The 57,671-nt window shown below is 71.2% G+C and carries 38 protein-coding genes (2 of these 38 cut by a window edge); 20 read left to right on the top strand and 18 right to left on the bottom strand.

The window, feature by feature from the left end; all coding sequences use genetic code 11:
- A protein-coding gene (locus Pla133_RS22590; protein ID WP_145069526.1) for an NADPH-dependent FMN reductase crosses the window boundary here: on the bottom strand, positions 1–134 show its 5' portion. The gene continues 448 nt to the left of window position 1, outside the view; the window shows 134 of its 582 coding nt (coding positions 1–134); it begins with the start codon at positions 132–134; the stop codon falls past the left edge of the window.
- 164 nt (positions 135–298) lie between these two features.
- On the opposite strand from Pla133_RS22590, the gene Pla133_RS22595 reads away from it, so the two are divergent.
- The 6 genes from Pla133_RS22595 (at position 299) to Pla133_RS22620 (ending at position 9,778) form a co-directional block, all read left to right on the top strand.
- A complete protein-coding gene (locus Pla133_RS22595) occupies positions 299–2,548 on the top strand; it encodes a thiamine pyrophosphate-dependent enzyme (protein WP_145069528.1) in 2,250 nt (749 codons plus the stop codon).
- The gene (locus Pla133_RS22600; RefSeq protein WP_145069530.1) at positions 2,545–3,537 is read left to right on the top strand and encodes an ACP S-malonyltransferase; all 993 of its coding nucleotides are present in this window, start codon (positions 2,545–2,547) and stop codon (positions 3,535–3,537) included. The genes Pla133_RS22595 and Pla133_RS22600 overlap by 4 nt, the downstream gene beginning before the upstream one ends.
- 125 nt (positions 3,538–3,662) lie before the next feature.
- Complete coding sequence (locus tag Pla133_RS22605; RefSeq protein ID WP_145069532.1) at positions 3,663–4,151, top strand: hypothetical protein; 489 nt, start codon at positions 3,663–3,665, stop codon at positions 4,149–4,151.
- Between the two features lie 139 nt (positions 4,152–4,290).
- A complete protein-coding gene (locus tag Pla133_RS22610) occupies positions 4,291–6,351 on the top strand; it encodes a M12 family metallo-peptidase (protein WP_145069534.1) in 2,061 nt (686 codons plus the stop codon).
- A gap of 207 nt (positions 6,352–6,558) precedes the next feature.
- Positions 6,559–8,346 carry a right-handed parallel beta-helix repeat-containing protein gene (locus Pla133_RS22615; RefSeq protein WP_145069536.1) on the top strand — a complete coding sequence of 596 codons (1,788 nt, stop codon included), beginning with the start codon at positions 6,559–6,561 and terminating at the stop codon, positions 8,344–8,346.
- A 73-nt stretch (positions 8,347–8,419) separates the two neighbouring features.
- Complete coding sequence (locus tag Pla133_RS22620; RefSeq protein ID WP_419191861.1) at positions 8,420–9,778, top strand: 1-acyl-sn-glycerol-3-phosphate acyltransferase; 1,359 nt, start codon at positions 8,420–8,422, stop codon at positions 9,776–9,778.
- A gap of 113 nt (positions 9,779–9,891) precedes the next feature.
- On the opposite strand, the gene Pla133_RS22625 is transcribed toward Pla133_RS22620, so the two are convergent.
- From Pla133_RS22625 to Pla133_RS22645, 5 genes are all read right to left on the bottom strand, one after another.
- Entirely contained in the window at positions 9,892–10,347 is a 456-nt protein-coding gene (locus Pla133_RS22625) for a response regulator (protein ID WP_145069540.1), read from the bottom strand.
- A 51-nt stretch (positions 10,348–10,398) separates the two neighbouring features.
- Positions 10,399–11,109 carry a histidine kinase dimerization/phospho-acceptor domain-containing protein gene (locus Pla133_RS22630; protein WP_145069542.1) on the bottom strand — a complete coding sequence of 237 codons (711 nt, stop codon included), beginning with the start codon at positions 11,107–11,109 and terminating at the stop codon, positions 10,399–10,401.
- A gap of 28 nt (positions 11,110–11,137) precedes the next feature.
- On the bottom strand, positions 11,138–11,533 hold the full coding sequence (locus Pla133_RS22635; RefSeq protein ID WP_145069544.1) for a response regulator transcription factor: 396 nt from the start codon (positions 11,531–11,533) through the stop codon (positions 11,138–11,140).
- The gene (locus tag Pla133_RS22640) at positions 11,530–12,693 is read right to left on the bottom strand and encodes a hybrid sensor histidine kinase/response regulator (RefSeq protein WP_419191862.1); all 1,164 of its coding nucleotides are present in this window, start codon (positions 12,691–12,693) and stop codon (positions 11,530–11,532) included. Before Pla133_RS22640 ends, Pla133_RS22635 begins: the two co-directional genes overlap by 4 nt.
- A gap of 389 nt (positions 12,694–13,082) precedes the next feature.
- Complete coding sequence (locus tag Pla133_RS22645) at positions 13,083–15,134, bottom strand: molybdopterin-containing oxidoreductase family protein (RefSeq protein ID WP_145069548.1); 2,052 nt, start codon at positions 15,132–15,134, stop codon at positions 13,083–13,085.
- A gap of 133 nt (positions 15,135–15,267) precedes the next feature.
- On the opposite strand from Pla133_RS22645, the gene Pla133_RS22650 reads away from it, so the two are divergent.
- Positions 15,268–15,507 (top strand): glutaredoxin domain-containing protein, encoded by a 240-nt coding sequence (locus Pla133_RS22650; protein WP_145069550.1) that lies wholly within the window; start codon positions 15,268–15,270, stop codon positions 15,505–15,507.
- A gap of 136 nt (positions 15,508–15,643) precedes the next feature.
- Here Pla133_RS22650 and Pla133_RS22655 read toward each other — a convergent pair whose 3' ends face one another.
- A complete protein-coding gene (locus tag Pla133_RS22655; protein ID WP_419191863.1) occupies positions 15,644–17,287 on the bottom strand; it encodes a bifunctional aminoglycoside phosphotransferase/ATP-binding protein in 1,644 nt (547 codons plus the stop codon).
- A gap of 304 nt (positions 17,288–17,591) precedes the next feature.
- On the opposite strand from Pla133_RS22655, the gene Pla133_RS22660 reads away from it, so the two are divergent.
- From Pla133_RS22660 to Pla133_RS22685, 6 genes are all read left to right on the top strand, one after another.
- Positions 17,592–19,046 carry a DUF1565 domain-containing protein gene (locus Pla133_RS22660; RefSeq protein WP_419191864.1) on the top strand — a complete coding sequence of 485 codons (1,455 nt, stop codon included), beginning with the start codon at positions 17,592–17,594 and terminating at the stop codon, positions 19,044–19,046.
- Positions 19,043–20,734: an FG-GAP repeat domain-containing protein gene (locus Pla133_RS22665; protein WP_145069556.1), complete on the top strand. Its 1,692-nt coding sequence runs from the start codon at positions 19,043–19,045 to the stop codon at positions 20,732–20,734. The genes Pla133_RS22660 and Pla133_RS22665 overlap by 4 nt, the downstream gene beginning before the upstream one ends.
- 183 nt (positions 20,735–20,917) lie before the next feature.
- Entirely contained in the window at positions 20,918–21,442 is a 525-nt protein-coding gene (purE, locus tag Pla133_RS22670; protein WP_145069558.1) for a 5-(carboxyamino)imidazole ribonucleotide mutase, read from the top strand.
- A gap of 14 nt (positions 21,443–21,456) precedes the next feature.
- Positions 21,457–22,623 (top strand): 5-(carboxyamino)imidazole ribonucleotide synthase, encoded by a 1,167-nt coding sequence (locus Pla133_RS22675; protein WP_145069560.1) that lies wholly within the window; start codon positions 21,457–21,459, stop codon positions 22,621–22,623.
- Positions 22,624–22,838: 215 nt separating this feature from the next.
- A complete protein-coding gene (locus Pla133_RS22680) occupies positions 22,839–23,294 on the top strand; it encodes a hypothetical protein (RefSeq protein WP_145069562.1) in 456 nt (151 codons plus the stop codon).
- A gap of 325 nt (positions 23,295–23,619) precedes the next feature.
- The gene (locus tag Pla133_RS22685; RefSeq protein ID WP_145069564.1) at positions 23,620–25,392 is read left to right on the top strand and encodes a hypothetical protein; all 1,773 of its coding nucleotides are present in this window, start codon (positions 23,620–23,622) and stop codon (positions 25,390–25,392) included.
- 124 nt (positions 25,393–25,516) lie between these two features.
- On the opposite strand, the gene Pla133_RS22690 is transcribed toward Pla133_RS22685, so the two are convergent.
- The 3 genes from Pla133_RS22690 to Pla133_RS22700 all read right to left on the bottom strand — a co-directional run bounded on the left by Pla133_RS22690 (position 25,517) and on the right by Pla133_RS22700 (position 30,113).
- Positions 25,517–27,811: a hypothetical protein gene (locus Pla133_RS22690; RefSeq protein ID WP_145069566.1), complete on the bottom strand. Its 2,295-nt coding sequence runs from the start codon at positions 27,809–27,811 to the stop codon at positions 25,517–25,519.
- Positions 27,812–28,101: 290 nt separating this feature from the next.
- Positions 28,102–29,580 (bottom strand): cytochrome-c peroxidase, encoded by a 1,479-nt coding sequence (locus tag Pla133_RS22695; protein ID WP_145069568.1) that lies wholly within the window; start codon positions 29,578–29,580, stop codon positions 28,102–28,104.
- Between the two features lie 2 nt (positions 29,581–29,582).
- Positions 29,583–30,113 carry a FixH family protein gene (locus Pla133_RS22700; RefSeq protein ID WP_145069570.1) on the bottom strand — a complete coding sequence of 177 codons (531 nt, stop codon included), beginning with the start codon at positions 30,111–30,113 and terminating at the stop codon, positions 29,583–29,585.
- 70 nt (positions 30,114–30,183) lie between these two features.
- Between Pla133_RS22700 and Pla133_RS22705 the strand changes: the two genes are divergently transcribed.
- Both Pla133_RS22705 and Pla133_RS22710 read left to right on the top strand, forming a co-directional pair.
- A complete protein-coding gene (locus Pla133_RS22705) occupies positions 30,184–33,018 on the top strand; it encodes a M14 family zinc carboxypeptidase (protein ID WP_145069573.1) in 2,835 nt (944 codons plus the stop codon).
- Positions 33,015–34,568 carry a sulfatase gene (locus tag Pla133_RS22710; protein ID WP_145069575.1) on the top strand — a complete coding sequence of 518 codons (1,554 nt, stop codon included), beginning with the start codon at positions 33,015–33,017 and terminating at the stop codon, positions 34,566–34,568. The genes Pla133_RS22705 and Pla133_RS22710 overlap by 4 nt, the downstream gene beginning before the upstream one ends.
- A 993-nt stretch (positions 34,569–35,561) precedes the next feature.
- Here Pla133_RS22710 and Pla133_RS22715 read toward each other — a convergent pair.
- The 5 genes from Pla133_RS22715 to Pla133_RS22735 form a co-directional block, all read right to left on the bottom strand.
- Positions 35,562–36,146 carry a hypothetical protein gene (locus Pla133_RS22715; protein WP_145069577.1) on the bottom strand — a complete coding sequence of 195 codons (585 nt, stop codon included), beginning with the start codon at positions 36,144–36,146 and terminating at the stop codon, positions 35,562–35,564.
- Between the two features lie 240 nt (positions 36,147–36,386).
- A complete protein-coding gene (locus Pla133_RS22720; protein WP_145069579.1) occupies positions 36,387–37,262 on the bottom strand; it encodes a hypothetical protein in 876 nt (291 codons plus the stop codon).
- 39 nt (positions 37,263–37,301) lie between these two features.
- Positions 37,302–38,849 (bottom strand): radical SAM/SPASM domain-containing protein, encoded by a 1,548-nt coding sequence (locus Pla133_RS22725; protein ID WP_145069581.1) that lies wholly within the window; start codon positions 38,847–38,849, stop codon positions 37,302–37,304.
- A 151-nt stretch (positions 38,850–39,000) separates the two neighbouring features.
- A complete protein-coding gene (locus Pla133_RS22730; protein WP_145069583.1) occupies positions 39,001–40,440 on the bottom strand; it encodes a M20/M25/M40 family metallo-hydrolase in 1,440 nt (479 codons plus the stop codon).
- A gap of 119 nt (positions 40,441–40,559) precedes the next feature.
- On the bottom strand, positions 40,560–43,037 hold the full coding sequence (locus tag Pla133_RS22735) for an alkaline phosphatase D family protein (protein WP_145069585.1): 2,478 nt from the start codon (positions 43,035–43,037) through the stop codon (positions 40,560–40,562).
- 97 nt (positions 43,038–43,134) lie between these two features.
- Between Pla133_RS22735 and Pla133_RS22740 the strand changes: the two genes are divergently transcribed.
- Entirely contained in the window at positions 43,135–43,968 is an 834-nt protein-coding gene (locus Pla133_RS22740; RefSeq protein ID WP_419191865.1) for a class I SAM-dependent methyltransferase, read from the top strand.
- Between the two features lie 83 nt (positions 43,969–44,051).
- Positions 44,052–45,584 (top strand): dienelactone hydrolase family protein, encoded by a 1,533-nt coding sequence (locus tag Pla133_RS22745; protein ID WP_145069589.1) that lies wholly within the window; start codon positions 44,052–44,054, stop codon positions 45,582–45,584.
- Positions 45,585–45,597: 13 nt separating this feature from the next.
- On the opposite strand, the gene Pla133_RS22750 is transcribed toward Pla133_RS22745, so the two are convergent.
- Positions 45,598–51,519, bottom strand: coding sequence for an alpha-2-macroglobulin family protein (locus Pla133_RS22750; RefSeq protein ID WP_145069592.1), 5,922 nt, complete (start codon positions 51,517–51,519; stop codon positions 45,598–45,600).
- Between the two features lie 32 nt (positions 51,520–51,551).
- On the opposite strand from Pla133_RS22750, the gene Pla133_RS26680 reads away from it, so the two are divergent.
- From Pla133_RS26680 to Pla133_RS22765, 3 genes are all read left to right on the top strand, one after another.
- On the top strand, positions 51,552–52,238 hold the full coding sequence (locus Pla133_RS26680) for a TIGR04282 family arsenosugar biosynthesis glycosyltransferase (protein WP_419191866.1): 687 nt from the start codon (positions 51,552–51,554) through the stop codon (positions 52,236–52,238).
- Between the two features lie 175 nt (positions 52,239–52,413).
- Positions 52,414–53,640 (top strand): right-handed parallel beta-helix repeat-containing protein, encoded by a 1,227-nt coding sequence (locus Pla133_RS22760; RefSeq protein WP_145069596.1) that lies wholly within the window; start codon positions 52,414–52,416, stop codon positions 53,638–53,640.
- Between the two features lie 182 nt (positions 53,641–53,822).
- A complete protein-coding gene (locus Pla133_RS22765) occupies positions 53,823–55,046 on the top strand; it encodes a right-handed parallel beta-helix repeat-containing protein (protein ID WP_145069598.1) in 1,224 nt (407 codons plus the stop codon).
- Here the strand turns inward: Pla133_RS22765 and Pla133_RS22770 are convergent.
- Positions 55,037–56,053, bottom strand: a complete 1,017-nt coding sequence (locus Pla133_RS22770; RefSeq protein WP_419191867.1) for a glycosyltransferase family 9 protein — start codon at positions 56,051–56,053, stop codon at positions 55,037–55,039. The two genes, Pla133_RS22765 and Pla133_RS22770, sit on opposite strands and share 10 nt — an antisense overlap.
- A protein-coding gene (locus Pla133_RS22775; protein WP_419191868.1) for a zinc-dependent metalloprotease crosses the window boundary here: on the bottom strand, positions 56,023–57,671 show its 3' portion. 919 nt of this gene lie beyond the right edge of the window; only the last 1,649 of its 2,568 coding nucleotides appear in the window; the start codon falls outside the window, past its right edge — the gene reads right to left on this strand; it ends in the stop codon at positions 56,023–56,025. The genes Pla133_RS22770 and Pla133_RS22775 overlap by 31 nt, the downstream gene beginning before the upstream one ends.

Raw genomic sequence — 57,671 nt, forward strand, 5'->3', positions numbered from 1 at the left:
TCGAAGTCGCGCAGGCTCGCGACCGTGACCTCCGCACCGGCCGCGCGCGCGGACGCGGCCGCGGCCTCGACCAGACGGTGGTTCAGTGATGCAGCGCGCAGGCTGCCCGAGAAGGCGAGGATCCGGACGGTCATGGCGGGCGTTCTGTGGGGCCGATGGGCAGTGTGGACGCGAGAGGGTACCAATCCACGCTGGGCGGGTTTCGGCCCAGTCACGGCCGCGGGGTCGAGATTGACGCTCCCTGGGGGGCTGGCTAATCTCCTTCGCCCTGCCGCGCGCCGGACGCGCCCCCCCGACCTTGTCCATCAATCGCGTGCAAGCGGTCGAGCAACGCCTCGACGACTACCTTCGCGGCGCGACCGCCGCCGCGCGGCCCTTGGACGCCGAGGCGCCGATCGCGCCCGGTCGCCGATTGACCGCCCTGCAGGCCGTCAAGCTGTTCGAGGACCAATGCCTCAGCCGCAGCCTGGACGTGGCCGCGCGCGAGCTGAAGAAGACGAACGACAGCTTCTACACCATCTCCAGCGCGGGCCACGAGCAGAACGGCATCGTCGGCACCCTGCTGCGTCCGACCGATCCGTGCTTCCTGCACTACCGCTCGGGCGCGCTGATGATGAGTCGGCTGCGCCAGCTGCGCGGGTCGACGCCGGCCTTCGACACGCTGCTCAGCCTGTGCGCCTCGTCGGACGAGCCGGTCAGCGGCGGACGCCACAAGGTCTGGGGCAGCCGCGAGGCCTGGACCCCGCCGCAGACCTCGACCATCGCCAGTCAGGTGCCCAAGGCGGTGGGCATGGCCTTCGCGCTCAGCCGCGCGCGGCGCCTGGGGCTGCACCGGGACCTGCCCGACGACTCGATCGTGGCCTGCTCCTTCGGCGACGCCAGCTCGAACCACGCCAGCGCCCTGACCGGCATCAACGCCGCGCGCTATTCGCTTCGCAAGGGCAACCCCACGCCGATCCTGTTCATCTGCGAGGACAACCGCATCGGCATCTCGGTCGAGACGCCCAAGCAGTGGATCGCCGACCACTTCAGCCGGCTGCAGCACCTCTCGTACTTCGAGGCCACCGGCAGCCTGGCGGAGACCTGGGACACGGTCCACCTGGCGATCCACACCTGCCGCGCGACCCACGCGCCGGTGTTCCTGCACCTGCGTACCGTGCGCCTGTGGGGTCACGCCGGCAGCGACGTGGAGACCGGCTACCGCAGCCTGGACGAGATCGAGTCGATCGAGGAGCTCGACCCGCTGCTCGCCAACGCGCGCGAGCTGGTGGAGTCCGGGGCCGCGTCGCCGGGGACCCTGCAGGCGATTCGCAAGGACGCCCACGAGCGCGTCATGGCGGCCGCGCGCGAGGCCGCCTCGCGCCCGCACCTGGAGACGCGCGCCCAGGTCATGGCGCCCCTCGCGCCCTACGACGAGCCGCGCACGCGGGCCTCGGCCGCCGAGTCGGTGGGCGAGGCCACGCGCCGCGCCTGCTTCGGCGGCAAGCTGCCCGAGGAGCAGACCGCCGGCCCGCGGCGCACCCTCGCGGCCCACGTCAACGCGGCCCTGACCGACGCCATGCTCAAGCGCGGCGACATGCTGATGATGGGCGAGGACGTGGGCAAGAAGGGTGGCGTCTACGGCGTCACCGCCGGCCTGCAGGAGCGCTTCGGCACCCCGCGCGTGTTCGACACCCTGCTGGACGAGACCACCATCCTCGGCGTGGCCCAGGGCGCGGCGCAGCTCGGCTTCCTGCCGGTACCGGAGATCCAGTACCTGGCCTACCTCCACAACGCCATCGACCAGCTGCGCGGCGAGGCCTGCTCCACGCGCTTCTTCTCGAACGGCCAGTGGGTCAACCCGATGGTCGTGCGCATCGCCGGGTTGGCCTACCAGAAGGGCTTCGGCGGCCACTTCCACAACGACAACGCCATCGCCGCCCTGCGCGAGATCCCAGGGATCGCGATCGCCTGCCCGTCGCGGGGCGACGACGCCGCGCGCCTGTTGCGCGGATCCCTGGCCCTGGCGGCGGAGAACGAGCGCGTGGTGGTGTTCCTGGAGCCGATCGCCCTCTACCACGAGCGCGACCTGTACGAGGAGGGCGACGGCGCCTGGCTGTCGGACTACCCGCTGCCCGGCGACGCGCTGCTGCCCGGCGAGGTCGGCGTGCACGACGCGGAGGCGAGCGACCTGTTGATCGTCAGCTACGCCAACGGCCTGCGCCTGTCCCTGCGCGCCGCGCGCCAGCTCGAGCGCGAGCACGGCCTGCGCGCGCGGGTGCTCGACCTGCGCTGGCTGGCGCCCCTGCCCTTCGCCGCGGTGGCCGAGCACGCGGCCCAGTGTGGCAAGCTGCTGATCGTCGACGAGTGCCGCGCGAGCGGCGGCGTGGCCGACGCCCTGGCCGCCGCCATGGTCGAGCGCGACGTGCCCGCGAGGGTGCGCAGCGTGCGGGCGGCGGACACCTACATCCCGCTCGGGCCGTCGACCCGTGCGGTGCTGGTGACCGAGGAGCAGATCCTCGAGGGCGCGCTCGAGCTGACGCGCGACGGGGAGCAGGCGCGCCCGTGACTCGCTCGTTCATCATCTGCCCGGGGCGCGGTTCCTACACCGAACGCTCCCTGAAGTCGCTGCCCGAGGGACACGCCTGGGTCGCGGCCGCCGAGCGCCTGCGCGCCGAGGCCGACCTGCCGCCGCTGGTGGAGTTGGACCGCGCCGAGCGCTTCAGCGCGGCCCAACACCTGCGACCGGCGAACGTCTCGGCGCTGATCTACCTGGTCTCGATGCTCGACGCGTCCCAGGCCATGGCGCGCACCCGCCCGACCTGCGTGGCGGGCAACTCGATGGGCTGGTACACGGCCCTCGCGGCGGCCGGGGCCCTGTCGTTCGAGGACGGCTTCCGCCTGGTGCAGGAGATGGCCCTGCTGCAGGAGCAGCACGACGTCGGCGGGCAGATCCTCTACCCCGTGGTCGACGAGGACTGGCGCCGCGACCCCGAGCGCGAGCGCCTGGTGGACGGGGCCCTGGCCACCAGTCGCGGCGAAGCGATGCGCTCGATCCACTTGGGCGGCTACGAGGTCCTGGCCGGCAGCGAGGTGGGGATCCGTCACCTGTTGGATTCCCTGCCCCAGGCCAAGCTCGGCGGGACGGTCTATCCATTCCGACTGATGCGCCACGGGCCCTACCACACGCCGCTCGTGGCGGAGGTCAGCTCGGACGCCCGCCTGCGCCTGGCGGAACTCGAATTCCGCCGCCCCCTCGTGACGCTGATCGACGGGCGGGGTGAGCGTTTCACCCCCTGGTCGACCTCGCCCGAGGAGCTGCGCGAGTACACCCTCGGCGCCCAGGTGGTCGAGCCCTACGACCTGACCGCCTCGATCCGCGTTGGGCTGCGCGAGCACGCCCCGGATCGCATCGTGTTGCCGGGGCCGGGCAACACCCTGGGTGGCGTGGTCGGCCAGGTCCTGATCGCCGAGCGCTGGCGCGGGATCATCGACAAGGCCAGCTTCCAGACCGTCCAGGGCGGCGCGGGCGCCCTGGTCGAGTCGATGCGGCGCTGAGAGCGCCGGACCGCACGGCGGCCTGTCTCGGCGGCGGCTCGACGCCGGCGGCGAGCTCGCGGTCCACCGACAGCGGGCACCTGGAGGTTAGGATCCGGGCGCTCCCCGTCATCGGATCCAAACAGATGCCCTCTCGAACCAGCCTGCCCGCCAAGTCCGCCGCCCTCGCCGGCCTCGGCCTGACCCTCGCAACCCTGACAAGCGGTTGCCAGTCGACCTCGACGGCATCCGCCGACAACACGGTCGACCCGATCCTCGAGCAGGAGTTCGGACAGCTCGAGATCGGCGTCGCGGGCGTCGAGCTCGGCGTCGGTCTGGCCAGCACGACGGACTTCGGCACGGTCCAGAGCCGCTTCACCGCGCGCAGCATCGACGGTGGGGCCACGCGCGTGCTGGGCCTGGCGCTGGAGTTCTGGATCGACGCCAACTCCGACGGGGTGCTGAACGACGGCGAGCGCGCCACGTTGATGGAGCGCCGCGAACCGAACGGAACGGACGTGCTGACGATTCCCTTCGAGGTGCCCTACGAGAAGGGTCGCCCGCTGCGGTTCGTCGCCACGGTGGACACGACGGTGGGCTCGAAGACGATCCCGGGCGACTTCGCCCTGCCGTAGGCCGTACGGTTGCGGGGACGTTGGGCCGTACTGGGCCGTACGGTGGCGGGACCATTTGGCCCAACGTCCCCCTCCCCACGAACTCGGAGCGCGCTGCTACGCTCGCAGACCCCATTCCGCGTCCCCAACCCCCTCCCCCATGCTCCTCGCTTCCGCCCTCCTCGGCGCCGCGACCGGCCTCGGCTGGTCCGCGCCGGACGCCCCCTCCGTCACCTGGCCCCTGGTCCCGACCACCGATGGCCAGCTGACCGCCGACCGCGCCAGCCTCTCGGTGCTCGACGGCCTGCTAGACGTCCGCATCGAAGACGCCATGGTGCCCGGCATGGAGGGACGCGCGCTGCTGCTCGAGCGCGTGCCCGCGGCGACCAGCGACGCGCTCCTGTTCGTGGACGGCGAGCCCGTGGCTCCGCTCGGCGCCAGCCTGCGCGGCGACCTCTCCCTGTGGCGCGGCACCGTCGAGGGCGATCCGCAATCCGACGTCTACCTGGCCCTGTCCAGCGTCGGCGCGCGCGGGTGGGTGCGCTCGAACGGCCAGCTGGTGCACCTGCTCGCGACCCCCGACGTCGACCGGGGTTGGAGCGCCAGCCGCTCGCGCTGGGTGACCGACGCCGCGATCCGCCACCTGGCGCCGCCGCCGTCGTGCGAGATGCTCGAGCTGCCCGAGCACCCCGCGCCGGTCACGGCACCGGCCACGCCGCGGCTGCTGCCCATCGGAGCCGGCGGACAGGACGAGCTCTACCAGTGCCGCATGGCGGTGGAGACCGACTGGGACTTCTACCAGCTCTTCGGCGACCTGGTCGCGGCCGAGGCCTACGCCCTGTCCCTGTTCGGCGCGGTCAGCGACACCTACGTCGATCAGGTCGGCACGCTCGTGCACGTGGCTTACCTGGGCCTCTACACGACCAGCTCCGACCCCTGGAACACCCCCGACATCGGCGGCGGCTCGGGTGACATGCTCAACGAATTCCGCAGCGCCTGGATCGGCGGCTGGCCGGTGGACGCCGATCTGGCGCACCTGATCAGCGGCGCGGGCCTGGGCGGCGGCGTGGCCTGGGTCGGCGTGCTCGGCTACCACGACTACGCCTACGCGGTCAGCGGCAACCTCGCCGGGCAGACGCCCTTCCCCGTGGCCCAGGGCCCGCTCAACTGGGACTTCGTGGTCACGGCCCACGAGACCGGCCACAACTTCGGCACGAGCCACACCCACAACTACTGCCCGCCCCTGGATCAGTGCGCCCCGGACGGCTACTGGGGTCAGTGCCAGACGACCACGCTCTGCGCGCCGGGCACGATCATGAGCTACTGCCACCTGTGTGACGGCGGCATCGCCAACATCGCGCCGGTGTTCCACCCGACGGTCAAGCAGGTCATCCGCGACAGCGTCGTGTCGAGTGCCCTGCGGCCCTACGAGGGTCTGTCCCAGACGGACCTGGGCGCGCAGCTCGCGAGCGGCAGCCACGCTCCGACCGCCAGCGCCAGCTACGACGGCCAGACCAACGGCCTGGTGATCGACTTCGCCGACGTGCCGAGCCCGCAGACGGGTGTCTTGGTGGTGGGCGCGTCGATCGGCAACCTGCCCCTGTTCGGTGGGACGCTGGTGCCCTCGCCGGACCTCTTGAGCGTCTTCGCAACCACCGGGGCGAGCGCGGCCTTCGGGCCGGCGACCCTGACTGGCTCGTACCCCTTCGGCATCGAGTTGATCGTGCAGGGCTGGTTCACCGATCCTGGCGGCGTCGAGGGTCTGGCGGCGTCCAACGCCCTCTCCCTCGAGCTGATCAAGCCGGTGCCGCCGAGCGCGGTGACCTGGGCCCAGCACCCGAGCAACGGCTTCGAGTACGCGATCGGCGAGCCTGCCACCTGGTTCCACAGCCAGAGCCTGGCGCAGCAGTTCGGTGGCACCCTGGCGTCGATCCCCAGCGCGAGCCTCGAGTCGTGGCTCGTGACCAACCTGTTCGCAGGCGCGGGCCCCAACGAGGACCTGTGGATCGGCTACACGGACGCCCTGAGCGAGGGCGCCTGGCACTGGATCGACGGCTCGGGCGTGAGCGCGTTCACGCCTTGGACGGCGAACGAGCCCAACGACTACAACGGCTCCGAGGACTACGCCGAGTGGTGGCAGGCCGGCGCCGGCTGGAACGACGGCAACGGATTCGACGTCCAGCGCGCGGTGTACCAGCGCGCGATCGGGACGCAGCCCTGAGAGCGGGGCGCCGCGGCATGCCTTGGCTCGTCGCGGGGTTCGGGTAGGCGGGCGTCAGGTGCCAGGCACGAAACCGCCGCCTACCCGACGCACCCCCCCCCAGGGCCAACGTACGGACGGGGTTTGAGGTCGACTCGGTCCCACCGTTCGCGTCTATGGTCTCGGCCCGCGCGGAGGGGTTCCGCCGGCCCACCAGGTATCGAACCGATGCGAACGCTCCTCCTCGCCGCGCTGACCGGCGCCGCCGCCCTCGCCGCCCCCGCCTACGCGGACGTGATCCAGCTCACCCCCGCTGACGACTGGCTCGCGGTCATCAACGGCGAGCACCTGCCCCCCGGAACCACGGTCGTGCTCCACGGGGGCACCTACCTGACGCCGGACGATGTGCTCTTGAACATCGGGCACGTGGGCACCGCGGAAGCGCCGGTCACGATCATGGCGGCCCCGGGCGAGACGCCGGTGATCACGCGCAATACGTTCGGGTCCTTCGACGACTACTTCACGAACCTCGAGCACAACGTGATCAACATGCGCGGGGCCCAGCACGTGGTGCTGCAGGGCCTCGAGGTCACGGGCGGCAACTGGGGCATTCGCATCGGCGCCAAGACGGACTGGGCCTTCTCGACCTTCGAGCTGCCCATGGGTGACATCCTGCGGCCGGCGCATCACGTGACGATCCGCGGTTGCCACATCCACCACACCCACAACACGGCCCTGTCGGCGAACTTTCGCGGTGAGGTCTACGACTCGATCGACATCATCGAGAACGAGATCCACCACGCCGGGCGCTGGGGCGAGTCGATCTACCTGGGCAACTACGACGGCAGCGTGACCCAGGGCATCGTCAAGAACAGCCGCGTGGTGCGGAACTACCTGCACGACAACGTCTGGGAGAACAGCTGGTACCAGGACCCGGCCGGGCCCTACTACCACGGCACGGCGATCCAGCTCAAGGACGGCTGCTACAACAACCTGATCGCGCAGAACGTGATGCACTACACGTTCTATCCGGCGGTGCTCGTGTCGGGCGCCAAGAGCGTCTTCGGTGACGAGACGGCGCCCGACTGGGGCCGCAACGTGATCGAGCGCAACGTGGTGTGGCAGATCAGCAAGGTGCCCGGCGACCTCACCGGCCAGGGCATGCAGGTCGCGGCGGACGCGATCGTGCGCGGCAACATCGTCTACGCGCCCCAGCCCTTCTACACCTCCGACCACCAGACCCTGTGCGGGGACCTGGAGATCGTCGGCAACACCTTCATTGGGTCCACGGACCTGTTGATCGACACGCTGCAGATCGCGAGCGTGCCGAGCTTCCCGATCCTGGTGGCGAACAACGCCCTCTACCGCGGGCCGAACTACCCGGTCGCTATCACGGGCCCGGGCAGCGTGAGTTCGCTGGTGACGATCACCGGCAACGTGACAATCCTGGACCTGGCCGCGGCCCTGGCCGACGCGCCGGCCCTGGACTTCTTCCCGGTCGCCGGCTCGCCGTTGATCGGGGCCGCGAACCTGCTGCACGCCCTGGACGTGGACTTCAACGGGACGGTCATGGGCGGCGACGCGACCGTCGGCGCCTACGCCTACGACGCCGCCGGCAACCCCGGCTGGAAGGTGGCGGAGGGGCCGACCATCGCGACGGCGGTGGTGCGCGCCGGCGGGCTGGGCAACCCCACGGGCTTCCAGAGCTCGAGCGATCCGGTGCTCGGCCATCGCTGGAACGCCGCGGTCGACGTGAGCTCCCCGGGCGCACTGGGATCGGTGCTGGCCCTCGGCCTCGGCGGACCGACCTGGGGCATCGTGCTCGGGCCGGACGTGATCGGCGAGCTGCTGGTACTGCCGCCCCTGGTCTTCGACTTCGCCCAGGGATCCCATTCGATCGACATGCCCGTCGACCCGCTGCTCTTGGGAGCCCAGATCAGCGTCCAAGCCGCCGTTCCGGCCCTGACGGGCACCCGCCTGAACAACGCCATCGATCTGCACCTGGGCGACTATTAGTCGCCGCTCGGCCTGAGGGGTCACCGCCGGCTCAGTCGCGATCCACCGGAGGTCGGCCTGTAAGATCGCCGGCGTGCAGCGCGCGCTCCGCAAGTTCCTCCTGGCCTTGGTCCGCCTGGCGGTCTCGACCTTCTATCGCGTGCAGATCCTGGGCGGGACCGTGCCCGCCGAGGGTCCGGTGATTCTGGTGGCCAACCACCCCAACGCGTTGGTCGATCCGACGCTCCTGCTACAGAGCACCGAGCGCCGCATCTTCTTCCTCGGCAAGGAGCCGCTGCTGCGGATGCCCGTGATCGGTTGGATGATCCGCACCATCGGACTGATCCCGGTCTACCGCTCCCAGGACGGCGCCGACACGGCCAAGAACGCCGACGCCTTCAAGGCCGTCTTCAGCGCCCTCGAGCAGGGCCAGGTCATCGGTCTGTTCCCCGAGGGCAAGAGTCACCACGAGCCCGCGAACCAACGCCTGAAGACCGGCGCGGCCCGCATGGCCCTGGGGGCGGACCCGCACGTCGGCGGCGAGCCGCGCATCGTGCCGGTGGGCCTGGTCTACGCCGAGAAGGGCACCTTCCGCAGCCGCGTCGCGGTCTGGATCGGCGAGCCCGTCGACGGGGGAGACCTGCGCGCCGCGGACGGCTCCACCACCTGGGCCGACGTGGAGCGTCTGACCGAGCGCATCGGCAAGTCGCTCGACAACGTGACCGTGAACCTCGACCAGTGGGAGGACTGGCCACTCTTGCGGGTGGCCGAGCGCATCTGGCGACCGGCGCGGGGCTCCCAGCGCGTCCAGCGCATGGCCATGCTGGCCGGCGCGGCGCGTCGCCTGCGCCGGGACCACCCCCGCGAGGCCCAGCGGCTGGCGCGCAGGATCGCCGCCTTCCGCCGCGCCCTGCGGGGCCTGGGCCTCTCGGCGGACCACCTCGACGCCCGCTACTCACCCCTCACCATTGCGCGCTTCGCCCTGCGCCACGTCCTGGCGATCGTGGTCGGCGCGCCGCTGGTGGGCCTCGCCTTCGCCTACTGGTTCGCGCCCTACCTGTCGATCGCGACCCTCCTTCCGCGCCTCAAACCGGGGGCCGACCTGCGCGCGACCTACAAGCTGGTGGGCGCACTGTTGTTCTTCCCGGTCTGGTGGATCGGCACCTCGGTGCTGCTGGCCTGGTACACCACCTGGTGGGTGGCCGTCCTGTTGGCGATCTTCGCGCCGATCGCAGGACGGCTGGCCCTGCGCTTCGCCGAGGACTACTTGGTGGCCTGGCGCGAGGTGCGCGCCTTCGCCCGCATCGTCCCCGCACGCCGCCTGCGGCAGCGCCTCGTGTACGAGCGCGACCTGATCTGCGCGCAGATCGACGAGCTTGGCGGACGACTGGCCGGCGAGGCCGCATCGACCTCCGACCAATCGCCCGCCCTACCGTCCACGCGCGGCAGGTAGCCCGCTGCGGCGAGCTCCCTCACAGTCGGAGCCGGATCAGCGCCGCCCCCTTCGATCGCCATGCGGCAAGGGAAAGTGCACGGTGGCTCCTTGGACCCCCGCACCGGTTCCGATCAGAAGCCCTCGAGCGCCGCGTGGGCCTCTTCCACCACATCGCCGAACGAGACCGGCTTGCGGAAGACCCGGCGCACGCCGGCGCGCGCCGCACGCCGCGCAATGCCGGGCGAAGTGTCGCCGGTCAAGACGATGATCGGAGCCTGCTGCAGACCCGAGTGGTGGCGGATGGCGTGGAGTAGCTTGAATCCGTGCAGCTCCGGCAAGCACAGATCCAGCAGGATCAGATCGGGATCCAGGGTCTCGATCTTGTTCAGACCGGTGAGGCCGTCGAAGGCGCTCTCCACGTTCAAGCCGGACCACTGCAGTCGAGTCGCGAGCGCGCGATTCAGGTCCTCCTGGTCCTCGATCAGCAGCACCGTCTGCAGGCGCTGGTAGTTGATCACCCCTGCGGTCTGGGCCTCGCGTACGAGCATCTGCTCGTCCAGGTCACTCTCGGCACACTTGACGATCATTCCTCTGCCCTCGTTCTCGGCGAGCCAGTGCCACTGGCCACCACTGAAGATTCAGTTCCCCGGAACCGCGATCGACGGCTCCAACAGGCGAAACTCGACCACGAGCCTCGTCTCCGAATCGACTCCACCGTCGATCCGGACGGTCCCCCCCAACTCCTCGAACCGGGAGCGGCACAGGTACAGGCCCAGCCCCAGCTCGTGTCCCCGTCGGCCCTCGCCGGGCCATCTGACCGCGAAGCGGTCCACTCCGGCCGCGACCGGCCGCAGGCGCGCGGCAGTCGACAGCACGAGGCGCGCCGCGCCCGCCTCGGCCTCGAGCGCCAAGTCGAGCGCCCCGCAGTCCTCGACCTCGGCCACCAAGCCGCGGATGGCGTGGTCCACGGCGCCCGCCAGGGCGTCCGAGTCGAGCAGGACCGCGCCGGTCCCCGCCGCCCGGCGCTGGTCGAGCTCCACGCCGCAGTCGCGGGCGGCCTGCCCCCACAGGTCCGCGTGGAACTCGCACAGCCGGCCCAGGTCGACGACCTCGGGCTCCAGCCACGGCTCGCCGCGCCCGACCTTGACCGCTTCGCGTACCTCGCTGATCTGGCGGTCCAGGAGTCGGGTGCGCGACAGGATCACGCCCACCTGCTCCGCCTGGTCGGCGTTCAACGGACCGCACACGCGGTCGTCGAGGAGCTCGCCATAGGCCATGATCGCGGCAAGCGAGCCGCGCAACTGGTGGCAGATGTGATCGGCCAGCGTCTCGATCAAGTCGTCGTCCATGGGCTGGGGCGCTCCTTCGCCTGCTCGCTCAGGCCGCGGGGTTGACGGCGGGGCTGGCCGCGAGCGCGAGCACCCGCTGGATCTCCGCCACCAACTCCTCGGAGCGGTAAGGCTTCTCGAAGTAGCCCCCGGCACCCAAAGTCGCGGCCTCCTGGCGGTACTCCTCGCGCTTGCTGGCGGTCAGCACAACGAAGGGGATCTCGGGCGCGTCGGGGTGCTCGCGCAGCCGTTCGACGATGCTGAGGCCTCCGCCAGCGGGCATCGAGATGTCCAGCAACATCAGGTCGGGTCGACGCTGCAGGGCGACGCTCAGACCCAGGTAGCCGTCTTCGGCGGAGATAACCTCGTAGCCCGCCGCGCGCAGGCGGATGCAGAGGGCGCGGTTGATGTTGGCGTCGTCTTCGACGATCAGGATCTTGCTCATGCGACAAGCCTCTCGGTATCGGTCGGTTGCGGTTGATGGGTTGGCAGACAGAAACGAAAGTTGCTGCCTCTCCCGACTTCGCTCTCCACCTCGATCTGTCCGCCGTGGAGCTTCACCAGCTCGCGGCAGAGGTTCAGTCCAAGTCCCAGTCCCCCTTGGACGGCCGCATCGCCATCGGCCGACTGGTAGAGCCGGTCGAAGATGCGCGGCAGGTCCCGGGGGGCGATTCCGCGACCGGTGTCGCTCACCTCGATCTCGACCTGGCCGTCGGAGCCCGGAACCAATCGTGTGCGCAGGGTGATGCGCCCGCCCGAGTCGGTGAACTTGACCGCGTTGCAGAGCAAGTTCGACACGACCTGCGCGATGCGGTCCTCGTCGAACCAGGCGTTGAGTCCGTCGTCGGGGGCCTTGTAGACCAGCCTGACGCCCTTCGACGCCGCTCGCACCCGGTGCTGGCTGACCGCGTCCCCCAGGGTCTTGGCCAGGGGTTGCAGCCGCCGCTCGACGCCCAGCTTGCCGGTCTCCAAGCGATTGGAGTCGAGCAGGTCGTGAATGCAGCGGACCATGTGGTCGCAGGAGCTCAGCGCCACCGACAGGAGCTCGTGCTGACCCGGGTTGATCGGACCCTGCAAGCCGTCCATGACGATCGAGACGAACTCGCGGATCGACGTCAGCGGCGTCTTCAGCTCGTGGGCCAGACAGTGGTAGAAGCCCTCGATCTCCTCGGTGCGGGCCCGCAGGTCGAGCACCATCTGCTCGAGCTCGAAGTTCTTGGCCACCAGCCGCGCCTTCAAGTGGTGCTTCTCGACAGCGTTCAGGATGGCCCGCCGCAGACTGCGGGTGCCGATGGCCCCCTTGGAGATGTAGTCCGCGAAGCCGGCGTGCATGGCCGCCACGGCGACCTCCTCGTCGCCCTGCCCCGTGACCAGGATGCCGGGCGCCCCGACCCCACGCTCACGCAGGCTGGCCAAGAGGTCGAGCCCCGACTTGCCCGCGATTCGCAGGTCGAGGATCACCACGTCGAACTCCTGCTCGTGCAGCTCGAGCAGGCACTCGTCGACCGTCAGGTAGCTCTCGACCGTCGCCTCGACGTCCTCGATCCGCGCCAGGCAGCGCCGCAACAGCTCGAGGTCTTCTCGACTGTCGTCAACCGCCAGCACCCGTAGGCACCGGGAATGTAGTTCGAATTCCGTGGACCGCATTTGTTCTGGTTCGCCCCCGACGTAGGTCGACGGCTTGGTTCGTCCAACGCGGAATGAACACTTGACGGCGTGTTTCGATTCGTTCTTGTCGCAATCTCGCCGGCGCGGGGCGCGACTTCGGCGCCGCCTATCCGTCCGTCACGATTGCTTCGAGCCCGAGCGTCCCCAGGGTCGCTAGCAATCACGAGCTTCGGATCCCCTCAACGACGGGCGCGCGACGTGCGCCGTTCCAGCACTGAATAAGGCCCTCGACGAGGAGCTCGCATCCCTGGAGATCGCCCCGATCTCCAGGGATTGCGCTCCCTCGAGGGACGGGTCAAGCCTCCCCACGGAGGCCATCGACGGCCTTACTTACCACCCGCTCGAGCGGGGAGATTCTCGACCTGCACCCGAGCATCGTTGAAGCACGCGCCGCCACCCAGGTCGGTGAGGGTGTCGGGACACAGGGCGTTGGACGTGTTGCCGTTGGTGGTGTGGCGCTCCCACAGGCCCTTGGGGAGGCAGGCCACACCGGGGCGCAGGTCGGGGTCGAGCCCCAGCTCGCAGTGCACCTCGCCGAGCTCGTTGAAGACGCGCACGGCCCCACCGGCTTCCAGGCCGCGGGCAGCCGCGTCGTCCGGATGCAGCGTCAGGGCGACCTGCCCTTCGATCAGCTGGGCGAAGGTCGAGCTGGTCGTCCGCGCCAGGGCCGGGGAGATCAGCGCCAGCGGGAAGGCCTCGCTGGCCGGATCGGGGCGATAGCCGTAGAGGCCGACGGGCGCTTCGGCCGCGAGCTGCGCCGGCGCCAGGTCGATGCGGTCGTCCGGCGTGCGCGGGAAGACGTCCACGAAGGGGATCGGGGCGTAGCCGCCGGGGGCGGTGACGTAGCCGTCCAGCTCGAGGGCCGCCGTGTCCACCCCGGCCTTCCTCAGGGGCGCCACCACCCGCGACTCCAGGTCCAACAGGCTCGGGCGCTTGCCCTCCGTCACCAGCCCCAGGCGCTCGGCGATGTCGAGGAAGACCTCGTGGTTGCAGCGCGCCTCGCCGTGGGCGTCGACCGCCGGGTTGACGCGCTGCAGGGCCAGGGTGCCGTAGCTCTTGTGGAGGTCGAGGTGCTCGAGGAAGGTCGTCGCCGGCAGCACGATGTCGGCGAAGCGCGCGGTGTCGGTGGCCACCGCGTCGAACACGATCGTGAGCAGGTCCTCGCGGGCCAGGCCGCGCCGCACCCGCTCCTGGTCCGGCAGGGTCGCGAGCGGGTTGGCGTTGTAGACGAACAAGGCGTGGATCGGCGTGCCCTCGGGCTCCAGGAGCTCGCGTCCCAGGCGGTTCATGTTGACCACGCGCTGGGCGCGATCGGGCTCGTCGACGGCGGTGTCGAGCAGCCCGCCCCAGGCGCCTGAGGTGCTGGCAGTGAAGCCTCCGCCGCGCACGCCGAAGTGACCGGCCACCGCGGGCAGGGCCAGGATCGCCGCCGTGGCGAAGCCGCCGTTGCGGTTGCGCTCTTGACCCCACCCGACTCGCAGCACCGCGGGCCGCGCCGCGCAGTAGACCTCCGCGAAGGCGCGCACCTGATCGACAGAGAGGCCACACTCGCCCGCGGCTCGCTCCAGGGTCCAGGGCTCCGCCGCCGCGCGCAGCTCGTCGACACCGTTCGCGTGGGCCGCCAGGAAGCGCTCGTCGGCGCGCCCCTCGTGGAACATCCAACGGATCAGCGCCAGGGCCAGGCACAGGTCGGTGCCCGGCCGCAGGGCCAGGTGCAGGTGAGCCTTCTTGGCCAGGCCGGTGCGCCGCGGATCGACCACCACCAGGTGCGCGCCGCGTTCCAGGGCGGCGTCGATCGCCGGCACCAGGTGGATGCCGCTGGCCTTCGGGTTCGCGCCCCAGATCACGATCAACTGCGCCTGGTCGTAGTCCGAATAGGCCACGCCCGGCATGCGACCGTAGAGGGCCTGGTAGGCGGCACTGGAGGGCGCCGCGCAGACCGTCCGCAACAGGCGCGCAGCGCCGAAGCGGCGGAAGAGGATCGCGTCGGCGGCGTCCTGGGTCAGGAGACCGTTCGAGCCGCCGTAGCACAGGGGCAGTACCGCCTCGGGCCCGTGGGTTTGCGCCACCGCGCGCATCCCCTCGGCCACCAGGTCCAGGGCCGTGTTCCACGAGATCGGCTCGAAGCGGCCCTCGCCCTTGGCCCCGACGCGGCGCAGGGGGGTCGTCAGGCGCTCGGGACCGTAGAGGTGCTGGCCGATCCGCCGCACCTTGCCGCAGATGAAGCCTTGCGTGGCCGGGTTCGAGCCGGGCGTGCCCACGGGGACCGCGTCGATCCGCGCCAGCTTGCCCTCGGCCACGTCGACCACGAGGCTGCACGAATCGGGGCAGTCCAGGGGACAGGCGGTGCGAACAGTTCGGACGGAGGTGTCGCTCATGGCGGAGTCGGAGCAAACGGTCGGGCGGCGCCCGCTGGATTCCGGCGGCCGGTCATCCTAGAACCCTTGCCCGACCTCCCGCTCGGATTCCTGCCCCGGATCCGCATCAGCCCCCAAGCCCCGATCAGCCGCCGTGAAAGCCGAAATCTACACCTGGTCCTACTGCCCCTTCTGCATCCGAGCCAAGGAGCTCCTGGACCAGCGCGGGGTCGCCTACGACGAGCACGTGATGGACGGCAAGGACGCCGAGCTGGGCGAGGTCAAGCGCAAGTTCGACCACGGGACGGTGCCGATCGTGCTCCTGGACGGCGAGTTCATCGGCGGCTTCAGCGAGCTGCAGGCGGTCGATCGAGCGGGCGGACTGAAGGACTGAGCGGATTAGGCGTTCGTACTGGACGTACGGTGGCGGGACCATTTGTCCCACCAGCCGCCGTCGGCGTTGCGTTCCGCAACGCCGACGGCGGCTGGTGGGACAAATGGTCCCGCCACCGTACGTCCAGTACGAACGCCTAATCCGCGGCCCCACGCTCGTCGGACTGACCCCGCGCCAATCCTCGGATTCGGTCCAACAACCGTCCGATCGCGGCCTCGGTGGACCCGCCCGCGTCGACGACCAGGTGCTGCTCCGGCTCCAACTCGTCTGGCTCCTCCCACTGGTCGCGCAGGGCCAGGTACACGTTGAAGTCCGCCTCGCTGGGCTCGTGGGGGTCCTTCAACCGCTTCTCGATCCGCCGCTTGATCGTCTCCTCGTCGGCGCGCATCTCGAGCAGCACCATCGGCGCATCCAGCTCCGCCGCCAGGTCGCGGAAGGGCACCCGCCACTTGGCCTGGACGAAGCTGCCGTCGATCACGACCGAGCGACCCGCCAGGAGGTCCGCCCGCGCGTCGGCCAAGAGCGAGTCGTAGGTGAGCTGCTTGTTCTGCGGCGTGTAGAGCCCCTGGTCGTAGCCCTCGCGCTGGCGGTTGCCGATCGCCAAGCCCGCGAGCTGCTTTCGACGCACGTCGCTCTTGTGGATCGGGCCACCCAACGCCTGGGCCACGCGCTCGCCCATCCAGCTCTTGCCGGTGGCCGGCAGGCCGCAGGTCAGGATCAACGCCGGCGGCAGGGTGTAGCTGGCGGCCAGGTTGAAGTGGCGCCGCGCCCGGGCGAGGGAGCCCGCGCGCTCGGCGGGCGGGCGGTCCGGGTCGCGGGCGCCGATGGCCTCGACCTTGGCGCGCACCATGGCCCGATAGCCCTTGTAGAAGGGCAACAGGCGCGCCAGCTCCGCATCCTCGGCCAGGTCCGCGTAGCGCCGCGCCAGGTAGGCCGCGAAGGCGCGGTAGCCGCGCAGGTCCAGGTCCATGCAGAGGAAGGCCAGGTCGCAGGCCACGTCCCCGGCGCGGAAGGCCAGCTCGAACTCGACGCAGTCGTAGATCCACAGGTGCTCGTCGACGACGCAGACGTTGCCGGCGTGGAGGTCCCCGTGGCCGTCGACCACGCGACCGGCGGCGATGCGCGCTTCGAGGAGCTCCGCGTGGTTGGCCAGGAAGTCGCGCGCCGCCGCTTCCACGTGGGCGTGCAGCTCCGGCGTCGCGAGGCGGCCCTCTTCCGCGAGCAGGTCCCCCACCAGGTCGCGGGTGTCGTCGAAGTTGGCCTGGACCACGCCGGCCACAGCGGCGGGCTCGGCGTGGGCGTCGACCTGGGGTCCGCGCTCGGCGCTGGCGTGGAAGTCCACCAGAGTGTTCGCGAGGCGCTCGAGCAGCCCGTTGTCGATCTCGCCCCGGTCGAGGGCGGCGTCGAGCATCCCGCGCTCGGGCAGGCACCGCATGACCACGGCGAAGTCGAGCGCCTCGCCGACCTCCTCCGGCGGCGGCCCCGGCGGGCCGAAGCGCGGCGCGCCGTCCTCACCCCGGGTCAGGCGGGCCACCCCCAGGTACATCTCGGGCGAGATGCGCGCGTTGAGCCGCAGCTCCTCCGCGCAGAAGTGCAGCCGCCGCTGGGCCGTCGTGAAGTCGACGAAGCCCAGGTCCACCGGCTTCTTGACCTTGTAGACGAGGTCGCGGGCGAAGGCGAGCACGCTGATGTGGGTCTCCACGAAGCGCTCCGGCGCCTGCCCGTCGGGGTACAGGCGCCCGTCGTCGAGCAGGGTTCGAAGGGGGTTCTGTCCGAGCATCGGTGGACTCGCGGGAGCGGATCCTACCGGGCGAGGTCGACGAACGAGAGCTGCTCGGAGCGGAGTTCGGGCGGCTGCGGGCGCCGATCGACTCGACTTCCAGGGTCCACGGGGCCCCTCCGGCCAGCGTCCGTCGGCCGACATTGCGGGATCGGGCGGCCCCCCCTAGGGTCGCTCCATCGCGCTTCATTCTTGTTCACCTTGACCCAGGCCATTCCATGACCCCCCCCCGAGATTCTTCGCCCTCGCTCTGTTCCTCGCGGCCGGCCTCGCAGCCCAGGCCCAGGCCCAGTCGACGTTCTACGTGAACTGGTCCACGGGAGATGACTCGACCGGCGACGGCTCGCTCGGCACGCCCTTCAAGACGATCACGCGGGCGCTGGAAGGGGCCACTGCGGGAGGAGTGATCCCGGCGGGCTCGACGGTGCAGGTGGCCGGTGGGAGCAGCAACGTCTACCGGTACACGGAGTCCTCACCGGGCAATCCGACTGGGGAGATCTTCCCGCTGCAAGTCGTGAGCGACGACATCACGATCATCGGATCGAGGACGCCCAAGCCGATGATCTTGGTTGATGCCGCCGCAGAGGGAGCCCTCTTCCCGAGCTCGGTCTCCAACTCCGCGATTCTCGTCGACGGTGCCAGCGGCTTTCGGCTGGAGCGCCTCGACCTGGCCACCGCCAACTTCGACCTCTCGACCGGCACGATCCCGACCGGCTTGAAGGCACTCCATCTGCGTGACCTTCCTGGAAGCGCGAGCGCCGCGACATCAGTCGTCGATTGCTCCATCGACGATTTCTTTCACGGCATCTTCGTCCAGGACACGTCGAGTGCGGACCCGGGCGCGCGCGAGATCACGATCGAGGACACGAGCATCAGTCGCTGCGGTCCGGTCTATCCGACGACGGATGATGCCGGGCACGCTGGTCTACGCCTACTCGAGGCCACCACAACGTCGATGACGCTGAGCGTCCGAGACTGCATCTTCCGACAGAACCACGACGCCCTCGAACCGGGTCAAGCCAACCTCGTGCTCTTCGACACCGTCTTCGACGAAAACGAGAGCGGCTTGGAGTACGCCGGCGTCACGGGTGGATCGGCCGTCGTCAAGGGCTGCCGCTTCGAGAACCATGCACCGCTCGATGTCGGCGGCGTACCAGGCCCTACCGGTGGCATCTACTGCCGCGACATCGTCGACACGTCGATCGTGGTCCGAGAGACGGAATTCGTGAACAACCAGCTCGGCGCGAGCTTCCGAGGGTTGGCCGCGTCCGTCGACAACATCCTCGACCTCGGCTCCGGCTACGCGGGAACGGACGAGAACTCCCCGTACGGCCTCACCATCCCTGGCCAGAACACGTTCACGGTCGACGTGACCAAGCCCTGGCCCGCGCTCGACGACGACGAAGTCTCCTACGTTGGCCTGTTCAACAGCACGAATTCGCCGGTCCTGGCGATCGGAAACACCTGGACCTACCAGGTCCCGGAAGTCGACTGGCTCTTCGACTGCAACCAAGGTGGGTTGCCCGACACCGCGAGCACACCGACCACCTATACCTACCCCCTGGGCCACGTTGCCACGCTGCCGGCCCCCTACACGACGGGCGTCGTCGGCCCCGGCGAGAGCTTCGACTCGTCGACGGACTTCCCTTTCCATCGCCCGATCGCGCCATCCACGGCTCCGCAAGAGCGGTTCAACTTCAGCACCGGTGCGAACCTCGACCCGACGACGCCTTGGCCCACGATCACCATCGGACAATGAAGATCAGAACCTTCCTTGGGACTCTGTCCGCCATCGGGTCGAGCATCGCTTCGGCTCAGTCCGATGTCTCCTTCGACGTCGCCGTCCTGCACCAGTACGACGGCAGCGCCTTCTTCGGCGACAGCGTCGTCACGGGCGACGCGAATGGGGACGGCTACTTGGACGTGGCCTTCACCGACGCAACCCCGAGCTACATCGGTCAAGCTTGGGTCCGATACGGGCCGAGCTTCGAAGAGCTGGCGGTCGTCGCACTGCCCAATGCAGCCGTCGGCGACGAGCTAGGAGGCAACCTGAGCAGCCTCCTCTTCGAGGACCTCAATGGTGACGGCCTCGACGACTTGGTCGTTACAGGCAGCCGATCCAACCTCGGTACGACCACACCCAACATCGGCCGCGCCTACGTGAGCTTCGGGCCGAGCTTCTCGTCGACCGTCGAGCTCGTGAATCCCATCGCAGACGAGGAAGCCTACTTCGGCCGTGCTGCGGCGGTGTACGACATGACCGGGGACGGCCACCTCGACGTTGTAGTGGGCGCTCTGAAGGCTGATGGCCCGGGCGGCGCGTACGCGGTGGGGAAGGTCTTCATCTACGCCGGGCCGACCTTCGACATGGCGCCGGTGAAGACCCTCCTCCCTCAGCCGCCCGATGCCAGCTCCTTCTTCGGCCGCATCCTGCACTTCGCCGACGTCGACAACGACGGCGATGACGACGTGCTCACCTCGAATGTCGATCCGCAGTACAACCAGTTTGTCTGGCTTCTCGATCTCAATCAGGACACTCCGCTGAGTTTCGATTCGCCCTTGTGGGCCCTTCCCACACTGAACTCGTTGGTGATCGACCTCGACAACGACGGGTTCCTCGATCTCGTCGGCGCCGACGGGTCGACCTCGATCTCGGAATCGGTCGGGGTTGTCTGGGGCCCGATGTTTGACGCGTCCTCGGTGATCGCGGACGAGCACCTCAGCTCTTCCGGCTTCGGCGACGGTCTGGACGTGGCCGACGTCGACCGCGACGGCTGGCCCGACCTGGTGATCGGAGCACCCTTCGCCGATTTCGAGGGCGAGATCCCGAGCGAAGACATGCAGCAACCCGGCCGAATCTCGATCTACTTCGGCCCCGACCTCGACCCCGCCCAGCGCCAGGACATCTGGGGCCCCCACGCCTACGCCCGCCTGGGCATGGGCCTCGACCTGGTCGACTTCGACGGCGACGGCTTCGCCGAGATGTTCGTCGGCGCCGCCAACGAGTACGGCGGGCGCATCAAGCTCTACGACCACCAGCCCCTGCGCGCCGTGGGCACTACCCAGGTCTCGCTCTCAACCGGCGGCGCGGTCGACCTGTCCCTCGAAGCAGGGCCCCTCTCCGGCGGGCAGCTCTACCTGATCCTCGTCGGCGCCTCGGGCTCCGTGCCGGGCATCGAGCTCCCCGGTCCCGCCGGAGCGCTGCACCTGCCCCTGGTCCCCGACCTCGTCACCACTGCCGCCCTCGACCTGATCGGCACCCCCACCTTCCAGGGCTTCCTCGGCGTCACCGACCCCAACGGCACGGCCGCGGCCAAGCTCACCCTCCCCCCTGGCCTCGAGTCCACCTCCCTCGCCGGCGCCACCCTGACCCTCGCCGCCGTGGTCGGCCCACCGACCGGCTTCGACTACGCCGCCGGGCCGGTTGCGATTGAGCTGGTCCCGTAGCCCGGTCGTCCAGCGCGAGGTGAGCGACGCCGCGGCGAGCTCGATGGCGCCCGCCGGAGGCGGAAGGTCTCAGCAGCGGATCCCGGCGGCGCAGGTCGATGGGCCCGCGCGCCGGTCCGCTACACTCCGCCGATCGGCCGTCAGGAGCGCCCCGCCGGCGCCGCCCGGGCCAGCCCTCGCGACATGACCTCCGAGACCACTGGCCACCCCACCGGCGACGCATCCCGGCCCCTGGTGGGCGTGATCATGGGCAGCGCCTCCGATTGGGAGACGATGCGCGGCGCGACCGAGATCCTCGAGGGTCTGGGCGTGGCCTTCGAGAAGCGCATCGTGTCCGCGCACCGCACGCCGCAGCTCTTGACCGACTACGCCACCACCGCCGTGGAGCGCGGCCTGAAGGTCATCATCGCCGGGGCCGGCGGCGCGGCGCACCTGCCGGGCATGGTCGCGGCCCAGACGCGCCTGCCGGTGCTCGGGGTGCCGGTCCAGTCGCGGGCCCTGTCCGGCCTCGACTCGCTGCTGTCGATCGTGCAGATGCCGGCGGGTGTGCCCGTGGCGACGCTGGCGATCGGGACCGCGGGGGCGACCAACGCGGGGCTCCTGGCGACGTCGATCCTGGCCCTTTGGGACGCGGAGCTGGCGCGGCGCTTGGACGAGTTCCGACGCATCCAGACCGAGCGCGTGCTCGCGACGGAACTGGGCGCCTGAGCGAATCGCGCACCATGGCCGACCAATCGGAGCGCGTCTGCCTGCCCGGCGGAACCCTGGGCGTCGTGGGCGGTGGCCAACTCGGGCGCATGTTCGCGGTGGCGGCGCGGCAGCTCGGCTATCGGGTGATCGTGCTCGACCCGACCCCCGACGCGCCGGCGGCGGCGGTGGCCGACCGTCAGATCGTGGCCGGCTTCGACGACGTGGAGGCCGCCGGCGAGCTGGCCGAGAGCTGCGACCGGATCACCTTCGAGTTCGAGAACGCGCCGGCGGCGACCCTGACGGAGCTCGGGCGCCACGTGCCGGTGCACCCGGCGCCGCGGGTGCTGGAGATCTGTCGGCAGCGTTGCCTGGAGAAAGCCGCCTTGGCCGGGGCGGGGTTCCCCGTAGCACCGCACCGCGCGGTGGCCTCGCCGGCGGAGGTCGCGGCGGCCCTGGCGGAGCTCGGAGCCGGGGTGCTCAAGCGCGCCGAGTTCGGCTACGACGGCAAGGGCCAGGCGCGGTTGGCACCCGGCGGCGACGTGCGCGCAGCCTGGGAAGCGATCGGCGCCCCGCGGGCCACGGGGGATGCGGCGCCGGCGGTGTTCGAGGCCTTGGTCGATTTCGAAGCGGAGCTCTCGGTGATCGTCGCGCGCGGAGCCGGCGGCGAGACGGCGACCTTCCCGGTGTTCGAGAACGACCACGCCAACCACGTTCTCGACGTGACGCGGTTTCCGGCGCGCATCGACGCGGAGCTGGCGAATGAGGCGCGCGCCCTCGCGACGCGGATCGCGGAGAGTCTCGACGTGGTCGGCCTGTTGACGGTGGAACTGTTCCGCACCGCCGACGGGCTGATCGTCAACGAGCTGGCGCCGCGGCCGCACAACTCCGGGCACATCACGATCGAGGCCTGCGACACCTCCCAGTTCGAGCAGCACGTGCGCGCCCTGTGTGGTCTGCCCTTGGGTTCGACCGCGGTGCGGCGTCCGGGGGCGATGGTGAACTTGCTCGGCGACCTGTGGGCTGCCGGCGAGCCGAACTGGAGCGCGGCCTTGGCGGTGAGCGGCGCGAGCCTGCACCTGTACGGCAAGTCGCAGGCGCGGTCTGGACGCAAGATGGGGCACATCTGCGCCCTGGGCGACGGCGTGGACGAGGCGACCGAGCGGGCACTCGCCGCGCGGGCGGCCCTGACCCGCGGCTGAAACGACGCAACCGGTCTTCGGATCGGCGTGTAACCGAACCGGCCGCGATCCGTCCAAGGGGTTGAGCGGCTGGCTCGAGTGCGATCGGAACGGAATCGAAGTTTCCACCGATCGGGGGCAACAGCCGCGCCGAATCGACGTTCCAGGTGGCGGTTCGTGGGAATCGCGCCTGGAGATCGCGACCGGAGCGGTCGCGTAGGAGAGGAGATCTGACGATGAGCACGAAACTCGTTCGAGGGATGATCGTGGCGACGGCGGCACTGGCGGCGATCTCGATCGCGACGCTGTCGCAGTCCGCATCGGCAGCGATGGGTGTCGGTGCGGGCGGAGGGCCGGCCGCGAGCGGCACGGCGGGATCGGATCCGACTGGGGCCCCCGTGCCCAAGGAGGCGAGCGGGAACCACCGGGTCTCCGTCTGCAACTGCACGAGCAGTGAGATCACGGGCGCGTTGAAGCACGCCAAGGTGGTTCATCCCACCTTCCGTGGCGGCGGCTCGCCGTCGAGCAACGGGCAAGCGACCGGTCAGAGTGGCGACGTCAGCCTGGGTGCCATTCCGCCCGGCAAGTGTCGGACGGTGAAGTACAAGTTCTGGTGCGAGCCGACGCTCCTGCTCGGTTGGGTTTGCGAGCTCACTTCGTTCACGGTCATCGAGTTCGCCGCCGACTGTTGATCGCGCTGGCTCTCGCTGAGCGCGAAGGCACACGCTGATCGCCGCCCCAGGGGCCGATCGCGACAAAGAGACACCACGAATGGGGCGCGGCCCGAGATGGCCGCGCTCCCAGTGGTCCGTTGACACCCGACTCAGTCACCGAACTCCGAGCAATTCTTCGATGCGTATCTGGCCGACTACGTTCTTGCTGGTGCTGGTGGGCACCGCGGCGGTCCTGATCCTGAGGTCCAGGGCTGTCGATCACCGGGCAGCTGTTCCTGGCGACAAGGCGCAGCCGGCGCTAGCGGAAGTTCCGCACGGCGAGGTGGGGGCGGAGCGGGAGGAGATGACCGCGACGCTCGCCGCGGCGAATTCCAGTCGCCGGGAGGCCGGCGCGAGTCGTGGCGACTTGCACCTGGCCCTCGACTTCGGCGAGTTCGAACGCCTGGCTACGGGACTCGAGTTGAAGCTCGAACCGCAATTCGACGGCCCGGGAGGAACCGTCCAGGAAATCGTGGTCGGGAGCCACACATTCGAGGACCTGCCCCTCGGTCGCTACCGGATCGCGGCGCTGGTGGACTCCTGGCACGTCGATCCGGACGAGATCGAGCATGTCGGAGGGAGATCGGTCACCCTCGCTGTGCGACCGACCCTCGTGATCCGGGGCCGAGTCCTCCCGGACCCGACCGTGGCCCAGGAGTTTCCTGGGACCGTCGATGTCGCTGGCGTCTTCGAGCTGGACACGACGTCGAGCGAGCCGGGCTACTTCGTGCAGACACGAACGGTGCCGCTGGAACCCGGGTCCTCGGAGTCGGCGGGGAGGTTCTGGATGTCGCCGGGGATGCTGACGCCCAGCGCCGAGTTGGCCCTGATCCTGCCCGGTCATGCAGCCTACGAGCTGGGACAGATCTTCATGCCCAAGGAGGGCACCCTCGACCTGGGCGACCTGCCGTTCATGGCCGAGGAGGTGCTGCGGGTGCGGCTCGTGGACGGGGCGACCGGAGCGAGTCTCGAGGGGGGCTCGGTGCGGGCACTGAGCTTCGAGCAGGGCAGCCCCTTCCCGCGCGACAGGGACGAGTTGCGCCGGCGCGTGCTGCTCGAGCACATGGCCGAGCACGACCCTGCGCCGAGTGCGGTCGATCGAGACGCGGCTGGGCTCCTGCACCTGCCCCTGCCCTTCGGGCGTCCGGCGCTGATCGAGGCGAGGCATCCCGACTATGCCCGCGAGACGGTTTGGGTCGGCGCCGACCACTCGCCGTCGCTGGAGCTCGAGGTCTCCATGGCGTCGGCAGCGCGCTTGGAGGGCGTGGTGCTGGTCGGGGAGAGCGGAACGGAAGTCGTCTCCGTGGAGTTGACCGAGCTGCGAACGGGCGGCCGCCGGCTGCAGGCCGAGATGAACCGAGCAGGACCGTTGATCGAGTTCTCGCTGGCGGGCATCCGCCCAGGCGACCATGAGTTGACGGTCCTTGGGTTGGAGGTTCCGGACCTCGAGCTCGACCCCGAGCTCGTGGCGCCCAAGGCCCTGGCCGTCGAGAGGCTCTCGCTCGCGCCCGGAGAGCGTGCCCGGCGCACGATCGACCTTGACGGTGGTGTGCTCGGCTCGACGATCGTCGGCACCTTCTCCCACCCCTACCCAGGGGCCGTAGGAGGCTGTCGCGCCCTGTTGTTCGAGGAGGACCCGCTCCGACCGACGCGCCTGGCCACCGTCGACGTGGGCGGCGCCTTTCGCCTGACCGGTGCCGGGGCCGGGAGCCACGACTTGGTTTGCGGCGCCACGTCGGAGGACTCGAGTCAGCTACTGCTGGCCCACCGGGCCATCGACGTCGATGGCGCGGGAGTCCTGGAGGTTCACCTGGCAGTGAACGACGTCGTCTTGAACGGCACGATCGACCCGAGCTCCGGCGCCTCACCTGCCCTGCGATTCGTGCGTGGCGAGGTCCTCGGCGGGGAGCCCCAGGCACCGGCTTGCCTCGCACCCGTGCTGCGCATGAAGACCGATGTGGATGGTCGCTTCACGATCACGGGCCTGCCGCCGGGGCACTACCGCTTCGCCACACGGGAGGGAGACTGGAGCGCCAGCTACCTGGTGACTGCCGATGGGGTCACGAAGGTGCCCTGAACGGGGGCGAGCCCTCGATCAAGTTGCGGGGATAGTCGAGGCGTAGCGAACGAAGATCGGCCGGCACCCCCATCGGTGGGGACACCGGCCGATCGCGCCGAGACGCAGTCACGGCTCTGTCAGGTCAGTTCGAACCCTGCACGACGCCCGCGATCACGGACGGCGGACCGGCGACGACCGGCTTCACGCCGTTGCCGGGGGTGACGAAGGTCGAACCGTCGGGCAGGGTCAGACCGCTCGCGGTCGTGAGGCTCAGGGCCCCACACTCGCCCGGGGCCTCGGCGAGGCTGAGCTCGACGTCGACCGCCTTGGCCACGTACTCGACGCCGGTCGGGCCCATCAGGGTGCCGTCGGCGATGGCGAACAGCGGCTTGTAGTGGTCGGAGTTGCCGTCACCGTCCAGGTCGACCTGCTCGTCCGGGATGCCCCAAAGGGTCCCGGCACCCTCGTACTGGAGCAGCACGGTCTTGCCGTCGAAGGTCGGGTCGTCGTTGCGATCAGCCGCGGTCGTGTGGAGGTAGCTGAACTGGATCGGCGCGTCGAACTCCGCGTAGTCGCCGCCCGAGGTGACGAGGGCCTGGAACTTGTTCCAGGGGTTGTGACCGGTCTCGTAGACGTAGTACTCGGAGGCGGACCACAGGTCCCAGATGTTCGAGACACCGGTCAGGTCGGTCACCATCGGACCGGAACGCATGCCCCAGCTGAAGGGACCGCTGGTGACCTCGACGCCGGTGTCGAGGCCGACCACGGTCTCGACCGAGCCGTCGCCGTTGACGTCGTGGATCAGAGTCAGGTCCGCTTGGTCGAAGGTGAACTCGTAGGGCGTCCCCGCGTCGGGCGCGTTCGCCATGTAGATCGACCCGGCCTCGGCGTTCACCTGGGAGATCTCGCTGGCGAGCATCTCGGTGAAGCCGTAGAGGGTCAGGGAGGTGGCTCCGTCGAACAGGCTGTCGCCGCCACTCACGATCTCCTCGGAGGAGTAGCTGATGGTGCTTTCACCCTCGACGTAGTTGACCGACCCACCCAGGGTGTTCGACCACATGCCCAGCCACTCTCCAGAGGAGAGCACCAACGCCTGGGTCGGGCTAAGCGCGTCCCAGTCACCGGTGCTGTCGTTGAGCACCGCGGTCTTGAACCAACCACTGCCGTTGTAGCTGACCCGGTAGTAGGCCGGCGTGCCGCTGAAGTCCCACCACTCGAAGAGGTCACCGGTGATCTCGGCCAGGGTCAGGGTGTCCTGGGTGTAGCGGATCAAACGACCCGGGGCCTGGGCCACGGTGTATTCCGTGCCAGAGCCGGAGCTGCCGTAGTTGACCTTGGTGACGGTGTCGCCGTTGTCGACCGTCACGCCCGGGGGCAGCCACATGCCCCAGTAGCTCATCCAGCCGTACTCGCCACCGTCGGTGACGAAGTTGAAGCCGCCGTTCATCTCGACCCGCTCGCCGGCGTCGGGGCCGCTCGCGTTGTAGAGGGTGTAGCCCCAGACGCTCTGATTGAATTCCGTGCGGCTCAGGCAGACGGGCGTCTCGGCGTCCTTCTGGCGCAGGACGTGGGTGTCGTCGTAGGCCAGGGTGTAGTCCTGGGTGATCACACCGGTGTCGCCACCGCCGAAGTCGTAGCGGTCCTGGCGCGAGACCCGGGCAGAGCCCGCGGCCTGATCTTCGGCCATCTGGACCACGGCCTGGGTCAGGGTGGCTTCGTCGCCGACGGAGGGCACGACGCCCAGGTCGCCCTTGGACTCGTAGAAGCTGAAGCCGATGTCCGTCCCGACGCTGTCCAGCGTCAGGAGCTGACCCCACAGCTCGGCGCTGCCGATGCTGGCGTAGTCCGCCGCGCGGGCGAAGTTCACGCCGAAGTCACCGAAGGGATTCGAAACACTGGCCCCCTCGTAGATCGACATCTGCGCGAAGATCGTCTCCGGCGTGCCCGGGTCGTCGCCGGGGACCCAGAAGTAGGCGTACTGGGGCGAGTCGTTCGTCGCGCGGGTGGATCGTGCCGTCCACATCTGCAGCTCGGGGGTGCTGCCCCCTTGGCCGTTGCCGCCGCCGCCGGTCTCGATCAGGCTCTGATCGATCTGGGCCAGGTAGGCACCCTGATTGACCATCACAGGGTAGGCCGTCTGGCGCGCCATCCCGAGGATCAGGTTGATCGTCCCGAGGGCCTCCATCGACGGGTCGTAGACGTACTCGTTCTGCTCGTCGGTGAAGTAGTCCGCACCGACGGGGAAGTCGCCGACCCCGGCGCCGGGTGCGACCGTTCCGCCAGCGGTGGCGCTCGAGCTCGACCCGGTGTCGGCGGTCAGGACCGAGATCTCACTGGGGCCTTCGAGCCCCGAGATCGAACCAGAGGTGCCAGCCCCGCCGCCACCACAGGCAGCGAGGGGCAGGAGCGGGATGGCGACAATCAACTTGCGACGCATGAACCTTCGTCCGGCTAGGGGGTGTGTTCCCCGGGTCTGTCCGGGGTGGCCAGCGGCGCTGTCGTCTCTCCGTCGACGGGCGATCTGGCTCGGAACGCGGCCGTCGATCCACTGCCGCCCCCTCGATCGAGGTTCGACAGTTCGCCCCAGCAGGAGCGCGGCCCGACCACCAGCCCCACGCATCGATCCGCCGGGCGTATCCCCTGGAGACCGAACGGCGAAATGCGAAATCTCAGGCCCCATGGCCCCTCGGAGAGGCCGATCAGCCGCGCCGAGGACCAGACCGGACCTCAGTCGGCCAGCTGGCGAAGCTCGGCCCGACTCGGCGGCCCCCACAACTCCAGCGGGGGCGCGGCTCCCCGCAAGCTCAGCAGGAACGCCTCGAGGTCGGCCAACTGCCCCTCGTCGAGATCCAGCGGAACCAGGATCGCTTCCCCTCCGTGGGCATTGCGGCGCGCACCCGCGAGGGTGTTGTAGTGACGCAGCACCTCGCCCAGGCTCGCGAACTCACCGCGGTGCATGTACGGCCCCGGCCCGAGGTCGCGCAGGCTCGGCGTCTTGAACTCGGCGTACTGGTGCGGGCGGCGCGGAAGGAAGCGCAGCTTCTGCGCGCCGCTCGCATCGGGGTCGTCGGAGTACTCGCCCAGCCCACCGAAGGGGTCCTCGCGCACGAGCTCGATCCCCAGGTGGCGGCCGCGGTCGGGCCGACCGTCGTCCTCGAAGGGCAACAGGGTGTCGTGGAACTCGTAGTCGGTGAACAGCGGCCCGTTGTGGCAGGTGTGGCAGTTGGCGCGACCGAAGAAGAGCTCGAGGCCGCGCAGCGCCGAGGGATTGCGCGCTCCTCCAAGATCGAGCGCTGCGTCGCGCTCCAGCGCGGTCGTCGAGTCAGGCGCCGCAGGCGAAGGGACCTCCGCCGCGGGCTCGAGCAGCCTCGCGGCCTGCCGGTCACCCGACTGCACCGCCGCGACGAATCGATCGAAGGGCGCCGGTCCGCTGACCAACTGACGCTCGTAGGCCGCGAGGGCCTTGCCGACGTACACGAAGACCTGGTCGACTTCGCGGCGCAGCTCCGGGTCCATGGCCGCCCAGGCCTGTGAGAGGGGGTGGTCCGCGTCGTGCCACACCGGGCGGGCGTGCTCGTCCGCGCGATCCAGCCCCTCGAGTGCCGGCAGGGGACCGAACACTGCTTCCAGCGCCGCGGCGAGGTCGGGATCGGCGAGCACCGTCCGCACCACGTGCACCCGCGACGTGTTCTGCTCGCGCGCCGCCTCGAGCGGGCCCAGGGCCTGGGACCACAGGCTGTCCTTGCGCCCGTCCCAACCGAGCCAGCGCAGGTGGCCCACGTTCAACAGACCCGGCGTGCGGCGCAGGTGATCGCCCGGCGCGACGCGATGGACCTCGCCGTCGTCGAAGCCGAGCTCGGGCACGTGGCAGGTGGCGCAGGAGGTCTGACCGTCGTCGGACAGGCGCGGATCGAAGAACAGCGCGCGCCCGAGCAGAGCCGCCCGCCGATCGTCGGCCACTCGGTTGGTGGGGTCGGCCGGAACCGGGGGCAGCGGCGACCCCTGGCTGACCAGTTGCCAGCGCGCCGGATCGAGCTCGATCGGCAGGGCCATCAGGGCCAACTCGAGGGGCGTCGCCTGCCGCGGCGCAGGGTCGCCCGCATCACGCCCGGGCCCCGCACAGGCCCACAACAGGGCCGCACTACCGAGGGCCATCGCCCCCGCCGCCCACTCGGCGGCGCCGCGCTCCTGCCTGGAACCAGCCACCCTCACAGGTCCAGGTCGAAGGTCGCGCGGGACGCGATCCCGCCGCGCACCACGTCCACGTGGAGCTGCCAGAAGCCGGGCATGTGGAGCAGCATCCCCTCGACGCGATAGTGCCCCGCGCCCAGCTCGGTGGTCTGCGGCACGTAGTTCATGCCGTGGCCATGGTCGGGCATGAAGGCCGAGACGCCCACCTCGGCGCCGGTGACCGGCTCGGCACCGTCCAGGAGCTCCAACTCGAGGGCGAAGAGGCGGTTGGTGGGTGTCTCCCCTTCGACCCCGCGCCAGCGCACCCGCGTCGCGCCATCCAGGGTCAGCCCGGAGTGCCAGCCCTCGGCGTCGGCCGTGAGCAGGCCCGTGCTCGGCATCGACTCGGGCCGCCGCGCCCCGCAGGTGCAGGGGTCCCCCGGGCAGGCGCACTCCGCGCCCTCGCAGGCGCAGGCCGCCGACCCCGCGCCGCCCCCCCCGCCGGGTCCGGCACAGCCGATGACGATGGCGATGGAGAGGACACCCAGCAGCGGTCGAAAGTCGGTCATGGAGAAGTCGAGGTTGCGCGCCGCTTAGGATGGTCGGCCAACGCGCCGCCGCGCCCCGATCGAATCGCCCATGGACGCCATCTTCCAGCCCTCGCGGGCAGCCATCGTAGCGGTCCTGGCCGCCCTCGCCCTCACCTGGGCCGCGCCCCTGGCGCAGGCCCAGGTCGGCACCGACGCCGGCCGGCCGATCCGCTTCGGCGACCCGGCGGCCCACCGCTGGACCGAGGACTTCTTCCCCGGCTCCGAGCACGACCCGAGCATCCCGAGCCTGGACGAGCTGCTGGGCGCGCCGGCCGGCAGCCGCATGGCCCACAGCGCCGAGATCCGCGCGGCGTTCGAGACCTGGGCCGAGCTCTCGCCACGCATGCGCCTGGTCGGGCACGGTCGCACCCACGAGGGGCGGCCGCTCTACCACGCGATCATTGCGCGACCCGATCGACTCGAGCAGTTGGACGGAATCCTCGGCGACCTCGGCCGCCTGGCCGACCCGCGCGGCCTCACCGACGCCGAGGCGAGCGGACTGATCGAGCGCCTGCCCGCGGTGGCCTGGATGGCCTACTCGATCCACGGCGACGAGACCTCTGGCGCCGACGCCGCCGGGGCCCTGGCCTGGCATCTGATCGCCGGCACCGGTCCGGACGTGACCGGCCTGCTCGACGAGCTGATCGTGATCGTCGACCCCAACCAGAACCCGGACGGGCGCGAGCGCTTCATCTCCCAGGTGGAGCAGATGGCCGGCTACGTGTCGAACCTGGACCACGCCTCCATGCAGCGCGGGCGCTGGCCCTTCGGGCGCGGCAACCACTTCCTGTTCGACATGAACCGGGACTGGATCGCCGGCGTGGCCCTCGAGACGCGCGGGCGCTGGGAGGCGATCCGCAAGTACTCGCCGCAGCTCGTGGTCGACGGGCACGAGATGGAGGCCCTCGATACCTTCCTGACCTACCCCCAGGCGGCGGCGCACCACCCGCAGTTGCCTGGAACCCTGCTGGCGTGGCAGGGACGCTTGGCCGACGACCTGGCGGGAGTCTTCGACAGCTTCGGCTGGGGCTACTACACGCGGGAATGGGCCGACGCCTGGGGCCCCTTCTACACCGATGCATGGGCTTCGCTGAGCGGCGCCGTCGGCATCCTCTACGAGCAGGCCCGCAACGGCGGCGCTCCGGTCCGACGGGCCTCGGGCGAGGTGGTGCCCTACCGCGAAGCCGTGCACGGACAGGTCGCGGCGTCGATGGCCAACCTGAACACGGTGGCCGCCGCGCGCGTGGAGCTCTTGACCGACTACCTCGCCGCGCGCCGTCAGGCCTGCGCGCCCGAGGCGGATGCGCGCGCGTTCGTGCTCGCGCCCAACGCTGCTCACCCCGAGCGGCGCGCGGCCCTCTTGGCGGTGCTCGACGGCCAGGGCATCGAGCACGAGACCGTCGGCGCGCTCGAGCTCGAGAACGCCTCCGACCGCTTCGGCGCGCACTCCGATTCGATCGAGGTGCCGCCCGGTTCGACGATCGTGCGCCTGGGTCAACCCCAGGGCCGCCTGGTCTCGGCCTACCTCGAGTTCGACACGCGCATGCCGGCGGACTACATCCAGAAGGAGCGCGCCGACCTGGAGCGCCAGGGCTACGGGAACATCTACGACGTGACCGCCTGGGACCTGGGCCACGCCTTCGACCTGGAGTGCTGGTGGGCGGACGCGCCGGCGCGCGACCTCGCGGCCTTCGAGCCCGCGCCGATCGTCGACCGCTCCAGCGACGATCCGTCCGTCTTCGCCTGGGCCGTCGACGGTTCCAGCGACGCCGCGCCGCGCTTCGCCGCGGCGGCCATGGCGCGCGGCATCCACGTGCACCTGTCCGACCGCGGCTTCACGGCCCGGGGCCTGGCCTTCGCGCGCGGGAGCCTGCTCGTGCGCCGCCACGAGAACGAGCTCGGTGACCTCGGCCAGCAGGTGAACGCCGCGGCCCGCGCGAGCGGCGCCGCCCTCGTCGCCCTGACCACCGGGCGCTCCCCCGACGAGGGCCCCGACCTCGGCGGCGGGCACTTCACCCTGCTGCAACGCCCGCGCGTCGGGCTCTTGTCGAACGAGCCCTTCGCCTCCGACCAGTTCGGCCACCTGTGGCACCACCTGGACGTGCGCTTGGGGCTCGACTACTCGATCCTCGACGCACAGTCCTTCGGCTCCTACGACCTGCGCCGCTTCAACGTGTTGATCCTGCCGCCGGGCTACGGCGTCGGAGGCCTGCTCGCGGACCACGCCGAAGACCTCGCGGCCTGGGTCGAGGGGGGCGGGACGTTGATCGCCTGCGGACCGAGCGCCGCGGACCTGGCCGACGAAGAGCTGGGCCTCTCCGACGTGCGTCGACACTCGGACGTGTTGAGTGAGATTCCCGTCTACCGCGCCCAGGCCGAACACGCTCTGGCCGCCGGCACCATCGAGGTCGACGTGGAAGCCCTGTTCGCGGGCACCGGGCCCGTGGCCGGCGACGAGCTGTTGACCGAAGCCGATGGAGACGACGAGGCCCTCGCGCGGCGCGACGACTGGATGCAACGCTTCGAGCCCTACGGCGTGTTCCTGCGCGCCGCGGTCGACCAGCACCACTGGCTGACCGCAGGGACCGGCGAGGTCATGCCGGTCTTCTTCGAGGGCTCCCACGCGCTGGTGAACTCGGGGGACACGCCGGTGCGCCTGGTCGCCGGACCCGGCCTGCGACTGGCCGGCCTGTTGTGGCCCGAGGCCGCCGATCGCTTGCAACTGTCGGCCTACGCCACGGTCGAGGGCCGCGGCGCGGGCCAGGTGATCCTGTTCGCCAGCAACCCGACCTTCCGCGGCTCCATGCGTGGCACCGCACGCCTGTTCTCCAACGCCGTGGTCTACGGCCCGGGCGCGGGGGCGTCTGCGCCGGTTCCGCGATGAGCGTGGTTCAGCACAGTCCGCGCGGCAGCCTCGCCCGAGCGATCTCGGCCCTGACGCTGGTCGCCGCAGCGGGCTGCTCCGGAGCCGAGCCGCCCCCGGCCGTCATCGACGAAGTGCCCCATGCACCCAGCGTGCGTCCGACCGACGTGGTGCTGTTCGTGGTCGACACCCTGCGCGCGGATCGCCTGGGGATGTACGGCTACGAGCGCCCGACCAGCCCACGGCTCGACGCCCTCGCGGCCGGTGGCACGCGCTTCGCCGACGTGACCTCCCAGTGCTCGTGGACCCAGCCGTCCATGGCCTCGATGGTCTCCGGCCGCTACCTCACCACGCAGATCTACGCGCCCGAGGCCGACGCCGTGAATCTCGCTCAGGCCTTCTCGGAAGCCGGTTACGCGACACTCGGCTTCAGCGCCAACATCCTCTTGACCGACCGCTCCGGCTTCGGGCGCGGCTTCGATCACTACGACGCGCGACCGTCGCGGCGCTCCAGCGATGAGATCCTGGCCGCACGCGAGTCCGACGAGCTCCTGGAGGACGCCTGGCCGGTGATCGAGGAGGTACTGCAGGACCCCGACCGCCCGCCGCTCCTGCTCTACATCCAGACCTTCGAGCCCCACTCGCCCTACCGCGAGCAGCGGCAGTGGCTCGACGAGCTGCCGGTCGACGCCCAGCGCATCGAGGCCGACACCCGCCCCCTGCGCGAGCTGTTCCGCGACCTGACCGAAGGCCAGGGGCGGCCGGCTCGCGGTTGGACGTCGGACTGGGCCAACATCGGCGACGGCCGCGCGCGCTACGAACGCGAGGTGCGCGAGACCGACCGGATCCTCGGCGACCTGGTCGACCGCCTGCGGGCGACGGGCCTGGCCGAGGACGCGACCTTCGCCCTGGTGGCCGACCACGGTGAAGGCCTGTGGGAGCGACCGACGCCCCTGCCCGAGGACGCCCCGGCGAGCATGCACCGCCCCACCCACTTCCTCTACCAGGAGCACGGCGCCCACCTGGCCCCGGAGGTGCTGTTCACCCCCATGGTCCTGTGGGGAGCGCGGGTGCCGGCCGGCCTCGTGGTCGAGCAGCCGGTGGAGAACATCGACCTGTACCCGACCCTCCTGGCCCTGAACGGGATCGAGCGGCCCGCGGGCCTCGACGGGCGCGACCTGTTCGCGGGTGAATCCGCGCCGCGCCCCTTCGCCTTCTCGGTCTCCCTGCGCGGCGAGCGCGTGCGCGAGTTGGCCACCGACCTGGCCCTGATCCGCGTGCACCCGGACCGGGTGGTGCCCGGGATCCGGCTCTACGACCGCGCCGTCGACCCCCACGAGCGGGTGGATTTGGCGGACCAGCGGCCCGAAGACGTGGCCCGCTTGGTCGCGGCCCTGGACGCCTGGCGCGCCGAGAACCCGACCGTCGACCCCCAGAGCGAGGGGCTGGATTCCGACCAGCTCGAAGCGCTCCAAGCCCTGGGCTACGGCGAGTTTCAGATCGGCGCCCGAGCCGGCGGTGGAGCGGCTGACGCGCCCGCCGACCCGACCGCGGACGACGGCCCGCCCTGAACGGGGCGGCCTACACCCTCTGTGCGCCCGCGGTTCCCGAACGACCGACGGCGTGACCGAGTCAAGGCTCGCCCACGCCGTCGAAGGTGTCGCAGGGTCCGGGGCGCGACTGCGATCTGGCAAGTCACACCCAGGGCCCCTCAGGAGGTCGGGACCGGTCGGTTACGACGCCGCGTAGACCTTCGGGACCAGCGAGCGCCGTTCGCTCGCATCGCCGGGATCGGCGGCAGCCGCTGTAGGAGGGGCGAATCCCCACTCGCCCCTGACGAGGTTGGACGCGCCGCCACCCGATCAACCCAGTTCCCCATCCAGACCACGGGGGCGGCGCGCCCTGCAACTTCTCGTCGCCCTCCAGTACGGCGATCTCGGGCAGGCGTTTCCGCGACTCGGGGAAAATCGACGGGAGGTGCCCGGCGCACCCCGGTCGAGCCCGGCGGCGCCCTCGAAGCGCTCCCGCGCCCCTACCGCTGTGCTGGCGCAGTTGCACCGAGCGGGGGTTCGGGTGGTCCGCCGACAGGTCTCGCCGGGGCCAGGGGCCCACTCCCGAGCCGCCGCGCGACCCTGGACATCCATCACGCGCACCGCACCTGCCCACGGTCCACCCACTGCCGCCAGCCCGTGACCGCCCGCCCGCTGTCCGCGCCCGCCGGACCGAGCATCGAACCGGGCCACCGTGGGGGCGGCTACCCGGCCCGCTCGGATCGCCGGAGCAACGGCAGCCAGGGACCCGAGCGGGTCACCGCCCGACCCCGGACTGGTCACCACGCCATCGCGGACCCTCTCGAACGCGGTGCCCCCGACCCGGCCCGGGCGGAGGGCGGGCCCCCCAGACCCGAGGGGTCCCGTCCTTCAGTCCTGACCGTCCTGACTGCTGTCGGAGAAGGGGGCGAGGTGGCAGTCGTTGTCCGCGTTTGGTCCGTAGCTCCCCGGATTCCCGCAGTCGGCGTCGGCTGCGTACCCGGCCTCGCTCTGGACTCCGCAGTTGTCATCGGCCTACCACCTCGTGCCGTCCGCATTGGGCTGGTTGCAGATCAGGTCGGTGTGCGTCGTGTTCCCAGTGGGCTTCCCGCGATCGAGGTCCTTCCATTTGCCAAAGATGCCCGGCTTCCCGCAGGTCCCGTCCTCGTAGGTCTTCCCGTCGTGTCCAGGCTTGGCGCAGGCCATGTCCTGGTTCGACTGGAAGTCGTTGACAGGCTGCGCACAAGCGTGGTCCCGGTGGTGCGCGCCTTGGGGACCGCCCCCCGTCGGCTTGCCACACATTTCGTCGCGTTGCTCGACGCTGGGATCGGCCCCGGCCGGGCTTCCGCAGTCGATATCTGAGTGGAGGGTGCCCTCACTCTCCTGACGACCACAGTCGTTGTCCCGGCTGAACCCCTGTCCCTGGGGCGTGGTGCAAGAGTTGTCCTTGTGCACCCCACCTCCCTCGCCGCTAGGCATCGCGCAGTCAAAGTCCGGGGAGTTGGCGCCGATGTTGCAGTCTGCGTCGGCGGAGAAGATCCCGTCGTCGTCGGGGATCGCGCAGTTCCCGTCGCCGTCCTGGGGTAGCGCGCCGGCAGGCACCGCACCGAGGAAGCTCACGGTCCGTTGGCAAGACCCAGGCCGAGGACCCCACGCAGGAAGTCCCGCCGCCCTCCGCGGCGTCCGGCACGGGGGCTGCAATCCTCGGACCCGACTCCGTCGGTCTGGCTCGACTCTTCGCTCGGCTGCTTCATGCCGATTGTCTCGTGGCTGACTTGCTGGCCTCGATCGATCGACCGGGACGTCGGTGGTCTCGCGCTCGCTCCCGGAGCCAGCTCGGTCGGATCGCTCCGCCTCGGATCACCCGTCGTTCCCGGTCAACCCGCAGTCGTCGTCCTTGTGCAGGAGCGGGGGCAAGAACCCTCCGCCGGTCACATCGACCTTGCCGCAGTCGTCGTCCTGCGAGACCCCACCGGGGATCGGCTGCGAGCAGTCGTCGTCTCTGTGGACCATGTCCAGGAGCAGAGGCGTGCCACAGTCCTGGTCGGCGAAGATCGTGGGGCCGTTGGGCTTGGCGCAGTTCGAATCGTTGCAGAAGCCGATCCCATCGGGCTTCGTGCACGAGTCGTCGGCGTAGGTGCCACTCGGAGCCTTGGGCTTGCCGCACGACGCATCCTTGATCGTCTGGAACCCATTCGGGGCCGTGTTGCAGACCTCGTCCCGGAAGGTCGGTCCATTGGGATTGGGCGACACAGGGTGGCCACACATGCTGTCGCGCTGCTTCACCTCCGGGAAGCCCGGCGCCACGAGGCGGCAGTCCATGTCGGTTTGCAGCACACCCTCTTCGCCCTGCTTGGCGCAGTCGGCGTCCGAAGCGAAGCCTTGGCCATCGCCCAAAAACGTCGCGCAGTAGTCGTCCTGGTGGTAGATCCCCTCCGCGCTCTGCTTGCCGCAATCCAGATCGGGCCCGTGGACCCCGACCTTGCAGGCCGTGTCCTTGGAGTAGAAGCCGTCGTCATTCGGGATCGCGCAGTCGCCGTCCGCAGCGCCCCCCTGCACCGAGGCTGCCGCTGGCACCGCACCGAGAAAGCTGATGGTCACGTTCGCGAGCCCCAGCCCGAGCACGGCGCGGAGGAAGTCGCGACGACCCTTTCCGGGCACCTCGGGCGACTCTGCATTTGCGGCGGACCCATCCGAGTCCGGCTCATGCGGCTCTTCGTTTCGTTCTTTCGTCACAGCCGGCCTCCTGTAGGGATCGTCTCGGGAAGGTGTGAATCAGGCCTCTGAGCGGTCGGCGGGATCCGACTCGACCTCGACGCGCAGGTCTTGGAGCCGACCGTGCTGGCGAAGCTTGTGGACCAGGTAGATCAGGCGCTCGTGGCCCCCGCGGATGCCGTTGCAGGACTCTTCGTCGGGTTCGAGGATCGCGCCACCCTCGTCGGAGATGTACCAGGGACACTGCCCGCCGCAGGTGATGCGCGCCCAACACTTGGAGCAGTGCTCCTCCTTGACGCCGAGCAGGCGGTCGTAGTAGTCGCGCAGCTTGGTCTCGTCGAGACCGGTCTCCAGATCGCCGAGCAGGAAGGCGTCCTCACCGGCGTAGCGGTGGCAGGGGTAGATCTTCCCGTCGCGGGTGATCGCCTGCATGTTGCGCCCCACGCCGCAGCGAATGCTCGGCGCGGTCGACGGGCCCTGCAGCGAAGGCAGGAACTGGGCGACGCCCTGCTCGAGGTTGTGCGCCTCGGAGGGACGCGGCCCGCGCCCCTCCAGCCAGGTCACGTAGGCCGCGATCGTCTGATCCGAGGCATCGCGCGTGCGCTGGTTGTCCTGCGGCGTCAGGTCGAACTCGTCGTTCTTGTTGGCCCGTCCGTTGCTGGATCCGAGCATCACCCGACCGAAGCCCTCACTGCGCAGATAGCTCTCAACCGCGGCCCCGTCGCTGTTCTGATGGGTCAGCGTGACCCGCACCATCGCCTCGCGCAGGCCCGCGGCCCGCTGGGCCTCGACGAGCTTCTTACCCCACTCGATGGCCTTGGCGCCGGTGCCGCGTCCGCCGAGGTCGACCCGGTGGCGATCGTTCAGTTCCGGCGGTCCGTCGATACTGAGCATGACCGAGAACTCGTGCTCGACCATGTAGGCGATGATCTCGTCGGTCAAGAGCGTGCCGTTGGTGGTGACCTGGTAGTAGAAGGCCTTGCCGGTCTCGGCTTCGCGCGACTTCGAGTAGTCGACCAGGCGCTTGATCAGGTCGAAGTTGAGCAGGGGCTCGCCGCCGAAGAAGGTGATCTCGACATCGGGGCGCCGACCGGAGCGCTGGATCAAGAACTCGATCGAGCGCACGCCAGTCTCGTAGTCCATGCCCGTTCCGGTCGAGTGAAAGCCGCTCTGCACCTCGTAGCAGTAGGTGCACTTGAGGTTGCAGTTGGACTGCACCATCAACATCATCTTGCGCGGGTGGTGCTGCACCAGGCTGTCTGCGACGAGTCGCTCGATCTCGGCGACGCGACTGGTGTCCTCGGTGCGCAACAAGCCGGCGCTGTGGAGCGTCTCGAGCTCGTCGATCAGGAGCTCGACGTCGTCGTCGTCCCAGGCCGACAGGCGGGCGCGGACCTCGCCGGCCGGCTCGCGCAGCTCGATGCCGCGCAGCACCTGGAAGAAGGGCTCGCTGACCTCGAGCACCGAACCCGTTAGCAGGTCGTAGACCAGGTGGTCGCCCGCATAGGTGAAGGCGTGGAAGCTGGGGCGCTTCCCGGGCAGCATCGACTCGGCGAGGGCGGCGATGCGGCTCTCGACGACGGTCGTCGGCAGGATCTTCTCGATCATGGCAGGGCGAGGCTGAGGACGCGCCGGGTCCGGAGCGCACGCCTCCCCTCGTAGGCGGCACGCGCTACCCGGCGCTCTCCTGCGGCGCGGTCGGACGACCGTTCCGTCGCACTTACTCGAGAAATCTCCGGCGGCGTCCCCCGAGCGGCCCCTACCGCCGCCCGTGGTCCACCAGCACCTGGGCCACGCAGCAGGTCAGGCCGCGGGCCATGGGCAGGTGCAGGAACTCGTTGGGACCGTGGGCGTTGGATCCGGGGCCCAGGACGCCGGTGATCAGGAACTGGGCCTCGGGGTAGCGCTCGCCGAGCATCCCCATGAAGGGGATCGACCAGCCCTCGCCGGTCAGGGCGGAGGGCTCTCCGAAGTAGGTCGTCGACGCCTCGCGCATCGAGGTCTCGAGCCAGGGCGCCACGGGCGGCGCCTCCCAACCGGAGGCGGCCTGCTCCGGGGTGAAGCGCACCCGCGCGCCGGGGGGCGGGTCGGACTCGAGGGTGCGGCGCACCACCTCGGCCGCCTGGCCCGCGTCGACCGTCGGGGGCAGTCGCAGGGAGAGCTTGAGCTCGGTCGCCGGGCGCAAGACGTTGCCGGCATCGGCCACGGCGGGCAGGCCCCCGGCCCCGACGATGGCCAGGGCCGGACGCCAGGTGCGGGCGAGGACGTGATCCAGGGGCTCGCCCGCGCGGGGGCCGGCGCCCTCGGGCAAGGGGAAGCGACCGGACATGTCGGCGCCCAGGGCCCGGGCCACGGCGCGGGCCTGGTCCAGGCGCTCGGACGGCACGTCGGCCTGGAGCTCGGCCGGCAGCACCTCGCCCGTGTCCGGGTCCTCGAGGCGCGAGAGCACCTGCCGCGCGACGCGGAAGCTGTCCGGCACGATCCCGCCGGCGTCGCCCGAGTGCACGCCCTCGTCGAGCACGTCGACCCGCAACACGCCGGTCAGGATCCCGCGCAGGGAAGTCGTGCTCCACAGGCGCTCGTAGTCGCCGGCGCCCGAGTCGAGGCAGACCACGAGGCTGGGCGTGCCGATGCGCTCGTCCAGGGCCGCGAGGTAGGGCGGCAGGTCGAAGCTGCCGCTCTCCTCGCAGGTCTCGATCAGGACCACGCAGCGCGCGTGGTCGCAGCCGGCGCGGCGCACCGCGCGCACGGCGGTGAGCGAGGCGAAGACCGCGTAGCCGTCGTCCGCGCCGCCGCGACCGTAGAGGCGGTCGCCGTCGATCACCGGCTTCCAGGGGCCGAGCCCCTCGCGCCAGCCCACCATCTCCGGCTGCTTGTCGAGGTGGCCGTAGAGCAGGACCGTGTCGCCGGCGGGCGCGCCCCGGCCGGGGATCTCGATCAACAGGACCGGGGTGCGGCCCTCGAGCCGCACGACCTCGATCGCGGCGTCGTCGAGGTCCTGCTGGGCCTGGCACCAGGCGTGCGCGAGCTCGATGGCGCGTTCGATTTCACCGTGCGCCGCCCAGTCGTGGTCGAAGTGCGGCGACTTGGCGGGGATCGCCACGTACTCGATCAGGGCCGGGACGATCGTGCGCTCGAACTCGTCGTCGACGAAGGCGCGGGTGGAGTCGGGGTCGAGGTGTGCGGAGGTGGCGTCCATGGGGATACGGTGCCGCAGGCCCGTGCGGCGATGCAACAGACTCGGCGGAGCGACGCAGGACGCGGCGTGAGTCGGGCGTTCGCACGGCGCAAGGCACCTGTCGGCCGGCTGGCCGGCCGTCAGTCCGGGGCTCGCTCCTGCGATCCGTTCTCCGCGACGCGCACCGTCACCGGCCAGCCGGGGTATTGCCGCCCACCCGGCCCCGCGAACCTCGGCCAGCATTCGAATGTCACCTCGCGCGCGCCGGGGTCCAGGCGCACCAGCCCATAGCCGGGCATGCCGCGGAACAGGGCCATGGGCGAGAGCTCGCCACCCGCCAACTCGCGCAGCGCCGCGTCCTCCATCGGGTTCGCGGCGGCGTGGACCGTCACCAGGTTGCCGAGCCCGTCGGTGAACTCACCGGTGTAGTCCGCCGGCTGCGGGAGTTCCGCCGGCCGACCGCTGGCTGCCAGACTCGGCCACCAGGCCCGCGGGTAGAAGTTCGCGATCGACGGACCCGTGAAGTCGAAGACCGCGTCGCCCGGGGCCTCGATGCCGTGCTGCACCAGGGTCGCCAGGTGCTGGTCCCCGGCCAGGTGCACCGCTCCCGCCCGGCGCAGGAGCGCGACCGCGCGATCGCGACCCGAGCGCGGCCAGCCGTTGCTGTCGAGGTCCGCGCCGAGCCGCTCGAGCGCGGCGCCGTGGTGAGTCGCCATGCCGGCGAAGGGTGACTGGGACACCGCGACCTTCATCCGCGCGCCGCGGTCCGCCTCGGCCCAGCGCGCCAGGAACGCCTCCTGGGCCTCGCCCAACAGTTGCAGCCCCGGCGGATCGAGCAGCGCCCGATCCTCGGGTGGACTCGCCCAGTGGTCGGGCCGATCGGTGTCCGTCTCCGGCATCCGCTCGTCCAGGCAGCCGCTCTTGAACTTGCGGTCCTCCAGGATCGCGATCGACGCGCAGCCCCAGACCAGCTCGCCGTAGCGCGCCGGCAGGCCCTGGGCGATCACGCCTCCCGGGTGCGCGGTGTCTGGCAGGTGTGACGTCTGGGTCGCCTCGACCACCGCCACGAACTCCGCGGGGTGCTGGTAGCCCCCCGCCTGCTGCTGCGTCGCGACGATGCCGCCCTCGCCCCACAGGTTGCCCTGGTACACGTCGTGGTCGTCGGGCAGCACGATCGTCGGCCGCGTGCGCGTCAGGTCGCGGAAGGCCAGGCACCAGATCAGCCACTTGTAGAGGTAGTCGAGTTCGAGGTTCTGGCGGTCCACGCCGGTCGGCGACGCGCCCTCGTAGACCTGGTCGCCGACGAAGGCGTACAGGTCGGGCTCGTGGGCAGCGAGGTTCGCGACGAGGTCGGCATGGGGAAACCAGGACCCCGTGCGCCAGTCGCCGCGGTCGACGCCGCCGCTCGCGCCCCAGCCGCCGACCAGGTCGTGGGAGACCTGGTGACAGCAGTTGAGCAGGGCGATCTCGAGGGGTGCGTCCGGCGCCGGCTGGCGGGGCACGTCGATGTAGGTCGTGTAGGGGTCGGCAGTCGACCCGGCGATGGTCCGCACCCCCTCCCGCATGCGGAAGGGCACGAACACCGTGGCGACGAGGGTCTGGGACTTGCTCGAGTCCCAATCGTCGATATCGAAGCTGGCTGTCCAGGACTCCGGAAGGACCTCTTCAATGGAGACGAGGGCCAGAGATCCGTCCTCGAGGATCGAGAGGACCGCGGAGGTCGGGCCTCCTGCGTGGGTCTCGGGCAGCGGCATCATCTGCAGGGTCAGCCTCAGCCGGTCACCGCTGATCGTGTAGAGCGCCGAGACGATCGGCGAGAGCTCCTGCCGCGGCTCCACCGCGCCCTCGCGGCCGACGATCCGCAGGTCGTCGAAGCGGAAGGCCGCGCCGGGGCCCTTGCCGCTCGGCCCCGGGTCGGCGACCAACCCCACCTGTCCGCGCAGGCCCACGTCGGGGAGGTCGCCGTCGGCAGGGGCGGCGACGGCCGCCACGCGCTGCAGCACTTCGCCCGACTCCGGGTCGCGCGCCTCGAGCGTGAGTCGGTGCCCACCTTCGCCGTCCGGCTCGAGGTCCAGACCCAGGCGCAGGCCGTCCGCCGGCAGCGGCGTCGGTCGCCCGTCCACGGCTCGCGCGTCCAGTCGCGCGACGGCCTGGGGCGAGTCGAGTCGTTCGATCGCGAGCTGCCCCGACGCGCTCACCCCGGCGAACCAGCCGAAGCCGCGGCCGACCGTGCCCTGGACGAGCAACCCGTGCAGCGGGTGCACGCCGTCCTCGGGCCCCGCGCCGCCGGCGCCCACGAGGAACCCGGCCCAGGCCCCCGGCTCGAGCTCATCGGAGCCCGCTCCGACGGTGACCTCCAGCCGACGCGGCTCGTCCGCGCGCGACCACGCGCCGGCCGCGATCGCCGTGCGCCAACGCAGGCCCGCGGGCCCGACGCACTCCAGGGCCTCGTCGCGGATCCGCCAGTCCTGCAGTCGATTGCCCCACAGCCCCTCGCCCAGCCAGTAGCGGTCGGCGGCGCGAGTCCAGTCCTCGGCGAGGGCGAGCGGGAGCTCGCCCTCACCGCTGGCGGGTGCGGGGAGCTGGGCGACGGCGAAGACCAGGGCGGCGCAGAGCATGGCCGAGGATAGGACCGATCCCCGGAGGGGGAACTCCCCGGTCCGCCCCCTCCAGCCCGGGGCCCAGCCTGCCGAGTCGACTCCCAGGAGACTCCCCATGACGACCCAAGCCGAACTCGCCCGCATGGCCCCGCCGGAGACGGCGAACGAGCCCCTGTTCACCGACCCCGACCTGGCCGCCTTCGCCGAGTACCTGCAGACCTACTCCGCGGCCGAGGGCTGGTTCGCGATCGAGTCCGCCGCCATCTGGGACAGCCTGCTGGCCTTCCAGGAGCGACGCAACTGGGGCGGGCACCTGCTCGAGGTCGGCGTCTACAAGGGCAAGTCCGCGGCCCTGATGGCCAAGCGCGCCAAGTCGTCCGAACACGTCTGGCTGATCGACCGCTTCCTGCGCCGCTCCGACGTGCAGCGAACCCTGGCCGAGGTGATCGAGCCCGCGGACCCCCGCCTGCACCTGGAGAACTTCGACTCGTTCCAACTGCAGCGCCACCCGGGCCTGGTCGACCAGTTCGGCAAGTTCCGCTTCCTCCACATCGACGGCGAGCACTCCGCCGCCGCCGTGCAGGAGGACCTGGCCATGGCCCACGCCTACGGTTCGCGCGAGTGCCTGGTCTCGGTGGACGACATCCTGAGCTGGACCTACCCCCAGCTCACCGAGTCGCTGTTCCGCTACCTGCGCGAGCACCCCGACCACTTCTCGCTGGTGCTGATCGGCTTCAACAAGGCCTACCTGGCGCGCCCCGCCTACGCCCACGAGTACCTGAAGTACTGCCGCGAGGACCTGATCGGTCGGCTCGAGCGCATCGGCATCGACGCCCAGTTGTCGAAGTCCAGCTACCCCGCCGAGCTGAACGCCTTCGGCATCGGCCCGCGCCACGACGGCCAGGCCTACCGCGGCCTGGACCACGACAACTCGATCATCCTGTACTGAGGGCCATCGGCACGGTGGACGGCAGCTCCACGATCGAATAGCTCCACCTGGCGGTGTGGGCGAAGGTGTGCGACACCCTTGGGATGCTCGTCGCCATCGCCCTCACCGTCGCGGCCGCGTGCCAGGGAGAGCCTCCGGCCGCCGCGCCCTTCCACGCCGTCGGCTTCCACTCGAGTTGGGTCCTCGACGAGGGCCGCCGCTATCGCTATCCGGGCGATTCGGGGGCCGTCTACGGCGGTCCCCACGGGGCTCCCCGCCCGGTGTTGGTCAACGAGTGGTACCCGGCGACCGGGACCGACCCCGAGCGGGCCATGGTCCACGGGGACTACTTCGCGATCGAGTCGGCGGGCGAGCGGATCGCGCCCTTCGCCCAGGCCCTCGCCGAGTACGCGCGGGAGATCGCCCGCGAAGAAGTCGGCGCGCAGACCTTCGAAGCCGCGCTGAACACGCCAGCCCGCGTCTTTCGCGACGCGGAGCCCGCGACCGGCCCCTTCCCGGTCGTGCTCTACCACAGCGGCGCGGGGTCGAGCTTCGAGGACAACGCCGCCTTCTGCGCGCGCCTCGCGAGTCGCGGCTACGTGGTGCTCGGCAGCGCCTTCTGTCGCGCCGACGGGTCCGACCTCGGCATCGACGGCGGCGACGGGTCCGGCGACGACCTGGAGCTGCTCACGCGGCACGCGGCCAGCCTGCCCCATGCCGACGCGGGTCACCTGGCCCTGGCCGGGCACTCGGCCGGGGCTCAGGCGGTGCTGCGCCACGCCTGCAAGCCGTCGTCGCGGGTCGACGCTCTGGTGCTGCTCGACACGACGGTGGACTACTACGGCCTCGACATGCCGCTGCATGCACGGCTGGTGGACGAGGTGCTCGCCGCGGCCGACGACCTCGCGCTGCCGCTGTTCGCGGCGGCGAGCAGTGAGGCGAGCTTCCAACTCTGCGACCGCCTGGATCGCTGCCGGCGGATCTACTGGACCGTGCCCGCGCTCGGGCACAACGAGTACATCGCCCAGGGGCTACAGGCGCTCACCGCCGACGATAGTGAGCACGCCACCGCGGTGCGCGCGGCCCACACGAGGCTCGTCGACGACGCCGTGGCCTTCCTCGACGCCGAGCTGCGCGGCGAGGGCGGCGCGCTCGCGCGGGCCATCTCGGCGGGCCGCGCCTCGACGATCGGTGGGCCCGCGCCCCACGTGGAGCTCGCCGAGGTGGGCGTGGCGGCGCCGGCGCCCTACGACCCGCAATCGCCGAATCCACCCACTCCGCGGCAGCTCCCGCACCTATTGCGCGAGCGGGGCCCGGCGCTGACCGGCGAGGTGCTCGTGCGCTTCGCCGGCCGCGGCTGCCCCTGGGAGGAGAGCAACATGGTGCTGGGGTCGCTCCTGTGGGAGCTGGTCGAGACCGAGGGCCGCGTGGGCGAGGCCCGCGACCTCCTGGCCCGGATCGAGACCTTCCGGCCGCGCGTCACCAGCCTGTTCACCTTCCTCGCGGACTTCGCCGAGCTGGTCGGCCGACGCGCCGACGCCCGCCGCGCGGTGGCGGTCCACAGCGCCCTCGCGCCGGACGACGAGGCACTGCGGAGCAGGCTCGCGGACCTCAGCGACCCGGCGTCGGATCGCTGAGGCCGCGCGCCGGCTACTCCACGCCCAACTGCAACTCGATCGAGTTCCCCGCCAGGTCGGGCGCGTACATCGCGGCGGCCGTCGCGGGCAGGGCCGCGAAGGTGCCGGGCGTCTGGGCGCGCAGGGTCGTGCGCAGCTCCCAGGTGCCGGCGGGCAGGCGGTCGATGAAGCTGACCACGCGGGTGTCGCGCAGCTCGCGGTAGACCCATTGGGACCGGCCGGTGTAGCCGACGCCAGCAAGCGGTTGGCGGTCGCCGGTGGTCTGTGGCAGGGCCAGGGGGTCGTCGCCGAAGCGCTGGGCGACTTCGTCAGCGCGCAGCTCCTGGGCCCAGGCGGGGCCGCCGGAGGTGAGCTCGACGGCTTCGAAGCCGGCGGCCTTGTGGTCCTCGACGATCACGTACTCGAGGGGCACGCGGGTGTGGAGGGTGACCACGACTTCGACGCGGTCGCCGCTCGCGACGACGTCGCCGTGGGCCAGGGGCACGCGCTCGAAGACCGTGCCGGCGAGGAGCGTCTCGCGCGGCGCCAGGTGGAACACGTCGCGGCGCACGACCAGCTCGTTCGCGCGGGGCGCGATGCGCTCCTCGATCGAGAAGGTGCGGGCGGTGACGTGCCAGTAGAGCCGGCGCGGCGGGCCCTGCTGCTCGAGGGCGACCACGTGGCGACCCTCGCCGAGATTGCTCACGGGCCAGCGCAGGGGCTGGATCCACGGGCGCGACGGGTCGAAGCTGCCGCCGCCGATCTCGGTGCCGTCGACCAGCAGGCGGAACTCGCCGGGCGCTTCGAGCTCGCCACGGGCGCGCACGGCGTCGACCAGGGCCAGCACGCAGATGGCCGTGTCGCGGGTGCTCTTCCAGCGGGCGCCGCGGCGGTTCAGCACCAGCCATTCGATGGCCGGCTCCACCAGCGCGTTGTCGGGGTCGACCGCCAGGAGCGCGCGCAGGGCGAAGGCCGTGGCCTCGGTCCCGTCCTGGCTCCAGCGGTAGCCGATGCCGTCGTCGCCCCAGTGGGCGGTCAGTCGACCGCTCGCAGCGATGCCGGGTTGCAGCACCCCGCCGCTGCCGTCCTCGCGCACCACGCCGTCGGCGAGGTTCCGAAGCAGCACGGCGGCCTGCTCGTCACGGCCCAGGTCGTGGGCCGCGAGCAGGAGCGCGGCCAGGCCGTAGGCGCCCAGGGACTGGCGACCCGAGTAGGTCAGGTCGAAGGCGCGACCCACGGCCTCGCTGATCTGCAGCTTCGCGCCGCCCGCGTCCTCGAGGCTGCGGCGAGCCGCCGCCCAGGCGTGCAGCTCCCAGGCGCCGAGTTGGGTGTCGGCCTCGGTCTGCACCAGTCGTTGCTCGAGCCAGCGCGCGCCGTTCTCGATCGCCCCGCGCGGAACGTCCACACCGGCGTCCAAGGCGAGCGCCAGGGACCACACCGCGTAGCCGGTCATGAACGCGTCCGCGCTGCCGCCGGGCCACCAGGAGAAGCCCCCGTCGCCGCGCTGCATGGACAGCACCCGCTCGAGACCGTCCGCGACCATGGCGTCGATCTTGGGCAGGGTGGCCTCGCGCTCGGTGTCGGGGGCGCGCACGTGGCTCGGCGGATCGAAGGTCGACCTGGCGACGGCTTCGCGGTCGAAGCCGAGCTCCTCGAGCGCGCCCAGGGCCACCACCGTCGGCACGAAGCGCGACAGGGTCTGCTCCAGACAGCCGTAGGGGTAGTCGGCCAGGTAGGGCAGGGCCGCGATGGCCGTGCTCGCGAGGCTCGGCGTGATGACCACGTCGACGGCGGTCGAGCCCGGCCGCGCCGGCGGCAGGTCGACGACCAGCTCCGCGCGCTCGGAGTCCGCGACCCCGGCCGCGGCGATGACCACGTCCAGGCCGTGCTCGATCACCGGCAGGATGCGCTCGATGCCGTCCGAGCGCTCGGATGAGGCCACCATGGCCATGAACTTCGCCTCGCCCGCGCCGCCGGCGCGCACGAGCCAGTCGACCGTGACCTCGGCCCCGGCCGGCACCGTGACCATTCCAGCCTCGCTGTCCACGACCCCACCTGCCAGGGGCCCGACGATCTGCGCCGCGTCGAAACCGGCGATCGGCGTCGTCAGGAGGACCTGACAGGGGATCGCCGCGTCGGTGTCGTTGCGCACGAGGGTCGAGACGACCGCTTCGTCGCCGGCCACCAAGAAGCGCGGCGTCGCCAGGCGCAGGAGCAGCGGCAGGGTCGTGCGGGCCGCCGAGCGGCGCTCGAGGCCGAAGGACGAGTGCTCGTCGCAGGCCACCGCGCCGAGCTTCCAGCGCGTGGTCGAGTCGGGCCAGGTGAACTTCAACTGCGCCGCTCCGTCAGCGTCGGTAACGACGTCCGCGTCCCACAAGGCCGTCTCGCGGAAGTCGACGCGGACGCTTGCAGTCGGCGTCCCGGCGCCAGCGAGGGCGAAGAACTGGACACCCGGAGGCCCGGCGAGAGCCATGTCTCGACTCATCGCGGGCGTGGCGGACTCGGCGTAGCCCAACCGCTCGATTCCCTGGCCGAGGAAGAAGTCGGAGTCACCGGCTTCCCGGCCACCGACTCCTGCGCGCACCTTCCTCGTCTCGTACTGCACCCCCACCGTGTCGCCGGGTCCGCGGTAACCCTGCGCCTCGCGCTCCGACCGCCAACCGAACTCGTCGGTCAGCTCGAAGCGGCCGTAGGCGTTGCGCTCGAAGCTGGTAGCGCGCGACGCCCGCCACCAGGAGCTCTGGCCGAAGTAGGTCAAGCGCGGATCGCCCGACGCCTCGGCCGCGATCGCCGTGAGCGACTCGTCGAACAGGGTCACCGACAGGTGCGACTCCACCGGCTCGCCGGCGTGGTCGCGCACGGTCAGGTCCAGCGTCGCCACGTCACCGGGCTCGTAGACCTCGCGGTCGAGCTCGGCGTCGATCGCCAGGACGTGCTGCGCCGGCGGCACGACCAGCGTCTCGCTGTCCGTCAAGAGCTGCCCGTCCTGCACCGCGAAGATGCTCAGGTACGTCTGCGGCACGTGGCGCTCGGCCAGGGGCAGGGCCACCAACTTCGCCGTGCCGCCGATCCGCAGCACGCGCAGCTCGAGCTCGCCGCGGGTCTCCACCGCGAGCAGCACCGCGCGCCGCGAGCGGTCGGTGACGATCAGCACCTGGGCCGCCTCGCCCTCGGCGATGGCCTCGGCGTCCAGGAACAGCTCGATGCCGCCCGAGCGCAGCCCCACGTCGTTCGTGCCCTCGGTGCACACGATCACGCGCGCCTCGCCGACCACGCGCCCGCCGCTGCGCGGGTCCGCGGCCTCGAAGCGCACCAGGTAGGTCCCCACCCCCGGCGGCGTGGGCGTCCACTGGGCGCGGCCGTCGGGACCGGTGGTGAGCGGGATGCGCTGGATCTCCTGCTCGACGTCGTGGGGGAAGGTGAGGTCGGTGGGGATCCGCGGACCGAAGGCGTCGACCCACTCGACCTGGGTGTACGAGCGCACCTGGACCAGGCTCGCCGCGCCCTCCACCGACAGGGGATTGCCGTTCGGGTCCTCCGTGATGACCGTCGCGTCCAGCGCCGCGCCGGGGCGGAACAGGCGATGCTCGGTCTCTACCCGCGCGCGGAAGGCGTGCTCGGCGACGAGGACCGTGCCGGTCCCGGTGACCTCGCGCCGCAGGGCGTCGGTGACCCGCGCCTCGACGGTGAACTCCCACTCGCCCGAATCCAGGCCGAAGGTCTCGAAGGCCACCTGGGCGCGACCGGCGGCGTCGGTCACCGCGCTCGTGCGTTGGACCTCCTCGCCGCTCCCGCCCCACCAATAGTTGTTGTTCTGCTGGCCGAGTCCGCGCTCGAACCAGGCGTAGGGGCCGCGCGGCGTCGGCAGGGACCAGTGCTGCTGGCGGCGCACGACGAACTCGACCTCGGCCCCGGCGACCGGCGCGCCCGCGTAGGTCGCGGCGACCACCTCGGCACGCACCTCGTCGCCGAGCACGAAGACCTCGGCGCGGCCGTCGTCGTCCTCGGGCAGCTCCACGCTGACCTCGAACTCCGGACGCACGTACTCCTCCAGCCGGAACAGCTCGGACTGGCCGATCTGGCGGTCGCCCTCGAGGAAGCGCAGCTGGTAAGCGCCCAGGGTCTGGTCGACGGTGGTGGCGAAGGAGCCGCTGGCGGTGCCGAAGGTCGACAGGTCGAGCTCGCCGCTGGCGACGACTTCGCCGCGCGGGCCGTAGATCTCCCAGCGGGGCGCGCGGCCCACGGGCGGCTCCCAGGTGCCGTCCTTCGACAGGACCCGCGCCATGACGGAGAAGTACACCTCGTGCCCGGGCCGGTAGGCGGGGCGATCGGTGGTCACGTGCAGGCCCCACTCGGCCGGATCGGGTCGGGCGCTCGAGAAGAGCACGCTGTAGGCCGGCCCCGAGTCGGTCGACACGAAGGCCAGGATCTGGGTGTTGCGCGCGTCGCCCACGTCGATCCGCGCGAGGCCGTCGCCGTCGGCGGTGGCCCAACGCTCGCGCCAGACCCAGTCGCCGCCGTCGACGCGACAGCGCGCGCGCACATCGAAGCGCACCCCGCCCAGGGGCTCGCCGTCGGTGGCCCTGGTCGCCCACAGCCACAGGTCGCTGGCCGCGGCGTGGGTCACGAGCGCGGCGTCGGTGACCAGGATCAGCTCGCGTTCCTCCACGCCGCCGGCGCGCGCCACCAGCACGTACGCGCCGAGCTCCGGCGCCGGGTCGAGTTCCAGGTTCGCGTCGCGCCGACGGTAGTCGCCCACGTCGCCGGTCGCGTAGCTCCACGCGCGCTCGGGCGAGCGGCCCTTCACGTCGACCTCGCTCAACCAGCTCCAGGGCGATTGGTCCGAGGCGTCGAAGTGGACGTCGCGGGCCGGATCGATGGGATAGAGGGCGAACTCGACCGCCTCCACGTTGCGCGTCTGGATCCCGAAGCCCACCTGCGACCCGGGCAGGAACGCGCCGGGGGTCCACAGTTGGACCGAAGGTCCGGTCAGATCCCCGAGTCGATTGTTCGCGCCGTTCCACCAGCGCGAGGAGTCCTGGCTGTAGTCGCCGCGCAACTGGCGATAGAGCGCGACGGCGCCGACGAGGTCCACCTCCAGCTCGAAACGCCCCTCCTCGTCGCGCGTGAAGCGACCGACGTTCTCGAGGTGCTGCGCCAGGGCCCACAGGGCGTCGTCGTGGGCGCTGGTCGCGCGGCCGATGGCGATGACCTGCTCCAGGTGCTCGATGGCCCGCGCTTGCTGCCGGGGGGTGCTCGCGACTTGCAACCCGAGGTGCGCCAGCACGAGGTGCGCGCGCCCGCGCTCGTCGTCGCCGCGCACGAGGCGCAGCGCCTGCTCGGCGAGCTCGATCGGGATCTGTCCGCGGCCGTAGCCCGTGTCGAAGTCACCCGGGGCCCAGGGCGGCTGGGCCAGGCGCCAGAAGATCGACAGCCAGTGCTCGCGCGCCCGCTCGAGGTCGGACGAGCGCCCCCACCACTCGAGCGCCGCCGTGTAGTCCGCCAACGCCGGCCCGATGTTCCAAGTGCGCGTCCGGGCCCAGTCGAGGTCGCCGAGGGATTCGCGCGCCATGGCCCAGACCAGGTCGCGGTCCTCGACCCGCGTGTCCGCGGGCGAGAGCACGCGCAGCGTCTCCCGCGCCGCGTCGATCACCGACGTGTCGCGCGTGTTCGCGGCGGCGCGCCAGCCGCTGTCGGCCAGTCCGAGCTCCAACCGGCGCCGCTGGGCGTCGGTCAAGTCCAGGTCGCCCGACTCGGCCTGCGCCTCGATGGCGCGCCACACGTCGTGGGCCGCGGCGTCGCTGCCCTCCGCGGCGAGCGCCTCGGCGCGGCGTACCTGGCTCTCCAGGTCCCACTGGAGCGGGCGCGTCGCCGGGTCGGGCGTGGCGAGGCCGAGGGCGGCGAGTCCGACCAGGGTCGAGATCAGGGCGAGGGCGATGGCGATTCGTCGGAACATGGCTGGTAGAGGGGACCGGGTGCGGCTCCGGCGTGCAACGTCACAGGGCGTACCTGTGTTGGGACGCCCTTGCAGCTAACCTCTCGGACAGCGTGCCGACCCTGATCGTCTTCACCCGTTGGCCCGAGCCCGGCCGTACCAAGACGCGGCTGATCGGCACCCTGGGGGCCGAGCGCGCGGCGCTGCTGCAAGCTGCACTGACCGCCCGGACCCTGGACGCCGCCAGGGAGGCCGCCGCTCGCATCCCGGGGCTGCGGATCCAGGTGCGCTTCGACGGGGGCGAGCCCGCGCGCATGGCCGGGCGCTTCGGCGACGACCTGACCTACCTGCCCCAGGGCCAGGGGGACCTCGGGGCGCGGCTCGCAACAGCGCTGGGCAGCGCCTTCGCCGGGGGCGGGGGCCCCGTGGCCGTGATCGGGTCCGACTGCCCGGGCCTGGATTCCGACTTCCTGGTCGACGCCTTCGAAGCCATGTTGCCCGGGCGGGCGGTCCTAGGCCCCGCTCTGGACGGGGGTTACACCCTGCTCGGGCTGGTCGCGCCCCACCCGGCCCTGTTCGAAGGCGTGCCCTGGGGCACGGCCGGCGTCCTGGCCCAGACCCGGAATCGGGCCGAGGAGGCCGGACTGGCCGTCCACCTGCTGTGCCCCCTTGCGGACGTGGATCGCCCCGAGGATCTATCTTTGGTCGACGACCTCCTGAGCGAGCTCGACGGACTGTGAAGGCTATGTGAAGGCCGGCACAGTCCGCAGCTTCAGGGGATCATCACGGAACCCTGATTCTGAATTGGGGGGCCGATTCAGGCCGACCGTGTTCCCTAGGGAGCCCAGCGGTAACCAGCGAGCACTCCCCTGCTCGACCGCCCAACGGCCTCTCCGCCCAGCGGCACTACGCTCCATGCTCACTCTCGCCGGCCTGCTGTTGCTCCCCGCCGCAGTCCCCAAGGTCATCACCGTCGACGACAGCGGTGGCGCCGACCACGTAGCGATCCAGGACGCGGTCGAGGCCGCCGACTGGGGCGACACGATCCTGATCGACTCGGGCACCTACTCGAGCTTCACGGTCTCTTCCACCGCGTTGACCGTCGCCGCGCGCAAGGGCGCCGTGGTCGATCTGATCGGCACCGTCGCCGTGCTCGACATCGGCGCCGACGACCAGGTCCTGTTGTGTGGACTGCGCGCCCAGGGCAGCGGCGGCCAGCCGGCCCTGCGGGTGGAGAGCTGCGACGGCTCGATCATCATCGACGGCAGCCTGTTCATCGCCCAACTGGCACCCACGAGCCTCAAGCCCTGGGATCCGGTGGCCGGGCGCATCCGCGACTGCGCGGCGATCTCGCTGATCGACACGACATTCTTCGGCGCCGACAGCAACAAGGCCTTCTCGGACCAGCCCGCCGGCGCCGGGCTGATCGCTGTCGACGCGCAGATGCACCTGGCGAACACCTTCGCGCAGGGCGGGCGAGGTTCCAACGCCAAGCCGAACCACGCTGCTTCCGAGGGCGGCGCCGGCATCGTGCTCGACGGCGGCGTCTGCCATCTGCAGGGCTCGCACCTGTTCGGCGGCAACGGCGGCAACGGCCTCTCTTCGGCGCCGAGCTGCTCCGGCGCCGACGGCGGCGACGCCCTGACCTCCGTCGGTGCGCAGGTGTTCTACCGCGCCACGGACTTCTACCCGGGCAACGGCGGCAACGGCGCCCTCGAGGGCTGCGGCTCGGGGCCCGATGGCAACGAGATCGCGCCGGTGGGCGGTTGGATCGAGGAGCTGCCTGGCACCGGCTTCGCCCTCGACGCCGGCCCGAGTCCCGCCATCGAAGGCCAATGGCTGCAGTTCAAGTGCAGCGCCCAGCCCTTCGACCTGGTCGTCCTCGCCTGGGGCTCCGCTCCCGACTTCAGCACCGTGCCCGGCCTCGACGGGCTGCGCCTGGTGGGCGAGCCGCTGAAATTCGTGAGCCTCGGACTCATCCCGCCCAGCGGCAGCATCTCGATCGGCCTCCCGGCGCCCCAGCTCGGGCCGGGCTTCGAGGCGATGACGCTCTACTTCCAGCTCCTGAGCTCGAACCCCCTCTCGCCCCTGAACGTGCTGGGCGAGAACGCCGTCATCGTCGTCCTCGACAGCGACGTCTGAGGCGGCGCGGCCCCGTGCCGCACGTGAGCGCTCGATGATGGCGGCCCCCCGCGCACGTGGGTGGGCGAGACTTACGGGCAGCTTGCGCGCCAGAGGGGATCCTCCGGGGGACGACGTCCGTCGCAAGGACGGACCCCTTCGCGCGCAGTGCAGCTCCGTCCCCTCGGCCCACCCTCGCCCCCATGTCGATTCTCGCCAGCCTGCTCGTCGCCACTCCCCTCGCCCAGACCATCACGGTCGACGACAGCGGCGGCGCGGACCACGTCCAGATCCACCAGGCGGTGCAGGCCGCGGCCGAGGGCGACACGATTCTGGTCGCGTCCGGCAGCTACGCGGGTTTCGCGGTCGACGGCAAGGGGCTGACGATCGTCGCCGACCTGGGCGCGGTGGTCGACGTCCTGGGCAGCGTCGCCGTGGTCAACATCCCGCAGACCTCCGGTGTCGTGCTCTCGGGCCTGCGGGTCCAGGGCAGCGGCGGACAGCCGGGCCTGCGCCTGGAGAGCTGCTCCGGCTCGGTGGTGATCGACGCTGGGCTCTTCATCGGCGAGCAGGCGCCCGACACGCCCATGCCCTGGGATGGCGCCGGCGGGCGCGTGCGGGCCTGTGCCGCCGTCTCATTGATCGACTGCGCCTTCTTCGGCGCCGACGCCGCCAAGGGCGTCGCCGACCAACCCGGGGGAGTGGGCCTGAGCTCGATCGACTCGGGGCTGCACTTCGCTGACGTGTACAGCCATGGCGGACGGGGCGCAGACGCCGAGTCGACCCATCCCGCGACCCACGGCGGCTCGGGCGTCGAGCTGATCGGTGGACAGTTCGTGGTGCAGGGCTCGCGCCTGTTCGGCGCGCCGGGCGGCGACGGCGTCGTCTCCGCACCGAGCTGCGCGGGCGCCGACGGCGGCCACGCCCTCGACAGCTACGCCTCGCGGGTGTCCCATCGCGCGACCGACTTCTTCCCGGGGGCTGGCGGCGACGGCGCCGTGTCCGGCTGCGGCGACGGCAAGGACGGTCGCATGATCCAGCTCACCGGCGGCACCCTGCTGGAGATGCCGGGCCCCAGTCGCGCGATCGACGCCACGCCCAGCCCCGCGCGGGAGGGCGAGTGGATCCAACTGCGCTTCCGCGCCACGGGCGGCGACCTGGCGGTGCTGGCCTTCTCGATCGAGCCGGGCTTCGGCAGCGTGCCCGGCCTCGACGGCCTGCGCCTGGTGGGCGAGCCCCTGCGCCTGCTGACCCTGGGCGTGGTGCCCCCGGGCGGCAGCATCGAGACCGCCTTCCTGGCCCCCGACCTGGGGCCTGGACTGCAAGCGTTCGCGCTGCACTGCCAACTGCTCAGCGCGAACCCCGCCGCGGCGCTGACCGTGCTGGGCGAGAACGACTACCTGCTGATCCTCGACGATCAGCTCTGAGCCGAGCGCACCGCGGTCAGGACGGCGTCGACCTCGATCCCGTTCATCGGCCGGCTGCCACCGCGCTCGGGCGCGCGCACGATCACGTGCCCGGGGCCGAAGGGCCCGGTCCGTTGCGGATCCGCGGGGCCGAAGAGGGCCACGCAGCGCACGTCGCAGGCGGCGGCCACGTGCATCGGCCCTGTGTCGCAGCCGACGTAGAGGGACAGGCGACGGTAGAGCGACACGAGCTGCGGGATCGAGGTGCGGCCGACCAGGTCGCGGATCCGCGCGCCGTCGGCGGCCCCGCAGGCGGCCGCGGCCCAGTCGCGATCCTCGGGGCCGCCGGTCAGCACGATCGAATGACCGTGCTCGGCCAGGGTGCGTGCGAGCTGCGCGAAGCGTTCGGGAACCCAGCGGTTGGGCGGCTTGCTGGCGCCGACGTTGACCGCGATCGGAGCGGCGCCGAGCTCGGCCACGAGGGCCTGCGCCCAGGCCTCCGCCTCAGGCTCGCGCGGGAGCTCGCGCATGGGCGTGAGGTCGGTCGCGCCCAGGTGCGCCGCGAACTCGAGGGCCTGGAGGATCATCGGCGCGCGGCGATCGCCGGGGGCGATGTGCTCGGAGTGCAAGAGCCAAGAGAGCTCCTTTGCGCGTGCGCGGTCGTAGCCGACCGTGCGTGACGCGCCGCAGAGCCGCGCGACCAGGGCGCTCTTGAGAATGCGCTGGAGGTCGAGGACGACGTCGTAGCGCTCCGCGCGCAGCTCGCCGACGAAGGACAAGAGACCCGCGATGCCGCCACCGCGCTTCCACAGGTGCACGCGATCCACCCACGGATGTCCCTCGACCAAGGGTAGCGCCAGGTCGTGCACGGCCCAGCCCACGTGCAGGTCCGGGCGCGCGCGCCGCAGGGCGCCGGCGCAGGCCAGGGCGCCGGTCACGTCGCCCAGGGCGCCCAACCGCACGATCAACACGCGCGCGGGAATCGAGTCGCCGGCCGTCACCGCGCGCCGCTGCCCTCGATGAGCCACGGGGCCGAGGCGTCGTCCTCGCAGGCGCAGCCGATGGGCGGGCCCGGGGGAACACGCGGCGCGGCCGGTGCGCGACGGGAGTCGAGCGGCTGGCTGAAGAAGAGCTCGAGGGTGAGCTGCTCGTGCAGGGCCAGGCCCAGGGTCGATTGGAGTCGGCCGTCGGCCTCGCGCCGCAGCTTCAGCGACGCGAGGGCCGCCTCGCGCACGCCGGCGCTGGTGCGCCGGTCCGCGATCAGGTCGAGCAGGCCTTCCAGCAGGCGCTCGCGGGCCGCCTGGTGCACGGCGCGGTCCCAGGCGTCGCCCGCTCCCGCGGGGGCGTTGCCCGGAGCCGGCCAGCCCCACGCGATCAGGGCCTCCAAGACCCCGCGCGCCCCCGGCTGGTTCGGATCGTCGAGGGACTGGATCAGCGCGCGCTCCAAGCGCTCGCCATCGAGCAACTCGTCGAGCACGAGGTCGGCGGCCAAGGCTGCCGTGGCCAGGGGATCGACGAGGGTCGTGGACGGGTCGAAGCCTTCCCGCCCGCGCGGCCGGCCCGGAGCCGGCGGCGGCAGGATCGCGCGTACGCGCGCGGGGAGCTGCAGCGCCTGCGACGAGAGGGCGTCGATCAGTCCGGCCAGGGCCGCGCGCTGGAGCGTCGAGTCCACGGCCGCGAGCGACGGGGCCGGTGCACCACCGCGCACGCCATGTTCGTAGTCGTAGCCGCCGAGCACCGCCGCCGCCGCGGCGACCTGATAGCGGTGGTGCAGGAACAGGGGCACCAGGGCCAACTCGAGGTCCGCGAGGGGCCGACCCGGGCGCAGGGCCCCCTCGCCAAAGCGAGCCAGGGCCGCGGCGCGCACTTCGAGCGCGTCCGCCAAGGCCTGCACGGCGTCGTTGCCGTCGTCCCAACGGTGCGCGCGCGGATGGACTCCCGCTGAGGCGTCCTCGTCGGTCAACAGGGCCAAGCCCTGCCGATCCATCTGCGCCATGACCTCGGCCAAGCCTTCGGCCTCCCCGCCGGCCCCGAACTCGCGGTAGCCGTACTCGATCGCGAGCACGTCCCAGCCTCCCGGGCCGTCGCGATAGGCGTCGGACAGGTCGATCTGGCCGTCCTCGTCCAAGCGCACCCGCGGCGGCGGGTAGTCCATCACCGACTCACGCCCGTCGCCGACGCCGCTGGCCGCGAAGTGGTGGCGCAGGCCGAGGGTGTGCCCGATCTCGTGGGCCGCGAGCTGCCGCAGGCGCGCCAGGGCCATGGCCATCACGCGCTCGTCGCGCCCCTCGCCCGCGTAGGGCGACAGCAACCCCTCGGCGATCAGCACGTCCTGCCGCACGCGCAGGGAGCCGAGGGTCACGTGCCCCTTGAGGATCTCGCCACTGCGCGGATCGACGATCGAGTTGCCGTAGCTCCAACCGCGCGTGGAGCGGTGCACCCACTGCACCACGTTGAAGCGCAGGTCGTGGATGTCGGCGCCCTCCGGCAACAGCTCCGCCTTGAAGCGGCCCTCGAGGCCGGCCTCCGCGAAGGCGCGCTCCCAGAAGCGCGCGCCCTCGAGCAGGGCCGAGCGCATGGGCTCGGGCGCGCCGCGGTCGATGTAGTAGACGATCGGCGAGCCGTCCGCGGGCAGGCGATGCCGCG

Origin of the sequence: Engelhardtia mirabilis (genome assembly GCF_007748095.1) — a bacterium.
Classification (GTDB): domain Bacteria; phylum Planctomycetota; class UBA1135; order UBA1135.

Coding starts and splice junctions, on each gene's coding strand:
- Pla133_RS22605 (WP_145069532.1), top strand. CDS start 3,663: ATGCCCTCTCGAACCAGCCTGCCCGCCAAGTCCGCCGCCCTCGCCGGC.
- Pla133_RS22610 (WP_145069534.1), top strand. CDS start 4,291: ATGCTCCTCGCTTCCGCCCTCCTCGGCGCCGCGACCGGCCTCGGCTGG.
- Pla133_RS22615 (WP_145069536.1), top strand. CDS start 6,559: ATGCGAACGCTCCTCCTCGCCGCGCTGACCGGCGCCGCCGCCCTCGCC.
- Pla133_RS22625 (WP_145069540.1), bottom strand. CDS start 10,347: ATGATCGTCAAGTGTGCCGAGAGTGACCTGGACGAGCAGATGCTCGTA.
- Pla133_RS22630 (WP_145069542.1), bottom strand. CDS start 11,109: ATGGACGACGACTTGATCGAGACGCTGGCCGATCACATCTGCCACCAG.
- Pla133_RS22635 (WP_145069544.1), bottom strand. CDS start 11,533: ATGAGCAAGATCCTGATCGTCGAAGACGACGCCAACATCAACCGCGCC.
- Pla133_RS22645 (WP_145069548.1), bottom strand. CDS start 15,134: ATGAGCGACACCTCCGTCCGAACTGTTCGCACCGCCTGTCCCCTGGAC.
- Pla133_RS22655 (WP_419191863.1), bottom strand. CDS start 17,287: ATGCTCGGACAGAACCCCCTTCGAACCCTGCTCGACGACGGGCGCCTG.
- Pla133_RS22665 (WP_145069556.1), top strand. CDS start 19,043: ATGAAGATCAGAACCTTCCTTGGGACTCTGTCCGCCATCGGGTCGAGC.
- purE (WP_145069558.1), top strand. CDS start 20,918: ATGACCTCCGAGACCACTGGCCACCCCACCGGCGACGCATCCCGGCCC.
- Pla133_RS22675 (WP_145069560.1), top strand. CDS start 21,457: ATGGCCGACCAATCGGAGCGCGTCTGCCTGCCCGGCGGAACCCTGGGC.
- Pla133_RS22680 (WP_145069562.1), top strand. CDS start 22,839: ATGAGCACGAAACTCGTTCGAGGGATGATCGTGGCGACGGCGGCACTG.
- Pla133_RS22685 (WP_145069564.1), top strand. CDS start 23,620: ATGACCGCGACGCTCGCCGCGGCGAATTCCAGTCGCCGGGAGGCCGGC.
- Pla133_RS22690 (WP_145069566.1), bottom strand. CDS start 27,811: ATGCGTCGCAAGTTGATTGTCGCCATCCCGCTCCTGCCCCTCGCTGCC.
- Pla133_RS22700 (WP_145069570.1), bottom strand. CDS start 30,113: ATGACCGACTTTCGACCGCTGCTGGGTGTCCTCTCCATCGCCATCGTC.
- Pla133_RS22705 (WP_145069573.1), top strand. CDS start 30,184: ATGGACGCCATCTTCCAGCCCTCGCGGGCAGCCATCGTAGCGGTCCTG.
- Pla133_RS22710 (WP_145069575.1), top strand. CDS start 33,015: ATGAGCGTGGTTCAGCACAGTCCGCGCGGCAGCCTCGCCCGAGCGATC.
- Pla133_RS22725 (WP_145069581.1), bottom strand. CDS start 38,849: ATGATCGAGAAGATCCTGCCGACGACCGTCGTCGAGAGCCGCATCGCC.
- Pla133_RS22730 (WP_145069583.1), bottom strand. CDS start 40,440: ATGGACGCCACCTCCGCACACCTCGACCCCGACTCCACCCGCGCCTTC.
- Pla133_RS22735 (WP_145069585.1), bottom strand. CDS start 43,037: ATGCTCTGCGCCGCCCTGGTCTTCGCCGTCGCCCAGCTCCCCGCACCC.
- Pla133_RS22740 (WP_419191865.1), top strand. CDS start 43,135: ATGACGACCCAAGCCGAACTCGCCCGCATGGCCCCGCCGGAGACGGCG.
- Pla133_RS22745 (WP_145069589.1), top strand. CDS start 44,052: ATGCTCGTCGCCATCGCCCTCACCGTCGCGGCCGCGTGCCAGGGAGAG.
- Pla133_RS22750 (WP_145069592.1), bottom strand. CDS start 51,519: ATGTTCCGACGAATCGCCATCGCCCTCGCCCTGATCTCGACCCTGGTC.
- Pla133_RS22760 (WP_145069596.1), top strand. CDS start 52,414: ATGCTCACTCTCGCCGGCCTGCTGTTGCTCCCCGCCGCAGTCCCCAAG.
- Pla133_RS22765 (WP_145069598.1), top strand. CDS start 53,823: ATGTCGATTCTCGCCAGCCTGCTCGTCGCCACTCCCCTCGCCCAGACC.